51 protein-coding genes (1 of these 51 cut by a window edge) are annotated in these 57671 nt (G+C 75.0%); 20 read left to right on the top strand and 31 right to left on the bottom strand.

The window, feature by feature from the left end; genetic code table 11:
• The 3 genes in view from CKY47_RS21590 to CKY47_RS21580 are tightly spaced (each overlapping or abutting the next) and all read left to right on the top strand, a layout consistent with a single transcriptional unit that may run on beyond the window.
• Positions 1 to 7517, top strand: the end of a protein-coding gene (locus CKY47_RS21590) for a non-ribosomal peptide synthase/polyketide synthase (RefSeq protein ID WP_306747739.1). 11326 nt of this gene lie to the left of the window's left edge; only the last 7517 of its 18843 coding nucleotides appear in the window; the start codon falls outside the window, past its left edge; its stop codon occupies positions 7515 to 7517.
• The gene (locus tag CKY47_RS21585; RefSeq protein ID WP_306747738.1) at positions 7514 to 8737 is read left to right on the top strand and encodes an MFS transporter; all 1224 of its coding nucleotides are present in this window, start codon (positions 7514 to 7516) and stop codon (positions 8735 to 8737) included. Before CKY47_RS21590 ends, CKY47_RS21585 begins: the two co-directional genes overlap by 4 nt.
• Complete coding sequence (locus CKY47_RS21580) at positions 8734 to 8925, top strand: MbtH family protein (protein ID WP_306747737.1); 192 nt, start codon at positions 8734 to 8736, stop codon at positions 8923 to 8925. Before CKY47_RS21585 ends, CKY47_RS21580 begins: the two co-directional genes overlap by 4 nt.
• Before the next feature lie 36 nt (positions 8926 to 8961).
• Here the strand turns inward: CKY47_RS21580 and chrA are convergent, their stop codons facing one another.
• Together chrA and CKY47_RS21570 are read right to left on the bottom strand one after the other, a co-directional pair.
• On the bottom strand, positions 8962 to 10089 hold the full coding sequence (gene chrA, locus CKY47_RS21575) for a chromate efflux transporter (protein WP_306747736.1): 1128 nt from the start codon (positions 10087 to 10089) through the stop codon (positions 8962 to 8964).
• A gap of 31 nt (positions 10090 to 10120) precedes the next feature.
• Entirely contained in the window at positions 10121 to 10612 is a 492-nt protein-coding gene (locus CKY47_RS21570; RefSeq protein ID WP_306747735.1) for a metallophosphoesterase family protein, read from the bottom strand.
• A gap of 133 nt (positions 10613 to 10745) precedes the next feature.
• Between CKY47_RS21570 and CKY47_RS21565 the strand changes: the two genes are divergently transcribed.
• A complete protein-coding gene (locus CKY47_RS21565) occupies positions 10746 to 11924 on the top strand; it encodes a glycosyltransferase (protein ID WP_306747893.1) in 1179 nt (392 codons plus the stop codon).
• A 7-nt stretch (positions 11925 to 11931) separates the two neighbouring features.
• Here CKY47_RS21565 and CKY47_RS21560 read toward each other — a convergent pair whose 3' ends face one another.
• Positions 11932 to 12348: a DUF6292 family protein gene (locus CKY47_RS21560; RefSeq protein WP_306747734.1), complete on the bottom strand. Its 417-nt coding sequence runs from the start codon at positions 12346 to 12348 to the stop codon at positions 11932 to 11934.
• Between the two features lie 99 nt (positions 12349 to 12447).
• Here CKY47_RS21560 and CKY47_RS21555 point away from each other — a divergent pair, with 99 nt between their 5' ends.
• Both CKY47_RS21555 and CKY47_RS21550 read left to right on the top strand, forming a co-directional pair.
• Positions 12448 to 13104 (top strand): DUF1990 family protein, encoded by a 657-nt coding sequence (locus CKY47_RS21555; RefSeq protein WP_306747733.1) that lies wholly within the window; start codon positions 12448 to 12450, stop codon positions 13102 to 13104.
• A 34-nt stretch (positions 13105 to 13138) separates the two neighbouring features.
• Positions 13139 to 14188, top strand: coding sequence for an NAD-dependent epimerase/dehydratase family protein (locus CKY47_RS21550; protein WP_306747732.1), 1050 nt, complete (start codon positions 13139 to 13141; stop codon positions 14186 to 14188).
• Here the strand turns inward: CKY47_RS21550 and CKY47_RS21545 are convergent.
• The gene (locus tag CKY47_RS21545) at positions 14181 to 15344 is read right to left on the bottom strand and encodes an MFS transporter (RefSeq protein ID WP_306747731.1); all 1164 of its coding nucleotides are present in this window, start codon (positions 15342 to 15344) and stop codon (positions 14181 to 14183) included. The two genes, CKY47_RS21550 and CKY47_RS21545, sit on opposite strands and share 8 nt — an antisense overlap.
• Before the next feature lie 93 nt (positions 15345 to 15437).
• On the bottom strand, positions 15438 to 15947 hold the full coding sequence (locus CKY47_RS21540; RefSeq protein WP_306747730.1) for a MarR family winged helix-turn-helix transcriptional regulator: 510 nt from the start codon (positions 15945 to 15947) through the stop codon (positions 15438 to 15440).
• A 41-nt stretch (positions 15948 to 15988) separates the two neighbouring features.
• Between CKY47_RS21540 and CKY47_RS21535 the strand changes: the two genes are divergently transcribed.
• On the top strand, positions 15989 to 16993 hold the full coding sequence (locus tag CKY47_RS21535) for a DMT family transporter (RefSeq protein ID WP_306747729.1): 1005 nt from the start codon (positions 15989 to 15991) through the stop codon (positions 16991 to 16993).
• A gap of 180 nt (positions 16994 to 17173) precedes the next feature.
• Here the strand turns inward: CKY47_RS21535 and CKY47_RS21530 are convergent, their stop codons facing one another.
• Genes CKY47_RS21530 through CKY47_RS21520 form a run of 3 tightly spaced genes read right to left on the bottom strand, consistent with a single transcriptional unit; the run spans position 17174 to position 18554 of the window.
• On the bottom strand, positions 17174 to 17758 hold the full coding sequence (locus tag CKY47_RS21530) for an ArsR/SmtB family transcription factor (RefSeq protein ID WP_306747728.1): 585 nt from the start codon (positions 17756 to 17758) through the stop codon (positions 17174 to 17176).
• Positions 17759 to 17802: 44 nt separating this feature from the next.
• Positions 17803 to 18138 (bottom strand): winged helix-turn-helix domain-containing protein, encoded by a 336-nt coding sequence (locus tag CKY47_RS21525; protein WP_306747727.1) that lies wholly within the window; start codon positions 18136 to 18138, stop codon positions 17803 to 17805.
• A complete protein-coding gene (locus tag CKY47_RS21520; RefSeq protein ID WP_306747726.1) occupies positions 18135 to 18554 on the bottom strand; it encodes a hypothetical protein in 420 nt (139 codons plus the stop codon). Before CKY47_RS21520 ends, CKY47_RS21525 begins: the two co-directional genes overlap by 4 nt.
• Before the next feature lie 165 nt (positions 18555 to 18719).
• On the opposite strand from CKY47_RS21520, the gene CKY47_RS21515 reads away from it, so the two are divergent.
• Complete coding sequence (locus tag CKY47_RS21515; RefSeq protein ID WP_306747725.1) at positions 18720 to 20528, top strand: S9 family peptidase; 1809 nt, start codon at positions 18720 to 18722, stop codon at positions 20526 to 20528.
• Positions 20529 to 20543: 15 nt separating this feature from the next.
• On the opposite strand, the gene CKY47_RS21510 is transcribed toward CKY47_RS21515, so the two are convergent.
• Positions 20544 to 21539: a YdcF family protein gene (locus CKY47_RS21510; RefSeq protein WP_306747724.1), complete on the bottom strand. Its 996-nt coding sequence runs from the start codon at positions 21537 to 21539 to the stop codon at positions 20544 to 20546.
• A 264-nt stretch (positions 21540 to 21803) separates the two neighbouring features.
• Positions 21804 to 22562 carry a carbonic anhydrase family protein gene (locus CKY47_RS21505; protein WP_306747723.1) on the bottom strand — a complete coding sequence of 253 codons (759 nt, stop codon included), beginning with the start codon at positions 22560 to 22562 and terminating at the stop codon, positions 21804 to 21806.
• Between the two features lie 273 nt (positions 22563 to 22835).
• On the opposite strand from CKY47_RS21505, the gene CKY47_RS21500 reads away from it, so the two are divergent.
• Positions 22836 to 23234: an ATP-binding protein gene (locus CKY47_RS21500; RefSeq protein ID WP_306747722.1), complete on the top strand. Its 399-nt coding sequence runs from the start codon at positions 22836 to 22838 to the stop codon at positions 23232 to 23234.
• A 46-nt stretch (positions 23235 to 23280) separates the two neighbouring features.
• Here CKY47_RS21500 and CKY47_RS21495 read toward each other — a convergent pair whose 3' ends face one another.
• The 4 genes from CKY47_RS21495 to CKY47_RS21480 are packed head-to-tail and all read right to left on the bottom strand — an operon-like array spanning position 23281 to position 26285.
• The gene (locus tag CKY47_RS21495) at positions 23281 to 24333 is read right to left on the bottom strand and encodes an ABC transporter ATP-binding protein (RefSeq protein WP_306747721.1); all 1053 of its coding nucleotides are present in this window, start codon (positions 24331 to 24333) and stop codon (positions 23281 to 23283) included.
• Positions 24330 to 25130, bottom strand: coding sequence for a molybdate ABC transporter permease subunit (gene modB / locus CKY47_RS21490; protein ID WP_306747720.1), 801 nt, complete (start codon positions 25128 to 25130; stop codon positions 24330 to 24332). Before modB ends, CKY47_RS21495 begins: the two co-directional genes overlap by 4 nt.
• Positions 25127 to 25882, bottom strand: coding sequence for a molybdate ABC transporter substrate-binding protein (gene modA / locus CKY47_RS21485; RefSeq protein WP_306747719.1), 756 nt, complete (start codon positions 25880 to 25882; stop codon positions 25127 to 25129). Before modA ends, modB begins: the two co-directional genes overlap by 4 nt.
• Positions 25883 to 25886: 4 nt before the next feature.
• Positions 25887 to 26285: a TOBE domain-containing protein gene (locus CKY47_RS21480; protein ID WP_306747718.1), complete on the bottom strand. Its 399-nt coding sequence runs from the start codon at positions 26283 to 26285 to the stop codon at positions 25887 to 25889.
• An 88-nt stretch (positions 26286 to 26373) separates the two neighbouring features.
• On the opposite strand from CKY47_RS21480, the gene CKY47_RS21475 reads away from it, so the two are divergent.
• The 3 genes from CKY47_RS21475 (at position 26374) to CKY47_RS21465 (ending at position 28220) form a co-directional block, all read left to right on the top strand.
• Positions 26374 to 27285 (top strand): universal stress protein, encoded by a 912-nt coding sequence (locus CKY47_RS21475; RefSeq protein WP_306747717.1) that lies wholly within the window; start codon positions 26374 to 26376, stop codon positions 27283 to 27285.
• A gap of 3 nt (positions 27286 to 27288) precedes the next feature.
• Entirely contained in the window at positions 27289 to 27531 is a 243-nt protein-coding gene (locus CKY47_RS21470; protein WP_306747716.1) for a DUF6343 family protein, read from the top strand.
• A 77-nt stretch (positions 27532 to 27608) separates the two neighbouring features.
• Entirely contained in the window at positions 27609 to 28220 is a 612-nt protein-coding gene (locus tag CKY47_RS21465; RefSeq protein WP_306747715.1) for a histidine phosphatase family protein, read from the top strand.
• A gap of 3 nt (positions 28221 to 28223) precedes the next feature.
• On the opposite strand, the gene CKY47_RS21460 is transcribed toward CKY47_RS21465, so the two are convergent.
• Positions 28224 to 29243: a LacI family DNA-binding transcriptional regulator gene (locus tag CKY47_RS21460; protein WP_306747714.1), complete on the bottom strand. Its 1020-nt coding sequence runs from the start codon at positions 29241 to 29243 to the stop codon at positions 28224 to 28226.
• Positions 29244 to 29539: 296 nt separating this feature from the next.
• On the opposite strand from CKY47_RS21460, the gene CKY47_RS21455 reads away from it, so the two are divergent.
• The 5 genes from CKY47_RS21455 (at position 29540) to CKY47_RS21435 (ending at position 37093) form a co-directional block, all read left to right on the top strand.
• A complete protein-coding gene (locus CKY47_RS21455; protein WP_306747713.1) occupies positions 29540 to 30889 on the top strand; it encodes an ABC transporter substrate-binding protein in 1350 nt (449 codons plus the stop codon).
• Complete coding sequence (locus CKY47_RS21450) at positions 30886 to 31785, top strand: carbohydrate ABC transporter permease (protein ID WP_306747712.1); 900 nt, start codon at positions 30886 to 30888, stop codon at positions 31783 to 31785. The genes CKY47_RS21455 and CKY47_RS21450 overlap by 4 nt, the downstream gene beginning before the upstream one ends.
• Positions 31782 to 32624, top strand: coding sequence for a carbohydrate ABC transporter permease (locus CKY47_RS21445; RefSeq protein WP_306747711.1), 843 nt, complete (start codon positions 31782 to 31784; stop codon positions 32622 to 32624). Before CKY47_RS21450 ends, CKY47_RS21445 begins: the two co-directional genes overlap by 4 nt.
• A gap of 7 nt (positions 32625 to 32631) precedes the next feature.
• Positions 32632 to 34134, top strand: coding sequence for an arabinosylfuranosidase ArfA (gene arfA / locus CKY47_RS21440; protein ID WP_306747710.1), 1503 nt, complete (start codon positions 32632 to 32634; stop codon positions 34132 to 34134).
• A gap of 2539 nt (positions 34135 to 36673) precedes the next feature.
• On the top strand, positions 36674 to 37093 hold the full coding sequence (locus CKY47_RS21435; protein WP_371320720.1) for a protein-tyrosine phosphatase family protein: 420 nt from the start codon (positions 36674 to 36676) through the stop codon (positions 37091 to 37093).
• Here the strand turns inward: CKY47_RS21435 and CKY47_RS21430 are convergent.
• A complete protein-coding gene (locus CKY47_RS21430) occupies positions 37090 to 40254 on the bottom strand; it encodes an ATP-binding protein (protein ID WP_306747709.1) in 3165 nt (1054 codons plus the stop codon). The genes CKY47_RS21435 and CKY47_RS21430 overlap by 4 nt on opposite strands.
• Before the next feature lie 115 nt (positions 40255 to 40369).
• Between CKY47_RS21430 and CKY47_RS21425 the strand changes: the two genes are divergently transcribed.
• A complete protein-coding gene (locus tag CKY47_RS21425; protein ID WP_371320715.1) occupies positions 40370 to 41248 on the top strand; it encodes an alpha/beta fold hydrolase in 879 nt (292 codons plus the stop codon).
• Positions 41249 to 41302: 54 nt separating this feature from the next.
• Here CKY47_RS21425 and CKY47_RS21420 read toward each other — a convergent pair whose 3' ends face one another.
• From CKY47_RS21420 to CKY47_RS21370, 11 genes are all read right to left on the bottom strand, one after another.
• Positions 41303 to 42280: a glycine betaine ABC transporter substrate-binding protein gene (locus CKY47_RS21420; RefSeq protein WP_306747708.1), complete on the bottom strand. Its 978-nt coding sequence runs from the start codon at positions 42278 to 42280 to the stop codon at positions 41303 to 41305.
• Positions 42277 to 43032, bottom strand: a complete 756-nt coding sequence (locus CKY47_RS21415) for an ABC transporter permease (protein WP_306747707.1) — start codon at positions 43030 to 43032, stop codon at positions 42277 to 42279. The genes CKY47_RS21420 and CKY47_RS21415 overlap by 4 nt, the downstream gene beginning before the upstream one ends.
• Positions 43029 to 44168: an ABC transporter ATP-binding protein gene (locus CKY47_RS21410; protein ID WP_306747706.1), complete on the bottom strand. Its 1140-nt coding sequence runs from the start codon at positions 44166 to 44168 to the stop codon at positions 43029 to 43031. Before CKY47_RS21410 ends, CKY47_RS21415 begins: the two co-directional genes overlap by 4 nt.
• Positions 44158 to 44808: an ABC transporter permease gene (locus tag CKY47_RS21405; RefSeq protein ID WP_306747705.1), complete on the bottom strand. Its 651-nt coding sequence runs from the start codon at positions 44806 to 44808 to the stop codon at positions 44158 to 44160. The genes CKY47_RS21410 and CKY47_RS21405 overlap by 11 nt, the downstream gene beginning before the upstream one ends.
• Positions 44809 to 44984: 176 nt before the next feature.
• Positions 44985 to 45671: a response regulator gene (locus CKY47_RS21400; RefSeq protein WP_306747704.1), complete on the bottom strand. Its 687-nt coding sequence runs from the start codon at positions 45669 to 45671 to the stop codon at positions 44985 to 44987.
• Positions 45668 to 46876, bottom strand: coding sequence for a sensor histidine kinase (locus tag CKY47_RS21395; RefSeq protein ID WP_306747703.1), 1209 nt, complete (start codon positions 46874 to 46876; stop codon positions 45668 to 45670). The genes CKY47_RS21400 and CKY47_RS21395 overlap by 4 nt, the downstream gene beginning before the upstream one ends.
• A gap of 515 nt (positions 46877 to 47391) precedes the next feature.
• Positions 47392 to 47703, bottom strand: coding sequence for a hypothetical protein (locus CKY47_RS21390; RefSeq protein WP_306747702.1), 312 nt, complete (start codon positions 47701 to 47703; stop codon positions 47392 to 47394).
• A 98-nt stretch (positions 47704 to 47801) separates the two neighbouring features.
• The gene (locus tag CKY47_RS21385) at positions 47802 to 49676 is read right to left on the bottom strand and encodes an ABC transporter ATP-binding protein (protein ID WP_306747701.1); all 1875 of its coding nucleotides are present in this window, start codon (positions 49674 to 49676) and stop codon (positions 47802 to 47804) included.
• 468 nt (positions 49677 to 50144) lie between these two features.
• Complete coding sequence (locus tag CKY47_RS21380) at positions 50145 to 51161, bottom strand: helix-turn-helix transcriptional regulator (RefSeq protein WP_306747700.1); 1017 nt, start codon at positions 51159 to 51161, stop codon at positions 50145 to 50147.
• Between the two features lie 59 nt (positions 51162 to 51220).
• Entirely contained in the window at positions 51221 to 51904 is a 684-nt protein-coding gene (locus CKY47_RS21375; RefSeq protein WP_306747699.1) for a hypothetical protein, read from the bottom strand.
• A 485-nt stretch (positions 51905 to 52389) separates the two neighbouring features.
• The gene (locus CKY47_RS21370; protein ID WP_306747698.1) at positions 52390 to 53127 is read right to left on the bottom strand and encodes a GAF domain-containing protein; all 738 of its coding nucleotides are present in this window, start codon (positions 53125 to 53127) and stop codon (positions 52390 to 52392) included.
• 125 nt (positions 53128 to 53252) lie between these two features.
• Between CKY47_RS21370 and CKY47_RS21365 the strand changes: the two genes are divergently transcribed.
• Together CKY47_RS21365 and CKY47_RS21360 are read left to right on the top strand one after the other, a co-directional pair.
• On the top strand, positions 53253 to 53612 hold the full coding sequence (locus tag CKY47_RS21365; RefSeq protein ID WP_306747697.1) for a DUF2203 domain-containing protein: 360 nt from the start codon (positions 53253 to 53255) through the stop codon (positions 53610 to 53612).
• A gap of 150 nt (positions 53613 to 53762) precedes the next feature.
• Positions 53763 to 54725, top strand: coding sequence for a glutathione S-transferase family protein (locus tag CKY47_RS21360; RefSeq protein WP_306747890.1), 963 nt, complete (start codon positions 53763 to 53765; stop codon positions 54723 to 54725).
• 6 nt (positions 54726 to 54731) lie between these two features.
• On the opposite strand, the gene CKY47_RS21355 is transcribed toward CKY47_RS21360, so the two are convergent.
• Genes CKY47_RS21355 through CKY47_RS21340 form a run of 4 tightly spaced genes read right to left on the bottom strand, consistent with a single transcriptional unit; the run spans position 54732 to position 57557 of the window.
• Positions 54732 to 55700: a serine hydrolase domain-containing protein gene (locus CKY47_RS21355; RefSeq protein WP_306747696.1), complete on the bottom strand. Its 969-nt coding sequence runs from the start codon at positions 55698 to 55700 to the stop codon at positions 54732 to 54734.
• Positions 55697 to 56599 carry a DUF6895 family protein gene (locus CKY47_RS21350; protein WP_306747695.1) on the bottom strand — a complete coding sequence of 301 codons (903 nt, stop codon included), beginning with the start codon at positions 56597 to 56599 and terminating at the stop codon, positions 55697 to 55699. Before CKY47_RS21350 ends, CKY47_RS21355 begins: the two co-directional genes overlap by 4 nt.
• Complete coding sequence (locus CKY47_RS21345; protein ID WP_306747694.1) at positions 56596 to 57333, bottom strand: hypothetical protein; 738 nt, start codon at positions 57331 to 57333, stop codon at positions 56596 to 56598. Before CKY47_RS21345 ends, CKY47_RS21350 begins: the two co-directional genes overlap by 4 nt.
• 35 nt (positions 57334 to 57368) lie before the next feature.
• Positions 57369 to 57557, bottom strand: a complete 189-nt coding sequence (locus CKY47_RS21340) for a hypothetical protein (RefSeq protein ID WP_306747693.1) — start codon at positions 57555 to 57557, stop codon at positions 57369 to 57371.
• Between the last annotated feature and the right edge of the window lie 114 nt (positions 57558 to 57671).

Genomic DNA, 57671 nt, shown 5'->3' with positions numbered 1-57671 from the left:
AGGCCCTGCGGTACGACGACCGCGGTCTGACCGGCGCGCTCCCGCGCGTGTGCTTCAACTACCTGGGCCAGTGGGACGGCGAGATCGCCGACGCCGAGCACGGCCGGGAGTGGCCCGCCGACCTGGTCCGCTCCCACCTGCTCGACATCACCGCCGCGGTGTCGGCGGGCGAACTGGTGGTGGAGTGGGACTACTCCACCGAAGCGCACGACGAAGCCGGGGTGCGCGCCCTGGCCGACCGCATGCTCGACGCGCTGCGCGCCATCGCGGAGTTCTGCGCCCGACCGGGCGCGTGGGGCCGCACCCCGTCGGACTTCCCCCTGGCGCGGCTGACCCAGGACCAGGTCGACCGGATCGTCGACCAGGACGTGGAGGACGTCTACCCGCTCACCCCGCTCCAGGCCGGCATGCTCTTCCACGACCTCGTGGACGAGGGCACGGCGTACTTCAACCAGACGCGCGTGCGGCTGACCGGGGTGACCGACCCGCGCCGGCTGGGCGAGGCGTGGCAGCGGGTGGTGGACCGCACCCCCGTGCTGCGCTCCGGTGTCGTCTGGGAGGGCCTGGACGAGCCGGTGCAGGTCGTGCGGCGCGACGTGCGGGTGCCGATCGCCTACGCGGACGTGACGGACGAACTGGTCGCCGCCGATGCCGCGGCCGGTGTGGACCTGTCGGCGCCGACGTTGATGCGGCTGGTGATCGGGCGCGCGTCCGACACCGAGGTCGACCTGCTGTGGAGCTCGCACCACCTGATCCTGGACGGCTGGAGCACCCCGCAGGTGTTCGGCGACGTGCTGGCCGAGTACGCGGGCACCGAGCCCACCGCGCGCCGACCGTTCCGCGACTACCTGGCGTGGCTGGGCGAGCAGGACCAGACCACCGCCGAGGAGCACTGGCGGCGCGTGCTGGCGGGTGTCGAGGCGCGCACGCCGCTGCCGTTCGACCGCGCGCCCGAGGAGGCGCACCGCGCCGAGTCGTCCGCCCGGGTGGTGCTGGACCTGCCCTCGGACCGGCTCGACGCGGTGGCGCGCGGGCACGGCCTGACGGTCAACACGCTGGTGCAGGGCGCGTGGGCGTTGGCGCTGGCGCGCACCGCCGGGCAGCGGGACGTGGTGTTCGGCAGCACGGTGTCCGGCCGGCCGGCCGAGCTGCCCGGCGTCGAGTCGATCGTGGGCATGTTCATCAACACGGTGCCCACGCGCGTGGTGGTGGAGCCCGACGCGGTCGCGGTGGACTGGTTGCGCCGCCTCCAGGAGGAGCAGACCGAGTCCCGCCGGTTCGACTTCGTCTCGCTGGCGCAGGTGCAGCAGTGGGCGGGCACGCGGCTGTTCGACAGCCTGCTCGCGTTCGAGAACTACCCGGTGGACTCCGACGTGCCGGACGGCTCGCCCGGCGTGCACCCGGTCGAGGCGCTCGACACCACCACCTACCCGCTGACGGTGCGGGCGTACGCGGACGAGTCGCTGCACGTGGAGCTGACCTACGACCCGCGGCTGTTCGACGAGGGCACCATCACGTCCCTCGGCGATCGGTTGACCAGGGTGCTCGACGCGCTCGGGGCGGACCCCGGGCAGCGCGTGCGCGAACTGCCGTGGCTGTCGCAGGCCGAGGTGCGGCAGGTGCTGGTCGACTGGAACGGCACCGCGGTCAGCGAGCCGGGCACGACGATCCCCGGGCTGTTCGCCGCGCAGGCCGCCCGCACGCCCGACGGCGTGGCGGTGACCTGCGAAGGCGACGCCCTCACCTACCGCGAGCTGGACGAGCGGTCCAACCGCCTGGCGCACCACCTGGTCGCGGCGGGCGCGGGTCCGGAGACCCTGGTCGCGCTGCGCTTCACGCGGTCGACCGACCTGGTCGTGGCGGTGCTGGGCGTGCTCAAGTCGGGTGCGGCCTACCTGCCGATCGACGTGTCGTACCCGGAGGAGCGGATCGCGTACGTCCTGGGCGACGCCCGGCCGGTGCTCACCCTGGACGGGCTGCCGGACCTCGCCGGGCTGCCGGCGACCGCGCCGGAGGTGGGCCTGCGCCCCGACAACGCGGCGTACGTCATCTACACGTCCGGCTCGACCGGCCGACCCAAGGGCGTGCTGGTGCCGCACTCGAACGTGGTGCGGCTGTTCGAGCAGACCGCGCGGTGGTTCGACTTCGGCCCGGACGACGTGTGGACCCTGTTCCACAGCTTCGCGTTCGACTTCTCGGTGTGGGAGCTGTGGGGCCCGCTGCTGCACGGCGGCCGCCTGGTGGTCGTCCCGCACGAGGTCTCCCGCTCGCCGCGCGACCTCGCCCGGCTGGTCGTGGACGAGGGCGTGACGGTGCTCAACCAGACGCCGTCCGCGTTCTACGCGCTGCTCGCCGAGGCGCCCGAGCTGCCGCCGGTCCGGTACGTGGTCTTCGGCGGGGAGGAGCTGGACGTCCGCAAGGTCCGGGCGTGGCGGGGCCCCGGCCGATTGATCAACATGTACGGCATCACCGAGACCACCGTGCACGTGACGTGGACGGTGGCGGACGGGACCATCGGCGTCCCCATCCCCGACCTCCGGGTCTACGTCCTCGACGAGGACCTGCGGCCCACCGCGCCGGGTGTGGTCGGCGAGATGTACGTCGCGGGAGCGGGCCTGGCGCGGGGCTACCTGAACCGCCCGGGGCTCACCGCCGCCCGGTTCCCCGCGGACCCGTTCGGCGAGCCGGGCACGCGGATGTACCGCACGGGCGACCTGGCCCGCTGGGTCGACGGGAGGCTGGAGTACTTCGGCCGAGCCGACCAACAGGTCAAGATCCGCGGGTTCCGCGTCGAACTCGGCGAGATCGACGCCGTGCTGACCTCGCACCCCGCCGTGGCGCGGGTCGCGGTGGTCGTGCGGGAGGACCGGCTGGTCGCCTACTACGTGCCCGCCGAGGGCGCCGAGGTCGATGCCGCCGCCCTGCGGGGGCACGCGGCGCGGTCGCTTCCCGACTACATGGTGCCCGCCGCGTACGTGGCGCTGGAGGAGTTGCCGCTCAACGACAACGGCAAGCTGGACAGGGCCGCGCTGCCCGCGCCCGAGCGCGACGCCTCGGTGGCCGGCGGGTACGTCGCGCCGCGCACCGAGGCCGAGCGGCGGGTCGCGGACGTGTGGGCCGAGGTGCTGGGGCTCGACGCGGTGGGCGCGGAGGACAACTTCTTCGCCCTCGGCGGCGACTCCATCTCCAGCATCCGCGTGGTGTCGCGGCTGCGGTCGGCGTTCGACCTGTCACCGCGCGACCTGTTCGACCACCCGACGGTGGCCGCGCTCGCCGGCCGGCTGACCGCGCCGACCGGCACGGCCATCGGGCGGGCGGCGGGCGAGCCGCCGCTGTCCTTCGCGCAGCAGCGGCTGTGGTTCCTCGACCAGTTCGCGCCCGGCGGCACGGAGTACGCGACGCCGCTGGCGGTGCGGCTGCGGGGCGAGCTGGACGTGCCCAGGTTGGCGCGGGCGCTGACCGCGCTGGTCGAGCGGCACGAGGAGCTGCGCACGACGTTCCCGGCGGTGGACGGGTTGCCGGTGCGCGAGGTGCACCCGGCCGCGCCGGTCGAGCTGCCGGTGCTGGACGCGATGCCCGCGGTGGAGCCGTTCGACCTGGCGGCCGGACCGCTGTTCCGGCCGGTGGTGGTGCGGCACGCGCCGGACGACCACGTGCTGGCGCTGACGATGCACCACATCGTCACCGACGGCTGGTCGGCGGGCGTGATGGTGTCCGACCTGGCCGCGCTCTACGCCGGTGAGGACCTGCCGCCGCTGCCCATCCGGTACGCCGACTTCGCCGCCTGGCAGCGCGAGCAGCCGCTGGACGCGCAGCTCGACTTCTGGCGGGACGAGCTGGCCGGGTTGCCCGCGCTGGAGCTGCCCACCGACCGGCCCCGGCCGCCGGTGCAGACGACGGCCGGGGCCCGGCTGGAGTTCGCGGTGCCCGCCGACGTGGCCCGGCGGTTGCGCGAGGTCGGCCGGTCGGCCGACGGGACGCTGTTCACGGCGCTCGTCGCGGCCTGCCAGGTGCTGTTCCACCGGTGGTCCGGGCAGGACGACTTCGCGATCGGCACGGTGGCGTCCGGCCGGGAGCGGCCGGAGACGCAGGACCTGGTCGGGTTCTTCGTCAACACGCTGGCGCTGCGGGCGCGGATCGACCCGGCGGAGGGCTTCCGCGACCTGCTGGCCCGCACCCGGCGGACCGCGCTGGACGCGTTCGAGCACCAGGACGTGCCCTTCGAGCGGGTGGTCGACGCGGTGCAGCCGGACCGGGACACCAGCCGCACGCCGCTGTTCCAGGCCGTGGTGGCGCTGCAGAACGCGCCCCGGGCGCAGGGCTTCGCCGACCTGGTCGCCGAGGACGTCGGCCAGGAGGTGACCAGCACCGGGTTCGACGTGACGGTCGAGTTCAGCGAGCTGCCCGACGGCGGGTTGGACGGGTCGGTCGAGTACAACACCGACCTGTTCGACCGGAGCACGGCGACCCGCCTGGCAGAGCACCTGACCGTGCTGCTGGCCGGGATCGCCGAGGACGCGGACCGCCCCGTGTGGGCGCTGCCCGTGCTGCCCGACGCCGAGCGCGCGCTGCTCGACGCGTGGGGCGACGGCGGGCCCGCCGTCGCCGGGCCGGGGCTGGTGGAGCTGGTCGAGGCCCAGGTGGCGCGGACGCCGGACGCCCTGGCGCTGACCGGCGCGGCGGACGTGACGTTCGCCGAGCTGAACGCGCGGGCCAACCGGCTGGCGCACCACCTGATCGGCCTGGGCGCCGGTCCGGAGCAGGTCGTCGCGCTGCGGATGCCGCGCTCGGCGGACCTGCTGGTGGCCGAGCTGGCGGTCCTCAAGTCCGGCGCCGCGTTCCTGCCGGTCGACCCGGACTACCCGGCCGAGCGGATCGCGTTCATGCTCGACGACGCCCGCCCGCTGGTGGTGCTGGACGGCCCGGTCGACGTGACCGGACCGGACACGGACCCCGGTGTGGCGGTGCGGCCGGAGCACCCGGCGTACGTGATCTACACGTCCGGCTCGACCGGGCGGCCGAAGGGCGTCGTGGTGTCCCACGCGGGCCTGGCCACGTTCTCCGCGGCCGAGGTGGCGCACTTCGACGTGCGGCCGGGCGACCGGGTGCTGGAGTTCTCCTCCCCCAGCTTCGACGCGTCGGTGCTGGAGCTGTGCATGGCGTGGCCCGCGGGCGCGGCGATGGTCGTGCCGCCGCCCGGTCCGCTGCTGGGCGACCAGCTGGCGGAGGTGGTGGACGGGTTCGGCGTGACGCACGCGCTGATCCCGCCGGTCGCGCTGGCCACCGTGCCGGACGTGGAGCTGCCGACGTTCCGCACCGTGGTCGTGGGCGGCGACGCCAGCTCGGCCGAACTGGTGCGCCGCTGGGCGCCCGGCCGCCGGTTGATCAACGCCTACGGGCCGACCGAGTCCACCGTGGTCACCTCGTGGAGCGGGCCGCTGGAGCCCGGTGACGGCGCGCCGCCGATCGGGCGGCCGATCCCCGGCACGCGGGTGCGCGTCCTGGACGGCGCGTTGCAACCGGTGCCGGTCGGCGTGGCCGGCGAGCTGTACGTGTCCGGCGTCGGCCTGGCGCGCGGCTACCTGGACCGGCCGGGGCTGACCGCGCAGCGGTTCGTCGCCGACCCGTTCGGCGAGCCGGGGTCGCGCATGTACCGCACGGGCGACGTGGTGCGCTGGAACGCCGACGGCGAGCTGGAGTACCTGGGCCGCGCCGACGAGCAGGTCAAGATCCGCGGGTTCCGGGTGGAGCTGGGCGAGATCGGGACGGCCCTGCTGCGGCACCCCGACGTGCGCGAGGCGATCGTGGTGGCGCGGGCCGACGCGGGCGGGCACAAGCGGCTCGTGGCGTACGTCGTGGCCGAAGCCGGGGTCGACGCGGTCGGCGGGCTGCGGGAGTTCCTGGGCGAGTCGCTGCCCGACTACCTCGTGCCGTCGGCGTTCGTGCCGCTGGACGCGCTGCCGATGAGCGCGAACGGCAAGGTGGACCGGGCGAAGCTGCCCGAGCCGGACTTCGGGGCGGCCGTCGGCGTCGGGTACGTCGCGCCGACCGGTCCCGTCGAGGAGGCGCTGGCGCGGGTGTGGGCGGACGTGCTCAACGTGCCGAAGGTGGGCGTGGAGGACAACTTCTTCTCCCTGGGCGGCGACTCGATCCTGAGCATGCAGGTCGTGGCGCGGTCCCGGCAGGCCGGCTACCGGTTCGCCACCCGCGACCTGTTCGTGCACCAGACGGTGGCCTCGCTCGCGCCGCACGTGGAGGTGGAGGTCGCCTCCGACGCGGACCGCGCGCCGGTCGTCGGCGACGTGCCGCTGACGCCCATCCAGCACTGGTTCCTGCACTCGGGGCGGCGCAGTCCGCACCACTTCAACCAGTCGCACCTGGTGGAGCTGGACCCGGCGGTGGACGTGGAGGCGCTGCGCCGGGCGCTGCGGGCGCTCGTGGCGCACCACGACGCGCTGCGGCTGCGGTTCACCGCCGTGGACGGCGTGTGGCGGCAGCGCAACGAGGACCTGTCCGCGGTGACCGACGTGCTCACCGTCGTGGCGGGCGACGACCGGGCGGAGGAGGTCGCCGACGAGGTGCACGCCTCGTTCGACCTGGCGGCCGGTCCGCTGTTCCGGGCCGTGCTGTTCACCGGCGACCGGCCGCGGCTGCTGCTCGTCGCGCACCACCTGGTGGTGGACGGCGTGTCGTGGCGGGTGCTGGTGGACGACCTGGAGACCGCCTACTCGGGCGGCGACCTCGGCGCGAAGACCACGTCCTACCAGGAGTGGGCGCGGCGGCTGGAGGCCCACGTCCTCGGCGGCGGGCTGGACGGCGAGATCGAGCACTGGAGCACGCCGTTCCCGGCCTCTCCGCCGCCGGTGGGCGGCACCGACTCGATCGACGTGGAGCTGTCCGAGGAGGACACCGACGCCCTGCTGCGCGGCGCGCCGGTCGCCTACCGGACCCGGATCAACGACGTGCTGCTGGCGGCGCTGGCGCACGCGCTGGCCCGGTGGACGGGTTCGTCGCGGGTCGCGGTCGACCTGGAGGGCCACGGGCGCGAGGACGTGCTCGACGTGGACCTGTCGCGCACGGTCGGCTGGTTCACCACGATGTTCCCGGTGGCGCTGGACCTGCCGGACGGCAGCTGGCGCGACCGCGTGAAGGCGGTGCGGCGGCAGCTGCGGTCGGTGCCGGGCAACGGTCTGGGCTACGGCGCGCTGCGCCGGCACGGCCGGGTGCCGGACGCCGGACGGCCCGCGGTGTCGTTCAACTACCTCGGGCAGTTCGACGGCGGGTCGGACGACGCGAGCGGGCTGTACCGGTCGGTGCTGCCGTCCATCGGACAGGAGCACGACCCGGCGGACGTCGGCGAGCACCTGGTGGACGTGGTCGGCGAGGCCGGGCGCACGCTGGCCTTCACCTTCTACTACCACCCGGAGGTGCACCCGGCGGACGAGATCGGGGCGGTCCTGGCCGACTTCACCGAGGCGCTGCGGGCCATCGCGGCGGACTGCCGGGGTGCGCTGTGACGACGTCGTTGGCGCGGAACCGGAACTTCACCCTGCTGTGGGGCGGTCAGGCGCTGGCCGAGGTGGGGTTCAGCGCCTCGATGATCGCGTTCCCCCTGCTGGTGCTCGCGGTCACCGGGTCGCCCGCCATGTCCGGCCTGGTGCTGGCCGCGGACGCCGCCGCGCAGCTCGTCGCCGGGCTGCCGGCGGGCGCGCTGGCCGACCGGTGGGACCGGCGGAGGATCATGCTGTGCTGCGAGGCGGCACGGGTGTTGGCGCTCGGCGGGCTCGTGGCGAGCGTGTGGACGGGCACGGTCACGGTGGCGCACATGGTCACCGTGGCCGTGGTGCTCGGCGTGTGCCGGGCGCTGTTCGAGCCTGCCGAGGACGCCAGCCTGGCGCGGCTCGTGCCGGAGTCGCAGCTCGGGACGGCGGTGGCGCTCAACACCGCGCGCTCCTCACTCGGCCAGATGTCCGGCACCGCGCTGGGCGGCCTGCTGTTCGCGGTCACGCGGTGGCTGCCCTTCCTGGTGGACATGGTGACGCACGTGGTGGCGTTCGTGGCGCTGCTGTTCATGCGGGTGCCGCCGAGCGAGCGGGTCGTGGCGCGGCCGCACATGGTGCGGGAGATCGGCGAGGGGCTGAAGTGGGTGTGGTCGCGCGCCGAGATCCGGGTGACGGCGCTGTGCGCGGTGGTGCTGAACCTGTTCTTCACCGCGTTCTACCTGGTGGTGATCGTCCTGGTGCAGCGCGGCGGCGCGTCGTCGGCCGCGATCGGGGTGATGGCCGCGATGCTCGGCGTCGGGGGCGTGCTGGGCGCGCTGGCCGCGCCGTGGCTGCACCGGGCGCTCGGGCCGTTCCGGTCGATCGCCTCGGTGTTCTGGGTGCTGGCCCTGCTCACCCCGGTGGCCCTGCTGGTCGACTCGCCCTTCCTGCTGGGCGGCCTGTTCGCCCTGATGACGTTCCTGGCGCCCACCGCCAACACGACGATCGGCACGCACCAGCTGCTGCTCACCCCGGACGCGCTGCGCGGACGGCTGAGCGGCGTGATGGCGGTCGTCATCGGGTTGGCGGGGACGCTGGGGCCCCTGGTCGGCGGCCTGCTGACCGAAGTCCTGTCGGCGCGCACCGCGGTCGCGGTGTGCGCGGTGGGCATCCTGTTGATCACCGTGGTCGTCACGGTCAACCCGACCTTGCGCGGGTACGGAGCGGTTCCAGTCACGGAGGAGAAGGACGCATGAGGGACGACATCAGCTACCAGGTGCTCGTGAACGACGAGGGCCAGTACTCGCTGTGGCCCGCGCACCACGACGTGCCCGCCGGGTGGCGCTTCGAGGGCACCAAGGGCACCAAGGACGAGTGCTCGGCGCACGTGGACCGGGTGTGGACGGACATGCGCCCGGCCTCGCTGCGCGCGGCGATGGGCTGACCGGCCGCCGATCCGGTGGGGGTGTGCCGGTCGTCGTCAGAGGACGGCGACCAGCACGCCCACCGCGCCGGAGACCAGCAGGGCGCTCACCACGCCCCGCTTGAGGGCGAGCAGCCACAGCAGGGCCGCGCCCAGCACCGCGAACTGCCACGGCTGGTGCAGCGACCAGGCCAGCGGGACGGTCGACCCGCCGATCGCCCCGATCGCGGCGGCGCCGGCGCCGGTCAGGAACGCCTGCGCCCGCGCGTCGTCCCGCAGCCGCTCCAGCCTCGGCCCGACCGCGACGACCATCGCGAAGGACGGCGCGAACGCGACGAACGCGGCCAGCAGCCCGCCGCCGAGCCCGGCGGCGGCGTAGCCGACGACCGCGACGGTCTGCACGACCGGACCCGGTGTGATCTGGCCCAGCGCCACCGCGTTGAGGAACTGGGCGTCCGTCATCCACCCGTAGGTGTGCACGGCGTCCTGGCGCATCATCGGGATGATCACGAAGCCGCCGCCGTACGAGAGCGCGCCCACCTTCGCCGCCACCCAGGCGACCGCGCCGAACCCGCCGCCGACCGCGGGCAGCGCGAGCACGACGGGCCACGCCGTGCGCCGGTCCCCGTCCGACGTCCGGGCGCCGACCTCCACCGTCCCCGCCACCAGGAGCACCAGCACCAGCCACGGCCCGGTGACCGCCGCCGCCACCCCGCCGACCACCAGGTAGAGCGCCCAGCGCGACCGGGCAGCCCGCCCGTCCGCCGCCCGGCGCCAACTGCCCGGGACGAGTCCCCACGCCGCGTGCACCGCGACCGCGGGCACCGCCGCGCCCGCGCCGGCCGCGGCGCCGAGCACCCACGCCGGCGCGTCGTCGGCGAGGAACAGCGCGGCGAGCGCGAGGATCAGCACCAGGCCCGGCACGATGAAGCACACCCCGCCGAGCACCGCGCCGGCCACGCCGCGCAGCCGCCACGCGCACAGGATCGCGAGCTGCGTGGAGGCCGGTCCGGGCAGCAGGTTGGTCACCGCGACGCCGTCCTCGAACTCCCGCTCGGTGAGCCACCCCCGCCGGGTCACGCACAGGTCGCGCAGCAGCGCGACGTGCGCGGGCGGTCCGCCGAAGCCGACGCACCCGATGCGCCCCCACTCCCGGGCGATCGCGCCCAGGCCGACCCTCGTCACGTGCGTTCCCTCCCCGACCGGGCGTCCCTGTTCAGGTGACGTCGACGATGCGCGCGTCGAGGAGCACGCCGTCCGCGACGTCGAGCAACCCGATCGTGCCGTGCGGTTGGCGGCGGCGGTCCGTGGGGGAACCGGGGTTGAACACCCGCACGCCGTCGCCGGTGAGGTCCAGGGGGATGTGCGAGTGGCCGAAGACCACGAGGTCCGCGTCCGGGAACCGGCGGCGCATCCGCGCGGTGCGCCCGGTCGCCTGCCCGCTGTCGTGGACCATCGCCACCCGCAGCCCGGCCAGGTCGAGCTCGACGGTGTCCGGCGCGCCCCAGGCGGCCACGTCCGGGCCGTCGTTGTTGCCGCGCACGGCGGTGACCGGCGCGTACTGCGCCAGCTCGTCCAGCACCGGGGCCACGCAGACGTCGCCCGCGTGCAGGATCGCGTCCGCGTGGCGCAGGTGTTCCGCCACGGCGGGCGGGCAGGACTTCCAGCGCCTCGGCGCGTGGGTGTCCGACAGCACGACGACACGCATGGCCCAACCGTAACCCGTTCACCGCACCGGAATTTCACCCCGTCGTGCCCGCCGATTGCTTGTACGGTGCTGGACAGGGGTTGAGACCACAGCCGGCCTGACGCTCGTCGTCGTGCGGCTGGAGGCCGAGCTCGTGAAGATCGCCATGGTGTCGGCGCACGCCAACCCGCTGGCCGTGCTGGCGGACGCCGAAGCGGGTGGGCAGGACGTGCACGTGGCCGAGCTGGCCGGCGCGCTCGCGGCGCGCGGCGACGAGGTGGTGGTGCACACCCGGCGCGACTCGGCCCGGCAGCCGGAGGTGGTGCGCACCGAGCAGGGCTTCGTCGTGCACACCGTCGCGGCCGGGCCGCCGTCCACCACCCCGGAGGACGAGCTGCTGCCGCACCTGGAGGACTTCACCCGGGTGCTGCGCGGGTGGTGGCGGGCCGACCCGCCGGACGTGGTGCACTGCCACTCGTGGACGTCCGGCCTGGCCGGGGTGCTCGCGGCGCGCCGACTGGACGTGCCGGTCGTGCAGACCTTCTACGACCTGGGCGGGGTCGAGCGGCGCGGCGGGCCGACCACCGTGCCGTCCCAGCGGGTGTCGGCCGAACGGCTGATAGGCCGCGAGGCGGCGGGCGTGCTGGCGGCGTCCAGCGCCGAGGTGCTCGACCTGGTGCGCCTGGGCGTGGCCCGGTCCCGGATCACGGTGGTGCCGCCGGCCGTGGACGTGCGGCGGTTCACCCCGGACGGCCCGCGGCTGTCCCGGGGGTCCTCGCACCGGATCATCGCGCCCTCGACCGGCGCCGAGGAGCCGATCAGCGCCCTGCACTCGGTGTGGGACGCCGAACTGGTCGTCCTGGGCGGCAGCCCCGACGAGGTGCACCGGTTGCGCGAGCACGCCCGCGAGGTGGACGTGTCCGACCGCGTGCGGCTCGTCGGCCGGGTGTCGAGGGCCGCGCTGCCCGCGCTGCTGCGCTCCGCCGACCTGGCGCTGTGCACCGCGTGGGACGGCGCGACCCGCGCGCTGCCGCTGGAGGCGATGGCGTGCGGGCTGCCGGTGGTCGCCGTCTCCGTCGGCGGGCTGACGGACGTGGTCGTGGACGGCGTCACCGGGGTCCTCGTGCCGCCGCGCGACGCGGACGCCCTGGCCCGCACCCTGCGCCCGCTGCTGGCCGACGCGGCGCGCCGGGACGCCCACGGCACGGCGGGCACCGACCGGGCCGAGTCTCGCTACGACGTGCGCCGGATCGCCCGCGAGACGGTCCGCGCGTACTTCCGGGCGGCCGGGAGGTCGGACAGCGTGCTCGACACACCGGGCCAGGACGGGTAGGCCCCGTTCAGGCCGGGTAACCGCTCAGCCTGGTCAGCAGGTCGTCGTCCGCCCCCACCGTGCGCAGCCGGATCGGGCGCGGGTCGCCGGGGTGCTCGCCGCGCAGCACCGACGCCACGAACTCGCGCACGGCGGCCGGCCTCGGCAGCACTTCGCCGCCGATGTGGGCGAGCACGGCGAGGTCGTCGCCGGCCCGCGTCTCCACGGCGACCGCCCAGCCCCGCTCCTCGTCCCACACCAGCGCGATGTCGCGGCCGGGGAACGTCGGCGCGTGCCCCTCCACCGCGAGGTAGGCGCCCGCCGGCGGACCGGGTTCGACGTACGAGCACTCGCCCGTGACGCCCAGTTCGGCGGCCACGGCCCGCACGTACCGCTGGAGGCCGAGCACGGACGCGTCGTCGAAGTCGGACTCCTGTTCGCGCACGTCGCCCACCTCCTCGTCTCGCCGACTACCCGCGTTTCCCGACGCCAAACGCGGTTTCGGGGCAACTTCCCCGGCAACCCGCGAGGCGGAGGTGGCGCCGTGCCGGTGAGGTGGGCCGGGAAGTCGGACGTGGTGGCCGCGCTGCGGTCGTTGCGCGGGCGGGAGCTGAACTACGAGCCGGCCGAGGTGGGTCCGGACGGGTGGGTGTTCGACGTGCACCGGCGGGTGCTGGGGCACGAGGCGGCGGGGCCGCCGGAGGACGGCGGGCTGTGGTCGCGCGCCCGCGAGGTGGTCGAGGAGTACGGGTTCACGCCGCCGGAGGTGGTGCGCGGCCACTACGCGCGCGGTTCGGCGCTGCTCGGGCGCGACGTGCTGCTGGAGGCCCGCCTGCCGGGGCTGCGGTTCCTGATGGGCGTGCGGATCACGGCCGTGCGGGACGACGCGGACGACGCGCGGACGACGTGGGGCTGGAGCTACGAGACGCTGCGCGGGCACCTGGAACGCGGTCGCGTCGACTACGAGCTGGTCAAGCACCACGGGTCGGGCGAGGTGGAGTTCGTGGCGCGCGGCTACTCCCAGCTGCACCCGCGCGCGCCGTGGTGGATGCGGTTCGGCTGGCGGTGGGTCGGCCGGCGCACGCAGCTGCGGTTCTACCGGCGGGCCGGCGAGCAGCTGGTGCGGCACTCCGAGGTGGTGGAGGTGCCCTCCGGCGGTGGCCGCCGCCGGGGCGTGGTCGTCCTCGATCCGGTGAGTTGAGGGTGGACGCGTCCGGACGGGGTACTCCGCCGCCGTGAGGATCGTGATCACCGGAGCATCGGGCAACGTCGGGACGGGCGTGCTGCGCGCCCTGGCCGCCGAGGGCGGGCACGAGGTGGTGGGGCTGTGCCGGCGCCCACCGGACCCCGTGCCCCCGTACGACGGCGTCGTCTGGCACCGGTGCGACCTGGCCGACAGCCGGTCGCGGGCGGTGCTCGACGAGGTGCTGCCGGGCGCGGACGCGGTCGTGCACACGGTGTGGGCGTTCCAGCCGCTGCGCGACGCCGGGTTTCTGCACCGCACCAACTACGCGGGCACGCTGGGCGTGTTCGACGCGGCGCGGCGGGCGGGCGTGCCGCACGTGGTGCACACGTCGTCGATCGCCGTGTACGGCCCGGCGGGCGAGGAGCCGGTGGACGAGCGGTGGCCCGCGACCGGCGTGCCCGGTTCCGTGTACGGCCAGGGCAAGGCGGAGGTGGAGGCGGAGCTGCGCCGGTTCGCCGCCGAGAACCCGCAGATGGCGGTGGCGGTGCTGCGGCCGACGCTGGTGGCGCAGCGCGACGCGTCGGAGAGTTTCCGCGCGCTGTTCTTCGACCCGCTCGTGCCGCGGTGGCTGATCCGGCTGGTGGAGCGCGGCGCGCTGCCCGTGCTGCCGCTGCCGGCCGGCCTGCGGGTGCGGTTCGTGCACGCCGACGACGTGGGCGACGCGGTGGTGCGCGTGCTGCGGACGCGGGCGAGCGGCGCGTTCAACCTGGCCGCCGGGCCGACCGTCACCGCCGACGACCTCGCCGCCCTCGTCGGGGCGCGGGCGCTGCCCGTGCCGCCCTCGCTCGTCCGGGCGGCCGTGGGCGCGCTGTGGCGGCTGCGGCTGCTCCGCGCGTCGCCGGGCTGGTTCGACGTCGGCATGCGCTCCCCCGTCGTGGACAGCACGCGCGCACTCGACGAACTCGGCTGGGAACCCCGGGTCGGCGGCACCGACGCCGCCCGCGAGCAGCTGCGCGGGCTGGCTGACGGCGCGGAGGGCGGCAGCCCGGTCCTGCGCCGGGACCGGCTGCGCGGGATGGGCGGGCAGCGGCTCAGCTGAGCCGCAGCGCGACGACCACCGCCGCCGCCGTGAGCACGCCGAACGCCACCGCCGCGCCGGTGAACCCGGCGACGCCGAGCCCGACGCCGCCGGCCGCCGCGCCCGCGAACGTGCCGACGCTCATGGCCGCGCCGTGCACCCCGAGGGCCGCACCGCGCGACGTGCCCGCGCGGTCGACGAGCAGCGCGACGAGGCACGCGGCGGCGGTGGCGTGGCTCGCGCCGAGGACGGCGGTGAGCACGAGCGCGAGCACCCGGGCGGGGACGTGGAAGATCGCCACCACCGCCACCAGGGCGCACGCCAGGGCGGACAGCAGCACCGGCCGGGCCCGCACGCGGCCCGCGCCGACGTACCGGCCCGACAGCAGGTTGCCGAGGAAGAACGACGTGCCGCTGAGCGTCCACACCAGCGCGAACGGTCCCGGCGCCAGGTCGAACCGCTCGTCGTGGAACGCGGCCAGGTAGGACAGGTAGCCCATGAACGCGGCGGTGCGCAGCAGCGCGGCGGCGAGCAGCGGGCGCACGTGGGTCAGCGCCCGGAACGCGGCCAGGTAGCCCACCCGTTCGGGGGCAGGCGCCGGCGCGGCGGGCAGGCGGGCCAGGACGACGGCGAGCACGACGGCGACCACCGCGATGGCCACCAGGTCGCCGCGCCACCCCCACAGCAGGGCGGGCAGCGCCACGGCGGGCGCGGCGAGCATCGCGGTCAGCGACTGGGTGGCGGTGACCAGCGTCGCGGCCCGCCCGGCGGCCGGTCCGTCGAACCGGTCGGCCGCCGCCGCGCCGAGCGCGGGACCGAGCACCGCCATGGCCGCCCCGATCACCAGGCAGAACACCACCACGGCGGCGAACTCGGCGATCGCGCCGATCAGCGAGCCGACCGCGAGCAGCACGAGACCGCCCGCCGCCGCCCACAGCCGGGGCACCCGGTCGAGCAGCGGCGCCAGCGCGGCGCCCACCACCAGCGCGGCCAGTCCGCCGAGCCCGCGCAGCCCGCCGACCACCGCCACGCCGCCGCCGGTGGTCTCCGCGATGGGCACCAGGAACGTGCTGAACACGGTGAACGGCAGCAGCAGCACGGCCGACGCGACGAGCACGGGACCGAGGGCGCGCGCCATCCGCAGGTCGCCCGGGACCTCCGACCGGTCAACGCTCACGCCGTTCCTCCACCGGGGCGCGCGGCGGCTCGGGCGGACGAGCCTGGTCCACCCGATCATGGCGGATGCCCCGGTGGGTTCGGAAGCGGGGCGTCACCCGGGCCGCGGCGGCTCGACGCGGGCCAGCCACGCGGTCAGCAACTGCTCCAGCCGAGCGGCCTCGTCCGCGTCCAGCACGTCGAGCAGCCGGCGCTCGTTGGCCATGTGCTCGGTGAACGCCTGGTCGATCACGCGCCTGCCCGCCTCGGTCAGCGCGACCACGCGCCGCCGGCCGTCGTCCCGCGCCGGGCGGCGGGCCACCAGGCCGTCGCGCTCCAGGCGGTCGATGCGCTTGGTGATCGCGCCGGTGGTGACCATGGTGTGCTGCGCCAGTTCGCCCGGCGCCCGCTCGTAGGGCGCGCCCGCGCGGCGCAGCGCGGCGAGCACGTCGAACTCGCCCTCCCCCAGGCCGTGCCGCCGGTAGACGACGGTGAGCTGCTCGGTCAGCACGGCCGCCAGCCGGTGCAGCCGGCCGATGACGCCCTGCGGCGTGACGTCGAGGTCGGGTCGTTCGCGCGCCCACTCGGCCTGGATGCGGGCGACGCGGTCGAGGTGTCCGCTCATGGGTGGACATAATAGCTTCCCCGGAAGCTAAAGTCTCTTCCATGGAAGCTTTCAAGTGGGGCCTGGTCACCGCCGTCGCGCCGATCGCCTGGGGCTCGACCTACTACGTGACGCACCACTTCCTGCCCGCCGGGAACCCGCTGTGGGGTTCGGTCCTGCGCGCCCTGCCGGCGGGGCTGCTGCTGCTCCTGGTGCGCCGCCGACTGCCGCGCGGCCGGTGGTGGTGGCGGTCGCTCGTGCTGGGCACGCTGAACATGGGCGCGTTCTTCGCGCTGGTGTACCTGGCCGCGCAACTGCTGCCGACGAGCCTGGCGGCCACGATCATGGCCACGTCCCCGGCGGCCATGATCGCCCTGGCCTGGCCGCTGCTCGGCGAACGGCCCCGCGCCCGCGCGGTGCTGGGCGCGCTCGTCGGCATCGGCGGCGTCGTGCTCATGCTGTCCGCCGGGGTGGACCGGGTGGACCCGGTCGGCATCGCGGTGTCGGTCGCGGCGATGGCGATGTCCGCGTTCGGCCACGTGCTGACGAAGCGGTGGGGCGCGGGCGCGGACGTGCTGTCGGTGACCTCGTGGCAGCTCGTCGCGGGCGGTCTGGTGCTCGTCGTGCCCGCCGTCGTCGTGGAGGGCGCTCCCCCGCCGCTGTCCGCCGCCGCGCTGGCCGGGTTCGCGTTCGTGTCCGTGGTGGCGACGGCGGTGGCGTTCGCCGCCTGGTTCACCGGCCTGCGGCACCTGGAGGCGGGCGCGGTCGGCCTGATCGGGCTGCTCAACCCGGTGACCGGTGTGCTGCTCGGCCGCGTGGTCGCGGGCGAACCGCTCACCGCCCACCAGGGGCTGGGCCTCGGGCTCGTGCTGTCCGGCGTGGTGCTGGGGCAGGTCGCCCGGCGCGTCCGCCCGAGTGGGGCGGCCGATCCGGACGTGCCGCTCCCGTCGGAGGCGTCGGACGTGCGCGCGCGCGACGCGGCCGGCACCCGGTTCGCCGCGCCCGGTTCGGCGGCGGCGGGCGGGACCGTCGGATCGGGTGGTGGCGCTCCCCGCTCCACGGGGTGATCCAGCGGAGTCCGGTGAACCCCTCCGGGGTGGCCCGGGAGCCGAAGCGCCCCCAGCCGCCGGCGCCGAAGGGCATCTGCGGCTCGTCGTGGAGGATGACGCCGTCGACGTGGCAGGTGCCCGAGCGCGTCCGCCGCGCCCCTCGACGAAGCGCACCCCGGCGGGTTCCGGCGGGCGCGATCAGGAGGCCGCGCCGGGCTCCCGCCGGGTGACGAGCGACCACAGGTAGCCCAGGTCCTCGCCGTCCGGCTCGTCGCGCTCGACGAACTCGTCGAGCAGCGCCCGCACCCGCTCCACCAACTCCTCCCGGGACTCGGGCCCCAGCCTGAGCACGCCGCGCGCGATCTCGCGGTCGGCGTCCGGGCCGGCTTCCCGGACCTCGGCGCGGTGGGCGTCGAGGAGGGCCAGGTCGGCCTGGCCCGCCAAGCCGTCGCCGGGGTCGCCGATCAGGCCCAGGCGCCTCGTCCGGCCGGTCGAGCGGTAGGGGCGTTCCAGCGCGCCCCGCGTTCCGCTGCGCACCGGTTCGGCGACCAGGAACTCGGTGCGCACCAGCGCGCGGACGTGCCGCAGCATGGTCGCCGGTGCCACGCCCAGCCGTTGCGACAACTCCTTGTTGGTCAACGGCCGGTCCCAGCACAGCCGCAGGATGCGCCAGCGCAGCGGGTGCGCCAGGGCCTTCAACTCGGCGACCGTGGCGTCGCGCGGCGGGTGGTCGGGTGGGAGACGCCGCCCGCCCTGCGGGTCGCGGTCCGGCTCGGATGGCACGCACAGAGGCTAACCCCAAGGTCGTGCGGTCGAGGCGTCCACGCTCAGTCGGCGTCCTGGGCGGGCGTGGTGGTGTCGATCAGCGCTCGAAGCGTCCGCTGGTACCGCTCGAACGCGGCCCGCCCCTCGTCGGTGAGGGAGAGCCAGGTCCGCGGCCGCTTGCCCTCGTACCCCTTGACCACCTCGACGTAACCGGCCGTCTCCAGGGTGAGGACGTGCCGTGACAGCAACGAGTCGCTGACCTCGACCGTGTCGCGGAGCAACCCGAACGCGATCCGGTCGGCCGCGGCCAGTGCCGCCATGGCCGACAGGCGGACCGGCGCGTGGATGACCTCGTCGAGCCGGTGCCGGGGGTGGGCGCCCGTCCTCCTGGCGCTCACCGGCGGGCGACCCGCCACGCCAGGACGCCGAACGGCACCGCGGGCAGCACCCCGGCCGCCACCGACCACGGGGTGAAGCCCTCCGGGAGGACGAACCTGATGAGCAGCATCGTGGGCACCGCGAGCCCGACGCCGGCCCAGAGGGCCGCGTTCTCCAGCCTGGCGGCGGTCCGGTCGACCGCCCGCAGTCGCAGGCCGATCAGACCGGTGAGCACGACCACGACCAACGCCCCGGGCAGGACCAGGTCCGCGACGGCGTCCGGAGCGGCGGACAGCCCCGTGTAGAAGGCCGCGGTGGACACGGCCACGACCGCTGCGGCGGCCACGTACCACCAGCGCTCCCGGCGGACCCGACGGCCCGCGCGGTCGATCGTGGCGAGTGCTTCCCGTGGGTCCGGCTCGTGGAACGACGACATGTGTCCATGCTTGCACCTACTTGAACGGGACTCAAGTACTTTCCGTCCCGGCTCCCATCAGCGCGTCCCGCGAAATCCGGCCGATCTACCCCGCCTTGCCACACCCCGGAGCGGTTTGCTTGACTGCCACTGATTGCACAAAGTGAAATCACTGAGGGGGCCGCGATGGGCTGGACCGACTTCGAGTGGCTGGAGGGCGCGGACCCGAGCCCGGACGGCACGGCCGTCGTGTACGTGGGCGACGCGTCCGGCAGACCCCAGCCGTGGGTGCTGCCGCTGGACGGCGGGCCGGCTCGGCTCGTCGAGGTGCCCGGTTCGATCCGCCGGTGCCTGTGGCGGCCGGACGGCGCGCGGCTGCTGGTCGTCTCCGACCCCGACGGGGGCGAGGACCACCGACTGGCCGAGGTGGACCCGGTCACCGGCACCGTCGAGTGGCTGGCGGCCGAGGACGGCGTGCGGTGCGAGGTCGGTCCCCCGCACGGGCACACCGGCCGGCCCTACAGCGCGGACGGCGCGCTCCTGGCGTACGCGAGCAACGCCCGCGACCGCGAGGTGTTCGACGTGCGGGTGCGGGACCTGCGCACGGGTGACGACCGGATCGTGCTGGAGGGCGACGACCGGTACGTGCCGATGGGCTTCTCCCCCGACTCCGGGCTGCTGCTCGTGCTGCGGCTGCACCAGAACACCGAGCAGGACCTGTTCGTGTGCGACCTGGCCGCCGGCACGACCCGCCGGTTGACCCACGACGGCGTTCCGACGAAGAACCAGCCGGTCGCCTGGCTGCCCGACTCGTCCGGCTTCCACCTGTGCACCACGCGGGGCCGGGACTTCCTCGGGTTGGCCGTGCTGTCCCTGACCGGCGAGCTGACCTGGACCGCCACGCCGGAGTCCGATGTGGACGGCGCGGCGCTGTCCCCGGACGGCACCCGGCTGGCGTGGGGCGTGAACGAGGACGGGTACACGCGGCTGCGGTGGGCCGAGGTCGGCGGCGCGGCGCGGGACGTCGAGGGCTTGCCGACCGGGACCGCGGTGACGGAGTTCGGGCTCGGCGGGCAGGTCCTGCGGTTCACGCCGAGCGGTGAGCTGCTGGTCCAGCTCTCGCGGCCGGACGCGGCGACCGACCTGTTCCTGGTGGACCTGCCGGCCGGCCGGGCGCGCCGGCTCACCGACGCGGGCGCCGGGCTGCCCGGCGGGATGGTGGTGCCGGAGGTCGTGCGCGTGACGAGCGACGACGGCGAGAGCGTGCCGGTCCTGTTGTACCGGCCGCCGACGGCGGACGGCCCGGTGCCGCTGGTGGTGACCGTGCACGGCGGGCCGGAGTTCCAGGCGCGGCCGACGTTCGACCCGTGGGTGCAGGAACTGCTGGCGCGCGGCATCGCGGTGGCGGCGCCCAACATCCGCGGGTCCTCCGGGTACGGGATGCGCTACCAGCGGTTGATCTACCGCGACTGGGGCGGCGGCGACCTGGCGGACCTCGCGGCGGTCGTGCGGCACGTCCGCGGGCTCGACTGGGTGGACGGCGACCGGCTCGGCGTGCACGGCGCGTCGTACGGCGGGTTCGCCGTGTTCGCCTGCCTGGCGCTGCTGCCGGACCTGTGGCGGGCCGGGGTGAGCGAGTGCGGGTCGTCGGACCTGATCAGCGACATCCGGTCGTTCCCGCCGACGTGGCGCAAGCGGGCCGTCGAGTGGATCGGCGACCCCGACGACCCGGCCGACGCCGCCCGGCTCACCGCGCGCAGCCCGCTGGCGAACGCGGACCGGGTGACCGCCCCGGTGCTGATCATGCACGGCGAGAACGACACGCGGGTGAACCCCGAGGAGTCCGAGCGGATGTACCGGCGACTGCGCGAGCTGGGCAAGCCGGCGGAGCTGGTGCTGCACCCCGGTGTCGGGCACGAGGTCGACCGGGGCTCGTTCGCCACGACCGTGGACCTGATGGCGTCGTGGTTCGAGGAGCACCTCGCGCAGCGGTGAGCCGGGGGTGGGTCCTCAGAGAACCAGGAACAGGTGGAGGCCCACCAGCAGACCGCACGCCACGGTGTGCCCGACCTTGTTCTGCACCAGCAGCGCGGCGAACTCGCGCAGGAAGGCGCTCGGCAGGAAGTACGCGGCGGTGGGCGCGCCGAGGATCTGCATCCGCAACCTGAGCCGGCGGGCGGTGACGGCCGCGCGGAACACGTGGAAGTTGTTGGTGACACCCACCGCGCGCCCCTGCCAGCCGTGCTCGGCCAGCACCCGCGCGCTGTAGGCGAGGTTCTGCTCGGTGGTGGTGGAGCGGTCCTCCACCAGGACGCGGTCGTCGGGCACGCCGCGGCGCACCAGGTAGTCGCGCATCGCCGCCGCCTCGGACACGTCCTCGTCCGGACCCTGTCCGCCGGAGACGACCACGAGCGGCGGCCGGCCCGCCCCGACCCCGTGCTCGTACACCCGGATCGCGCGGTCGAGCCTGCTCGCCAGCAGCGGCGGCACCCGGTCGCCGTTCAGGCCCGCGCCGAGCACCACGACCGCGTCGAAGCCGGTGCGGCGGCCCAGGCTGCCGTAGACGATCGAGTACAGCAGGAGGCTCACGAACAGGAACGCCACGTAGGCCGCCACCACCAGCAGCGACCCGATGACCGCGTCCACCACCGGGCCGGTGCGCGCGGTGAGGAACCCGAACGCGGCCACCACGCCGAAGATCGCCAGCCCGGCCAGCAGCGACAGCAGGTTGGCCAGGCCGAACCCCTCGCGGCGCAGCACCAGCACGCCGTTGGCGATCAGCGCGACCGGCAGCACGAACCCCAGTCCCAGCAGCAGTGCCACGAACCCGTACCCGAGCGCGACCCCCGGCCACCCCTCGGTCTCGACGGCCCGGAACAGCAGCCACAGCAGCAGGAGCAGGAGCGTCACGCCGAGCCACACCGCGTTGCGGACCCGCCGCCGGTCGCGCACGACGCCGACGACGAAGAACAGGGCCGGCACGATCGCGGCGATCCCGAAGATCATGCGCGTCAATCTAGGCGGCGCACCCCCCGGTCGCCACAGCGCCTCCGCCTGCGACCACCCGCCTGCGACCACTGGGGTCGCCGAGTGTCGATGGCCCCGTTCCGGCTGCTCCCGCTGCTGCCCGGCGGAGCGCCGCGACCCGCCCGGTCTCCTGGACGCCAGGCCGTGCGGCTGCTCGCGCTGCTCCGCCTCCGCGCCACGGGATGACGCGACCGCGGCGACCGGCCGCCGCGTCGCCGTCGCGGTGCCCGTCCCGCCGTCCCGTCAGACGTGCGGGACGTCGGCCTGGACGGTCCGGCCGTTGAGCGGCTGGGGCGCGCGGGCGTCGCCGTCGTGGAACAGGTGCCGGAAGCGGGAGACGGTGGCCCGGGTGACCGTCTTCCCGTGCGTCAGGAACCACTGCACACCCTCGGTGAAGGGAGCGGTGGTCAGCGAGCCGGTGCAGCGGGCCGTGGCGCGGTTCGCCGGCAGCAGGGTCTCCAGGTCCACGTCGGCGACGTGCACCTCCTCGCCGCACTCGGGTGCGAGGCGTGCCGGCACCCGGTCCACCGTGGAGGGGGCGCCGACGCGCAGCGGAACGCCGACCACCACCAGCGGCCCGCCCGACGCGCTGCGGTGCACCAGGTGCACCTCCAGCGGGTCGACGTGCCCGGCGAACCGGTGCTCGGACGGCGTGTGGAAGTGGACGAGGTCGTAGCGGACCCCGGACAGCGTCACGTGCGCCGCGCCCGGCTCGACCTCCGCCTCCTCGGTCTCCTCGTGGTCGCGCGCGGCGCGGCCCCGGGCGGCGGCCTCGTCCTTGCGGACGTGGTGCAGGTCCAGGTCGGAGTGGCCGCAGCAGACCTCCAGGCCCGGCAGGTCCGGGGTGAACCGGACCGGGGTGCCGCCGGCGGTCAGGAGCGCGCCGAGGACGACGGGAACGGCGATGGCGACGATGCCTCTTCCGGCCGCGGTGGGTGCAGCCTTCGGGACGTGCGGCCCGGGCGGGGATCGACCACCCGGCGGGACCGCACGATCCTCCACCCGGGCCGCCGTGGAGCAGAAGATCGATGAAACGCCCAAAGGCCTGATGGGGACGAAGCGATCTGTGCTTCGTGTCACGGACTCGGCTCCGGACCGGGAGGTGCCGGGACCGGGCACCGCGGACGTCGGTCATCCGGTCACCGTCGAATTCCACCCGACGTGGCGTCCGGGCGCGAACCACATGGGTGATGTCGTTCACCCGGTCGCGGGTTTGGGACATCCGACCAGGGGATACCTGGGAGCAACACCTTGAATCGACGAGGTGTCGGAGGTGTGCGTGTGATGAAGATGGCGGGGCCGCTCGACCAAGGCCTCGACCTCGTGCTCGACGCTGTGCCGACCCAGCCCGAGGTGGACGTGTGGGTCCGCCAGGTGGCCGGTTGCGTGGGCATCCGCCCCGGCGACGACTTCGTGCGGATCGCCGCGGAACTGATCGACAACGCCCACCGCCACGCGGACGGCCCGTACCGGGTGCGGTTGTGGCGGGTGGACGACTGCGACGCGCTGCGCGTGCAGGTCGTCGACCGGAGCCCGAGCACCCTGCCCGTCCTGGGCAGACCCGACGTCCCGGCGCAGGGCAGCGGGCTGGTGATGGTGAACCGGCTGTCCTCGCACTGGGGCTTCGAGTGCGACCACGACGGCAAGACCGTGTGGGCCGAAGTCCGCTCCTGACCCTCCGGCTCCCGACCCTCCAACTCCTCTCCCTCCTGGGGAGCGGTCAGGCCGAGTAGGTGCGCGTCTCGGTGGCTTTCACCGCCGCCCACAGGTGGTCACCCGGGCGCAGGCGCAGTTCGGCGACCGTGGCCGTGGTGACGTCGGCCAGCACGGGCGGGGCGCCGTCCAGGCGGACCCGGGTGGTGTGGGCGTGCTGCTCCACGCCGGCCACGGTCACCGGCCAGGTGTTGCGTGGGCTGCCGGTGGGGCGCTCGGGGTGAAGGCTCACGGCCGTCGGCGCGAACGCGACCAGCACCGGCCCCGACGCGGGTTCCGCGGTGGTGAGGCGCCCACCGGCGGCCAGGTCGACCACCGCCGTGCCGTCCGCGGTGCCCCGGTAGAGGTTCAGGCCCACCAGGTCGGCCACGTACGGGGTGCGCGGGTGGCGTGCCACGTCGGTCGGCGTGCCCTCCTGCACGGCCCGCCCGCGTTCGAGGATCACCAGGCGGTCGGCCAGGACCATCGCGTCGAGCGGGTCGTGCGTGACGAGCACCGTGCCGCCGGGGAACCGGTCGAGGTGGCGGCCCAGTTCGGCGCGGACGTGCAGGCGCGTGGCGGCGTCCAGCGCGGCCAGCGGCTCGTCGAGCAGGAGCAGCCCGGGGTCGGTCGCCAGGGCGCGGGCCAGGGCGACGCGCTGCGCCTGGCCGCCGGACAGGGCGCGGGGTTTGGCGGCGGCGTGCTCGGCCAGGCCCACCCGGTCCAGCCACCCCAGCGCCGCGGCGCGGGCGTCGGCCTTGCGGGCGCCGCGGGCACGTGGGCCGAACGCGACGTTCTCCAGCGCCGACAGGTGCGCGAACAGCAGGTAGTCCTGGAACACCACGCCGATCGGCCGCCGCTCCGGCGGCACGAACACCCCCGGCGGCTCGTCCCACGACCGCCCGTCCAGGCGCAGGTGGCCACCGGTCAGCGGCAGCAGCCCGGCCAGGGCGCGCAGCGCGGTCGTCTTGCCCGCGCCGTTCGGGCCGAGCAGTGCCACCACCTCGCCGCGCCCGACGGTCAGCGGGAGGTCGATCTCGAACGTCCCGCGGGTGAGGCGGAGGTGGGCGTCCAGGGTCACGCGGCACCCCGCACCCAGCGGTCGCGCAGCCCGACGAGCACCGCGACCGAGACGAGCAGCAGCACGACGCTGAGCACGATCGCCGCGTCCGGGTCGGTCTCCAGCGCCAGGTACACGGCGAGCGGCATGGTCGTGGTCTCACCGGGGAAGTTGCCCGCGAACGTGATGGTCGCGCCGAACTCGCCGAGTGCCCGCGCCCAGCACAGCACCGTGCCCGCGACCAGGCCGGGCAGGATCGACGGCAGGGTGACCCGGCGGAACACCACCAGGCGCGACGCGCCGAGGGTCGCGGCGGCCTCCTCGTAGCGGGGGTCGGCGGCGCGCAGCGCGCCCTCCACCGAGATGACGAGGAACGGCATCGCGACGAACGCCTCCGCCACCACCACGCCGGCCGTGGTGAACGGCAGCGAGACGCCGAACCAGGCGTCGAGGTGCTCGCCGACCAGCCCGCGCCGCCCCAGCACGAACAGCAGCGCCACCCCGCCGACCACGGGCGGCAGGACGAGCGGCACCGTCACCAGCGCCCGCAGGAACCCCCGGCCGGGCAGGTCGGCGCGCGCCAGCACCCACGCCAGCGGCACGCCGAGCAGCAGGCACACGACCGTCGCCAGCGACGCGCACACCAGCGACAGCCTCAGCGCCTCGCCGACCTCCGGGCTCACCAGCCGCCGCGGCAGCTCGGCCCACGGCGTGCGGACGAGCAGCCCGACGAACGGGACCAGCAGGAACGCCAGGCCCAGCGCGGCGGGCAGCACGAGCACGACGGGCGGCCGCGCCCGTCCCCGCACCCGGCTCACGGCGCGAGGAACCCGGCGCCGGTGAGCGCGGCCCGGCCCGCGTCGGACAGCACGAAGTCGACGAACGCCCGCGCACCGGCCGCGTCGGGCGCGCCGGCCAGCGGTGCGATCGGGTAGTCGTTGACGGCCCGCCCGGCCTCGGGGAAGTCGATGCCCTCGACGGCGTCGCCCGCCGCCCGCACGTCGGTGAGGTAGACGAGGGCGGCGTCGACCTCGCCCAGCCGCACCTTGGTGAGCACGGCCTTCACGTCCTGCTCCAGCGTGTCCGGCCGGGGCGTCACGCCCGCCGCGTCGAACACCGCCTTCGCCGCCGCGCCGCACGGCACCTGCTCGGCGCACAGCGCGACGGTCGCGTCGGCGTCGGCGAAGTCTGCCAGCCCGGTGATCCCGGCCGGGTTGCCCCGGGGCACCGCGATCCGGAGCGCGTTGCGCGCGAACGTCACGGGCGTCGCGGTGACGTCGCCCGACGCCACCACCTGCCGCATGTTCGCCGGCGCGGCCGAGGCGAACACGTCGACCGGCGCGCCCTGCGCGATCTGCTGCGCCAGCGACGAGCTGCCGCCGAAGCTGAAGACGACCTCGACGCCGGGGTCGGCGGCCTCGAACTCCTCCCCCAGCTCCGTGAACACCCCGGTCAGCGACGCGGCGGCGAACACGGTGACCCGACCCTTCCCCCGGTCGGGAGGCTCGGCGTTCCCGCAGGACACCAGGACGGACGCGGCCACCAGGACGGACGCGGCGAGGAGTCGCACCGGGTCAGCCCTCCGGGATCTCGACGACGACGTGGGTGCTCTTGATCGAGGCGACCGCGACGGTGCCGATCTCCAGGCCCAGCTCGTCGGCCGACTCGCGGCTCATCAGCGACACCACCCGGAACGGTCCGGCCTGCATCTCGACCTGCGCCATCACGCCGTCCTTGACGACCCGGGTGACGATGCCGCGCATCCGGTTGCGGGCGGACGCGGCGACCGTGACGCCCGGCTCGGCGGCCTCGGCGACGCGTTGCGCGAGCGCAGCCAGCTCACGCCCGTCGACGCCCATCCGGCCGCTGTCGAGCTGCACGGCGCCCAACCGGCCCTGGTCGACCCACCGGCGCACCGTGTCGTCGCTGACGCCCAGCAGTGCGGCGGCCTCGCTGATCCGCAGATTCGGCACGTGGAGCACTGTAACTCCGCAGTTGCGGCGATGTCGAGGCACGGCCGGAGGTCGAGGCGGTTGCCGCTCCGCGCGCCGGGGTAGCCGGGTGGCGACTCCGGAGGAGGACGTGCGCATGGCGGTGGACGGTCGGCAGGCGGTCGTGGTCGGGGTGGACGGCTCCGAGCAGTCGCGAACAGCGGCGTTGTGGGCGGCGCAGGAGGCGACGGGCAGAGGGCTGCGGCTGGTCGTCGTGTCCGCGGTGCACGGGCCGTTCCCCGAACTGGTGTTCACCGCCGGGGCCGCGCCGCTGCCCGAGGTGGTCGACGAGGACTCGGTGCGCGCGTTCGCCGAGAGCCACCTGGAGGAGGTCGCCGACGAGTGCCGGGAGTTCGTGCCCGACGTCGAGGCGCACCTCCTGCCGGGACGCCCCGCCGAGGTGCTGCGGGAGGTCGGCGCGGACGCCGAGCTGGTCGTGGTCGGCTGGTCGGGGCGAACGGGCCTGGCCAAGGCGCTGCTCGGCTCGACGGCCGCCGACCTCGTGCACCAGGGCGACCGCCCGACGGTCGTGGTCCGGGACTCCGGCGCGCTCGGGCAGGCGGTCGTGGTCGGGGTGGACGGGTCGCCGTCGAGCGGACGGGCCGCGGACTTCGCGTTCGACTTCGCCGACCGCCACGGCCTCCGCGTCGTGGCGGTGCACGCGTGGGCGGACGCGGTGATGCCGGTGGCGGTGCCCGAACTGGGCTGGAACCACGACTGGGACGCGGTGCGGGTCGCGGCGGGCGAGGTCGTCGAGCGCGAACTGGCCGTGCGGCGGCAGCGGTACCCGCGGGTGGAGGCCGAACTGGCGGTGGCGTTCGACAGCCCCGCGCACGCCCTGCTGGAGCAGGCGCGCGGCGCGGCGCTGCTCGTCGTCGGCAGTCGCGGTCGCAGCGCGGTGCGGCGGGCCCTGCTGGGTTCGGTGAGCCACGCAGTCGTCTACCACGCGCCCTGCACGGTCGCCGTCGTGCACGGGGAGTGAGCCGTGACCGACGGGGAGGCCCACCGCATGGGCGAGGAACTGCCGCCGCCCGCGCCACCGCGCAGCGCGCTCACCCTGCGGTTGTGGGTGGCCGGGTTCGGCATCGTGTTCAACGGCGTGGCGGCCTGGTTGTGCTTCCGCGCGGACCTGGGCTGGTTGGGCTGGTTGCTCGCCGTGCTGGTCGTCGTGCTGGTGGTGGACTTCGCCTGGGTCGTGCACCGCAAGCGACGCGGCGACCCGGGCTAGCGCCGGGTCGGCGGCGACCCCGGCCGGCCGGGAACAGGACCGACCGGGAACAGGGGCCGGGGTTGACCTCTCCGGTCATGCGCCTGCTCCTCGTCCGCCACGGCGAGTCGCTGCACCGGGTCCGGGACATCGTCTCCGCCGAGCACGGGTGCCCCGGGCTCACCGACCTCGGCCGCCGCCAGGTCGCGGCGCTGCGGGACCGGTTCGCCGCCGAACGCCTGCGCGCCGACGTGCTGCTCACCAGCCCGGCCGCTCGTGCCCGGCAGACCGCCGAACTGCTGCGCCCCGCGCTCGGCGCGCCGCCGCTCGTCGAGGAGCGCGGCCTCACCGAACTCCGACTGGGCGAGGGCGAGGGGCTGACCGGCGGGGAGTTCCGCGCCCGTTACGAGCCGTTCGACCTGGTCGCCGAACCCGACCGGCCGATCTGCCCCGGTGGCGAGACCTGGCACGGCTTCGGCTCGCGCGTCCGCGACACCCTCGACGGCCTGGCCGCCGCGCACCGGGGTCGGACCGTCGTGGCCGCCACGCACGCCGGGTTCGCGGTGGTCGCGTTCCTGGTGCTGTTCGCCGTGCCCCGGCCCGGCACCGGAACGCGGGTCGACCCCGGCTTCGCCTCCGTCACCGAGTGGCGGCACGACGGCGGGACGTGGCGGCTGGTCCGCCTCGACGACACCACCCACCCGGGCTGAGGTTCAGCCCCGCCCCACCGTGCTGCGCCTGGGGACCAGCCGGTGGGCGGCGCGCACCTCCACCCCCGGCAGCGGCTCGGTGCTGCCGATGCGGTCCAGGACGCGGTCCACCGCGGTCGCGGCGATGGCCGCCTTGTCGGGCGAGATCGTGCTGATCGGCGGGTTGGAGTAGCGCCCCTCCTCGATGTCGTCGTACCCGATGAGCGCCAGGTCCTCGGGCACGCGCAGGCCGCGTTCCAGCGCCACGTGCAGGGCGCCGAGCGCCACCAGGTCGCTGTAGCAGAACACGGCGTCCGGCGGGTCGGGCCGGTCGAGCAGCCGCCGCATGGCGCCCGAACCGTCCGCGCGGTTGAACCTCGGGGTCGGGATGACCAGCGATTCGTCCACCGGCAGCCCGGCGTCGGTGTGCGCCTGCCGGTAGCCGCGGGTGCGCAGCTGCGCGGCCTCGCCCGTCGGGTACGGCTGGTCGCCGATGGCCGCGATGCGCCGCCTGCCCAGGCCGATCAGGTGGGCGGTCGCTTCTCGGGAGGCGGCCACGTCGTCGATGCCGACGTGGTCGAACACGCCGTTCGACACGCGTTCGCCGAGCACGACCAGCGGCAGCGACGGGTCCACCGCGGTCAGGTCGTCCTGGGACAGGCCGAGCGGGCTGAAGATCATCCCGTCGAACAGCAGGGCGCGCCCGGCGCGGCGCACCAGGTCCCGCTCGTGCTCCGGGTCGCCGTCGGTCTGGTCGATCAGCACGTTGTAGCCGCGGTCCCTGGCGCGCGGGATGATCGCCTGGAGCAGCTCGGCGAAGTACGGCGTGTCCAGGTAGGGCACGACGACCGCGAGCTGCCCGGACCGGCCGTAGACGAGGTTGCGGGCGAGCACGTTGGGCCGGTAGCCCAGTTCGGCGATGGCGCGCTCGACCTTGGCGCGGGTGTGGTCGGTGACGCGGGCATAGCCGTTGACCACGTTCGACACCGTCCGCGGGGACACCCCCGCGAGCAAGGCAACGTCACGCAGCGTGGCGTCGCGCATGGTCCTCCTCCGCCCGGCCCGGACGGGCCCCGGTCGTTGCCGGAAGTGTGCACGCCGGCCGACGCCCACGACAAGCAGGACGTGCGGTTGGTGCGAATGGCGTACGTATCAGGTCTTGCAGCGCGGCAAAACGGGGTGGATAGTGCTTTGCAGCGCAGCAAAATCCGGTGCCACGGCGGCATCCAGGGTCGGTGGACCACCGAGCCCGGCGGTCGTGGTGCAACACCCGACCGGTTCCGCCACCCTCGCGCGGGACCACCGCAGCACCTCCCCTCTTCCCGTCGCGGTCACGTGCCGTGACGAACAGCCGCGTGCCCGTTCGCGGCGGAAAGGCGCTGTCCATGCTCAAGCGGTTGGGAAGGCTCGTGCGCGTGCTCGCCGCGGGCGGTCTGCTCGCGGTCGCCGGCTGCGGGGGCGCGTCGAGCGACGACGGCCCGGTGCGCGTGTCCGTGTGGGCCTGGTACCCCGAGTTCAAGAGCGTGGTCGAGGCGTTCAACGCCTCCCACACCGACGTCCAGGTCGAGTGGACCAACGTCGGCACCGGACCCGACCAGTACGCCAAGCTGAAGACCGCGTTCACCGCGGGCAAGGGCGCGCCGGACGTGGCGATGGTGGAGTTCCAGCAGATCCCCACGTTCATCATCCTCGACGCCCTGGTCGACATGGGGCAGTACGGCGCGAACGACGACGAGCCCCTGTACGCCGAGTGGGCGTGGAGCCAGGCCACGGACGGGGACCGGGTGTACGCGATCCCGGTGGACGGCGGCCCGATGGCGCTGATGTACCGCAAGGACCTGTTCGACCGGCACGGCATCCCGGTGCCGACCACCTGGGACGAGTACCGCGTCGCCGCCGAGCGCATCAAGGCCGTCGACCCGGGCGCGTTCGTCGCGAGCTTCGGCAGCGACGGCGGCTGGATCAACGGCCTGATGTGGCAGGCCGGGTGCCGCCCCTACGGCTACTCGCAGGCCGAGGCGCGCGACCGGGTCCGGATCGCGCTGACCGCGCCGGAGTGCCGCAAGGTGTTCGACTTCTACGGCGACCTGGTCAGCCGGGGGCTCATGGCCACCGACCCGTTCTTCACCGCCGACGCCACCGCCGCGCTCGACTCCGGCAAGTACTGGACGTGGGCCGCGGCGGGCTGGACGCCCGGCTACGTCGCCGGGTCGCTGAAGAACACGGCGGGCAAGTGGGCGGTCGCACCGATGCCGCAGTGGACGGCGGGCGCGGACGAGCAGGGCGACTGGGGCGGCTCGACGTTCACCGTCACCAAGCAGGCGAAGAACCCGGAGGCGGCAACGAAGGTGGCGCGCGAGCTGTTCGGGAGGTCGAAGGAGGCGTGGGACGTCGGGTTGCACAAGGCGTTCCTCTACCCGCTGGTCAAGGAGGTCGCGGCCGACCCGGCGTTCACCGGCAAGTCCTACGAGTTCTTCGCGGGCCAGAAGGTGAACGAGATCTTCGTGCCGGTGTCGGAGAAGCTCGACGAGTTCCAGTACACGCCGTTCCAGGACTTCGTGTTCGGCGAGCTGAACGACCGGGCGGCCGAGGCGGTGGCGGGCAGCAGGCCGTGGGGCACGGTGCTGGAGGCGACGCAGGAGAACGTCGTCGCCTACGCCGAGCAGCAGGGCTTCAAGGTCGACCGGTGACGGGGGCGCGGGTGGGGGCCCGTCGGCGCGTCACCGCGCACCCCGTCGCCGGGGCGTTGTTCGTGCTGCCGTTCTTCCTCGTGGTCGTCGCGTTCCTGGTGGTGCCGCTGGGGTACGCGTTCTGGCTGAGCCTGTCCAGCCGCAGCCTCGCCCTGGGCACGCGGTTCACCGGCCTGGAGAACTACGCCCGCGCGTTCACCGACCCCGTGCTGCTCGACGGGCTGGTGCGGGTGGCCCTGTTCGGGGCGGTGCAGATCCCGGTCATGCTGGGCGTGGCGCTGGCCGGCGCGCTCGCGCTGGACGCCGTGAAGACCCGGTTCGCCGCGGTGTTCCGGCTGGTGGCGTTCATGCCGTACGCCGTGCCCGCCGTGATCGGCGCGCTCATGTGGGGCTTCCTCTACAGCCGCACGTTCGGGCCGTTCGCGGACGTGCCCACGTGGTTCGGCGGCGAGCCGGTCGACTTCTTCGGCACGTCGTGGCTGCTGCTGTCGCTGGGCAACATCGTCACCTGGGCCTGGACCGGCTACAACATGATCATCCTGTACTCGGCCCTCCAGGGCGTGCCGCGCGAGACGTACGAGGCGGCGGTCATCGACGGCGCGTCGCAGGTGCAGCTCGCGCTGCGGGTGAAGGTGCCGGCGATCCGGTCGGCGATCGGCCTGGCCTCGATCTTCGCCGTCATCGGCACCATGCAGTTCTTCACCGAGCCGCACGTGATGGCCCGGTTCGCGCCGCAGGTCTCCAGCGGCTACACGCCGAACCTCTACGCCTACAACCAGGCGTTCGCCTACTCCGACTTCCACTACTCGGCGGCCATCTCGTTCGCGCTCGGGTTCCTGGTGTTCGTGGTGGCCTACGCCGTGGTGTTCGTCCGACGCCGGGGAGTCCGACCGTGACCGCGCGCACGAGGCTGCCGCACCTGCTGATGTTCGCGGGGATCGTGTACTTCGTGGTCCCGCTGCTGTGGGTGGTGGTCGCGGCCACCAAGAGCCAGCCGGGGCTGCTGTCGAGCCCGGCGCTGTGGTTCGCCGACGAGTTCAGCCTGGTGGACAACGTGCGGCAGCTGTTCCGCGAGGACGACGGCGCGTACGGCCGCTGGATCGCCAACACCGCGCTGTACTCCGGGGTGAGCGCGCTGGGCGCGACGTCGCTCGCCGCGCTCGCCGGCTACGGCCTGGCCCGGTTCTCGTTCCCGGGCAAGCGCCTGTTCGAGACCGCGCTGCTGGGCATGATCATGGTGCCGGCGACGGCGCTCGTGCTGCCCACGTACCTGATCCTGTCCGAGCTGGAGGTCGTGGACACCGTGTGGGCGGTCATCCTGCCCTCGCTGCTGAGCCCGTTCGGCACCTACCTGATCAGGGTGTACGTCGCGGAGAGCGTGCCGGTGGAACTGCTCGAAGCGGCGCGCATCGACCGCGCGGGCGAGCTGCGGATCTTCTGGCGGATCGCGCTGCCGATGATGCGGCCCGCCCTCGTCACCGTCTTCCTGTTCACCCTGGTGGCGACGTGGAACAACTACTTCCTGCCGCTGGTCATGCTCAGCGACGCCGACCTGTACCCGCTCACCGTGGGGTTGACCACCTGGTTCAACACCGCGCAGCAGGAGGCCGGCACGCGCGTGCTGTTCAACCTGGTCGTCACCGGCTCGCTGCTGGCGATCGTCCCCCTCGTCGTCGCCTTCGTCCTGCTCCAGCGCTTCTGGCGCAGCGGCGCCGGCGCGGGAGCACTCAAGTAGGAGGACCATGCTCACCGCTTCCCTCGCCCTGAGCCCCGACCACGTGGTCGGGCCCGTGCGCCGCCGGCTGTTCGGGTCGTTCGTCGAGCACCTCGGCCGGTGCGTCCGCACGGGCATCCACGAACCCGGTCACCCGACCGCCGACGAGGACGGCTTCCGCGGTGACGTGCTGGAGCTGACCCGCGAACTGGGCGTGTCCGTGGTCCGCTACCCGGGCGGCAACTTCGTCTCCGGCTACCGCTGGGAGGACGGCGTCGGCCCGGTCGCCTCCCGACCGACGCGACGCGACCTGGCGTGGCGCTCCATCGAGGACAACGCGGTGGGCCTGGACGAGTTCGCGCGCTGGGCGCGCAAGGCCGACGTCGAGGTGATGTACGCGGTGAACCTCGGCACGCGCGGCGTGGCCGAGGCGCTCGACGTGCACGAGTACGCCAACCACGAGGGCGGCACGCACCTGTCGGAACTGCGGCGCGCCAACGGCTCGCCCGAGCCGCACGGGGTGCGGCTGTGGTGCCTGGGCAACGAGATGGACGGCCCGTGGCAGACCGGGCACAAGACCGCGCACGAGTACGGCCGCCTGGCCGCCGAGACGGCGCGGGCGCTGCGCCAGGCCGAACCCGACCTGGAGCTGGTGGCCTGCGGCAGCTCCAACTCGGCGATGCCGACGTTCGGCGCGTGGGAGGACACCGTCCTGGCGTTGACCTACGACCAGGTGGACCACATCTCCCTGCACGCCTACTACGAGCCGCTGGACGGCGACGTGGCGAGCTTCCTCGCGTCGGCCGTGGACATGGACTACTTCATCGAGCGGGTGGCGGCGACGGCGGACGCGGTGGGCGCGCGGCTCAAGAGCGACAAGCGGATCACCCTGTCGTTCGACGAGTGGAACGTCTGGTACCTGAGCCGGTTCCAGGCCGACCCGCCCACCGAGTGGCGGGTCGCGCCGCCGCTGCTGGAGGACGTCTACGACGTGACCGACGCGGTGGTCGTCGGCAGCCTGCTGATCTCGCTGCTGCGCCACAGCGACCGGGTGGCCGTGGCCTGCCAGGCGCAGCTGGTGAACGTGATCGCGCCGATCCGCGCCGAACCCGGCGGACCGGCGTGGCGGCAGACGACGTTCCACCCGTTCGCGCTGACCTCGCGCCTGGCGGCCGGCGACGTGCTGCGGGTGGCCGTGGACTCCCCCACCGTGCCCACCGCGCGCTACGGCGACGTGCCCGCGGTGGACGCGGTCGCCACGCACTCCGCCGACGGCGGCACGGTGCTGTTCGTCGTCAACCGGCACCTGTCCGAACCGGTCGAGCTGACCGTGCCGCTGGCCGCGCTGGGCGAGGTGGAGGTGGTCGAGGCGTGGGGCCTGCACGACGAGGACACGACCGCGACCAACAGCGCGGCGGAACCGGACCGCGTCACCCCGACCCCGTCGTCCACCGCCGTGGTGGACGGCGTCCTGCGCGCGACCCTGCCCCCGGTGTCGTGGCACGTCATCCGGCTGGCCCGGCGGGGCTGAGACCGCCGTCGTGCGTTGCGCCCCTCGTTACGGTGGCCGGGTGGACGGATGGCTGTAGGCCCTCCTCACCAGGTTCGGCCCGTTCCGGCGCGGCGTGGAGCAGGCAGTGTCCCTCGCCGTGGCCGAGAGGTCGCGCGCCGACCGGCAGATCGTGGAGGAGGTGCGGCAGCGGCTGCTCCGCGAGTGCGACGAGCGGCTCGACGGCCCGCGGCGGCGGGTCGGCGAGCTGGAGGCCGTCGTCGCCGGCCTGCGCGCCGACGACGCCGACGCCCACCGCCGGGCGGCCGGGTCGCAGGCGGCGCTCGCGGAGCTGGAGCGCCGTTCGGCGGAGCTGGCGGCGGCCGAGGCCGCGCAGGACGACGCGACGTCGTCGGACCTGTTCCGCTGCACGGCGTGCGGCTCGTCGTGGTTGCTGAGCACGCGCCCTGACCGGACCAGCCGGGCGCGCCACCTGTGCGGCCCGGACGGGTGCGCCTCGTGCGGCGAGGACACCCCGGCCCGCTTGTGGCACGCGAAGACGGCCCCGGTGGTCCCCGGCAACGAGCCGGCCCGTCCGTCCGCCCCGCCGCCGGAGGGGGACTCCAGCCGGTGGTCGCCGGGCAACGCCGTGGCGTTCGCGGCCCACCTGGCGGGGGCGGACGCGGTCGTCGTCCACGCGGTCGCGGACCGGACCACCGGCTCCGCCAGCGGCCGGTCGTGTCCCGCGTTCGCCGCGATGGCGAACGGACTCACCCCGGTGCGCGCCCCGGCCGCGGGTGGCATCACCTGGTGCGCCACCGACCTCGCCGGACCACCGGAGCCCCTGGCCCGCGCGGTCTCCGCGGTGGCGACGCCGGCCCTCCTGCCGCTCGCGCAGGCCCTGCGCGTGATCGGTGTCCTCGCCTGCGCCGGCGAAGAAGGGCTCCCGCCGTGCCGGTGCGCCCACGACCTGGTGGAGCCCGGCCTCTCCCACGAGGTCCCGGTCGAGCGGGTGCTCTCGATGGTCCTCCGGGAGGCACTGGCCGCCACCGAGCCGGGGCCCCACGTCGCCGCACGCCTCTCCGAGTCGGACGCGGCGGACGACGGAACCGGATCGGACCTGTTCTGCTGCGTGGACTGCGTGTCGCTGTGGCTGTTGAGCGGGCGCCCCGACGGGACGCTGGAGGTGCGCGGGATCGGTCCCGGCTGCGCGTCGTGCGGTGTTGTCACGGCGGACCGGCTGCGCGGGGTGAAGGGGACATCACCGTGCACCGGCGCTTCCGCCCCCTCGGTCCGCCACGTCCCACCAGCCGCGCTGGACCTCCCGGACGATCGGGAGAGGCGGCTGGAGATCGGCGTCAAGGCGGGTGGCGACATGGTCACCCTGGGAGTCGAGCAGGCTGTGCCCACGGCGATCGGCCGCGAGGTCGGGACGATCGTGAGTTCCTGCCTCGGCGACGCGCCCCGGTGCGGCACGCTGTGCGAGATCGCGAACGGGCTCGCCTTCGCGCCGGAATCGGTGCGGAAGGGCATCGCCTGGTGCACCACCGGCATCGTCGGGCTGCCGGAGGCCGTGGCCCACCCCATCGGCGAGGTGGCGGGCCGCCTGATGCTCGGCGCGGTGCCCCTGACCCTGCTCGCGCAAGGGGTGCGCGCCACCGGTGTCGTGTCCTGCGCGCTGGACGACCGTCTCGGGGAGTGCCGGGCCGCGCGCGAGATGCTCGGCAAGGACCTCGTGGGTCCCACGGTGACCTGGAAGCTGACCGAGGCCCTCGACGTGGCCACCGGTGTGCCCGAACCGGCTCGCGCGGGGTGGTTGGACTTCTTGCGGAACGCGCCGCTGCCGACCGACCTCTCCCCGCCGGCCGATCCCCCGCCCCGGAGATCGACGAGCCCGATCCCCCGGGGCGCTCCCCGTGGAACGGCCCGGGCGGTCTGTAGGTCAGAACCGCCAGTTCCCGGCCTCGTCGTCCCGGCCGTCGTCCACCAGGTGGGCCAAGGCGGCGCGGGCGGCGATGAGGGCGGCACGCGTGGCGTCCGGGTCGCCGCCGGCGGCGTGCGTGAAGGCGTTGCCCAGGTAGCCCTGGACCAGGGTGAGCGGGTCGGCCGGGGATCTGACGACCAGCCCGGCCTGCACCGGCGCCACCGCCTCGGCGAAGGCGGCCAGCATCGATTCGAGGACCGGCCCCGCTTCCGCGTCGCGCAGGACGCGCGGGGACAGGGCGGCGATGGCGGAGTCCACGGCGGACGCCAGCACCGCGGTCGGGTCCGGCGCAGGCCCCCGGCCGTGGGCGGTGGTCGACCCGGCACGCGTCTGCTGCGGCACCGCGACGGGCAGCGGCTCGCTGTTCACGTGACGAGGGTAAGGCCGGTACGGCGGACCGGTTGCCGTGCATCTGCACGTGCACCCGCACGGAGCAGCCGAAATATTCCATTCCAGGGCGTCTACCTGCGGCGACGCGCCGTCCGGGTGTCCTGTCACGACTTCGGGGTCCGCTCCGGTGCCGGGCGCGTCCCCGTGCCGGGGTGCCGGGCGCGGTGGTCCAGAATCGTGCTCCCGCACCAACGAATGGGGGATTCGATGTGGGATGCGACCGCACCGGGAGTGCTGCGCCTGCCGTCCGGGAAGCTCGTGCGCGGCCGCGGGCTGCGCCGACCGCTGCCGGACGGCCCGGAACCGCAGTTCGGCCTGTACCTGCTGGGGTCGGAGCCGCCGGAGACGACCTGGCGGCGCACGTGGGTGCGGTGGCCGGACTTCCGGCTGCCGTCCGACCCGGCCGCGCTCGCGACGGCGCTGCGTGACGTGCTGTCGAGGGCCGGGACCGAACGCGTCGAGGTCGCGTGCGGCGGGGGCATGGGCCGCACGGGCACCGCGCTGGCGTGCCTGGCGGTGCTCGACGGCGTGCCCGCGGCTGAGGCGGTCGCGTACGTGCGGACCCACTACGCGCGGCGAGCGGTGGAAACGCCCTGGCAGAAGCGGTTCGTCACGCGCTTCCGCTAGCGGTCCCGGACGGCGGTGGCCCAGTGCGGGGCACCCGCCTTGCGGGCCACCTCCTCGGCGCGGCGGTAGTGGGCGGCGGCCTGGTCGTGGTCGCCCAGCGCCCCGGCCAGGTCGCCGAGGTACCGGGCGACCGGTCCGAGGGTGAGCAGGCCACTGCCCGCGCCCGCCAGTTCGTCCCGCGCCGGGAGCAGGGCGGCGTGCAGGCGGGTCATGGCCGGGTGGTCGTCGGCGGCGACGGCGGCTCGGGCGTGGAGGCAGAGCCTGGCTTCCAGCAGCAGGTCGTGCGGCGGGTCGGGGATGTCGGCCGCCGGTCGGGTCCACGGTTCGTACGGGCCCCAGTCGGCGTCCGGCTGTCGGATGTCCAGGGTCAGCAGGGCCAGCGGGAGCAGTCCGGCGGACAGGCCGGGCATGCCGGTGGACGGCAGGCGCGCGGCGGCGGCCCGGTAGGCGGCCGCGGCCTCGTCGTGGTGACCGGTGATCGCCAGGCGCAGGGCGGCGTACCAGTCGGTGAAGACGGCGACCAGCGGGAGGTCGTGGCGGGCGGCCAGGGCGTCGGCCGCGGCGGCGTGGTGGTCGGCGGTGGGCAGGTCGGCCCGTGCGGCGTGGGCCTGGAGCAGCACCAGGTGGGCCAGGACCTCGTGGGTGACCAGGTGGTGGCGGACTGCCAGGGCTTCCAGTTCGGCGCCGATCCGGGCGCGTTCCGGCGCCAGGCCCGCGCGGTGGCACGTGTGGAGGAAGCGGCCGTTGAGGGCCGTGGCGAGGAGGAGCGGGTCGTCCAGGTCCCGGGCGATCCGCTCGGCTTCCCGGGCGGCGTCCGCCCCGCGGCGCGTGGTGTCGGCCCGGCTTTCCAGCGCGGTGGTGGCGAGCAGGCGGGCGCGGTCGCCGTCGTGCCCGGCGGGGAGGGCGGCGAGGGTGCGCCCGGCTGCCGTGACGAGGCGTGCCGACAGGGCCTCGTCGTCGTTGGTGGTCCAGATCGCGGGCACGTCGGACGTCCCGATCACGGCGGCCGTGCGCACCGGGTCGCCCAGCGCCTCGGCCGCGGTGACGGCTTCGGCGCGGTACCGGCGGGCGGCCGGCAGGTCACCGGCGACGGAAAGCGTCCGGACCAGGCCCACGAGGGCGTCGAGGCGGTCCCCGCCGCCGGTGTGGCCGCCGTCCGTGCGGTCGCCGTCCGCCAGGTCCAGGACCGCGCGCCACAGGCGGGCCGCCTCGTGCGGGGCGAAGCGGTGTTCGGCGCGTTCGGCGGCGGCGCGGGCGTGGCGGGCGGTGCGGTCCGGCGCGGCCCTGCCGCCCGCGCGCAGCAGGTGGTGGGCGATGGCCTCGACCTCGTCGGGCCGGGTCGCTTCGAGGACGTCGGCGACGGCGAGGTGCAGCCGGGCGCGGCGGGCGAGCGTGGTGTCCTCGTAGAGCGCTTCCCGCACCAGCGCGTGCGCGAACCGCACGTGGTCGGCGTCCCGCTCCACCAGGAAGCCCGCGGCCAGCGCGGTCTCCACCGAGGTCAGCACGCCCTCCTCGTCGCCCGCGAGTCGCACCAGGACGTCCAGGTCGACGTCCTGGCCGAGGACCGCGGCCTGCCGCAGGTGGGTGCGGGCCGTTTCGGCGAGTGCCGCCAGGCGGTGCCGGATCACGTCGCGGACGCCGGTCGGCACGGCGTGCAGCACGGCGTCGCCCCCGGTCCGCCACAGCCGGGTCAGCTCACGCACGAAGAACGGGTTGCCGCCGCTGCGCCGGTGGATCGCGCGGGCCTCGGCGGGCGTCGGCTCCCGGTCGGCGGTGGCGCGCACCAGTTCCCGCACCTGCGGTCCGGTCAGCCCGCCCAGGTAGACGCGGACGGGTTCGGCGCGGGCGAGCCGGCCCAGCGCCTCGGTCAGCGCCGGTGAGAGGTCGGTGGAGCGGTAGGTGCCGACGACCAGCGCCTGCCCGGCGGCCGGGTCGGTGACCAGGGTGGCCAGCAGGGCCAGCGTCTCCTCGTCGGCCCAGTGCAGGTCGTCGAGCACCAGCAGCGCCGGCCCGAGGCCGGCGACGGCCGCGGCGGCGGCGCGGTGGCGTTCGAACCGCGATCCGGCGGGCACGTCCTCCGACCCGAGCGCTTCGCGCACCTGCGTCCACGGCCAGGCGGCGGGCACGCCGGGCAGTTCGGGGCACGCGCCCCAGGCGACCCGCCGGCCGGAGGCCGCCTGGCGTTCCGCGAAGGCCCCGGCCAACGCGGTCTTGCCCGCGCCGGCCGCGCCGGAGAGCAGCACCAGCCGCCGCCCCTCCGCCGCCGCGCGCTCCAGTTCGGCCAGCTCCTCCGCCCGCCCCACGAACGGCTGCCCGGGACCGGGCCGGGTGCGGGAGCCGGCCGTCCGCGCACCACCGGTCGGCGATCCCGCCGGTGCGCGCCGGTCCGCGAGCGGCGGCACGAGGTGCGGGGCCTGGGCGAGCACGTCCGCCTCCAGCCGGCGCAACGCCGGTCCCGGGTCCACCCCCAGCTCGGCCCGCAGCACCTCGCGCGCCGACCGCAGCTCGGCCAGCGCCTCGCCCTGCCGGCCCGCCCGGTAGAGCGCCAGGGCCAGCAGCCCGCGCCCGTCCTCGCGCAGCGGGTTCGCCGCGACGTGCGCCCGCAGCTCCGGCACCGACTCGGCCGCCGCCCCCAGGGCCAGGGCTGCCGACGCCCTCAGCTCCACCCCCGACAACCGCAGTTCGGCCAGCCGCTCCGCCTCGCCGCGCGCCCACGCCCGGTCGGCGAACTCGGCGTACGCCGGTCCCCGCCACAGCGCGAGCGCCTCGTCCAGCAGCGCCCGGGCCTCCCCTGGCTCGTCCTCCACCAGCCGCGCCGCCGACGTGACCGCCGCCTCGAAGCGCCACGCGTCCACCGCCCGGGCCTCGGCCCGCAACGCGTAACCGGGTGCGGCGGTGACGAGCAGGCGCGCGGGCGTCCGGGGCGGTCGGTCCGGTTCCAGGGCTTTGCGCAGCGCGCCGACGAACGTCTGCACGGCGCCGACCGCACCGCCCGGCGCGTCGTCCTCCCACAGGTCGTCGACCAGCCGCGCGACCGGCACCACCCGTCCCCGCGCGACCAGCAGGCGCGCCAGCACGGCGCGGTGCCGCGGCCCCTTGAGGTCGACCGGCCCGCGCGCGTCCTCGGCCACCACCGGCCCCAACACCCGGAACTCCACCATCGCGGGGACCAACCTACGTGGCCGCCCACCAGGGCGCCGGGCCGTGCTGATCCGACGCTGACCGGGTGCTGACCGGCGGCCCGCAGGCTGGGTCCACGACCACGAAGGAGTCCCCATGCCCCCCATGACCACCGGGTTCACCGAGCAGCGCGTCACCGTCGCCGACGGCGTGTCGCTGCACGTCGCCGTCGGCGGCTCGGGCAGTCCCGTCGTGCTGCTGCACGGCTTCCCGCAGACCCACCTGATGTGGCGGCACGTCGCCGCCGACCTGGCCGCCGACCACACCGTGATCGTTCCCGACCTGCGCGGTTACGGGGCGAGCGACAAGCCCGCCGACCCGGACGGCCACGCGTACTCGAAGCGCACGATGGGCCGGGACGTGGTGGCGCTGGCCCGTGCGCTCGGCCACGAGCGGTTCGCGCTGGCCGGGCACGACCGGGGCGCGCTGGTCGCGATCCGGACCGGCCTCGACCACCCGGAGGCGGTCACCCACCTGGCGTCGCTGGACGTGCTGCCGACGCTGGACACGTGGGACGTGATGCGCGGCACGAGCGCGGCGGTCGGCTTCCACCTCTACCTGATGGCGCAGCCGCCCGGCCTGCCGGAGGCGATGATCGCCGGCGCGGCGGACGAGTTCTTCGGCCACTTCCTCGACATCTGGGCCACCGACCCGGACGCCATCCCGGCGGACGTGCGGGCCGAGTACCTGCGGGCCTCGCGCGAGGCGATCCCGTCGATCGTGGCGGACTACCGCGCGTCGGCGGGCGTCGACGTGGCGCACGACCGGGCGGACCTGGAGTCGGGCACGGTGCTGCGGATGCCGGTGACCGTGCTCCAGCAGGACTGGGGCGCGGCCCTCGGTTTCGACGCCGCCGCCCGGTGGCGGGCGTGGGCGCCGGACCTCGACCACCGGACCGTGACGTGCGGGCACTTCATGGCCGAGGAGGCCCCGGCGGACGTGGTGAAGGCGTTGCGGGACCTGCTGGCGAGGTAGCCCCGCGGCCCTGCGCCCGGGCGCCCGGGCGCAGGGCCCGCCTCCGGCCCCTCGTCACGACGTCGGCAGCGTCACGAACCCCTCGCGCACCAGCCAGTCGCGGGCGACGATCGCCGGGTCGCGGCCGTCGACGTCCACCTCGGCGTTGAGCGCGAGGACCGTCTCGTTGTCGAGCTTCCCGACGATCGGCGCCATCACCTCCGCGACCTGCGGGTGCGCCCGGTGGAACTCCTCGCGCAGCACGATCGCCGCGTTGTACTGGGGGAAGAACTTCTTGTCGTCCTCCAGGGCGACCAGGTTCAGCGCCAGGATGCGGCCGTCGGTGGTGAACACCTCGCCGAAGTTGCACAGGCCGGTCGACGTGGCGGAGTAGATCGTGCCGGTGCCGAACGTCTTGACCTCCACCGCTCCCGGGTCGAAGCCGTAGGCCGCCGCCACGCCCGGGAACCCGTCGTTGCGGCTGACGAACTCCGTCTCCAGGCAGAACACGCCCTTGTCGGGTTCACGGGCGATCAGCGCGGCCATGTCGGAGGTGGTGCGCAGCCCGTGGGTGCGGGCGAACTCCTCGGTGACGGCGAACGCGTACGTGTTGTTGACCTCGGAGTAGTCCAGCCAGCGCAGGCCGTTGCGCTCCAGGTCGGCGTCGCGCACCGCCTCGTACTGGCCCCGTTCGTCGGGGATCGGCTCGGTGTTGCCCAGGTAGCTGATCCACCCCGTCCCGGTGTAGTCCCACGACAGGTCGACGTCGCCGGTGATCAAGGCCTGGCGCGAGCTGTTGGAGCCCTGGATGTTGGTCATGTCCCGCACCTCGGCCCCGGCGGCGACCAGGGCCACCTCGGCGAGGTAGCCGAGGACCTGGTTCTCGGTGAAGTCCTTCGACCCCACCGCCACCTCCACCCCGGTCAGCTCCGGCACCGGCCGGATCGATCCGGGCGCCACCTCGAACGGCAGCGCGAACGACGACTCCAGGCCGCAGCCCGAGGCCAGCAGGGTCGTCGCGACGAGCGCGACCCCGGCGAACCGCGCCCTCATCGCAATCCCTTCGGTCCCAGGTAGGTCTCGGCGACCGCGCCGAGCCAGTCCACCAGCAGCGCGAGCCCCACGGCCAGCACCGCCCCGGTGACCAGCACGGTCACCCGCGAGAGCTTGTAACCGGTGTCGATCAGCAGGCCGAGGCCGCCGCCGTTGACGAACACCGCCAGCGTGGCGACGCCGACGGCGTGCACCAGCGCGGTGCGCAGGCCGGCCAGGATCAGCGGCACGGCGAGCGGCAGCTCGATCCGCCGCAGCACCGCGCCGGCGGACATGCCGATGCCGCGCCCCGCGTCCACCAGCGCCGGGTCCACGCCCTGGAGGCCGACCATCGTGTTCCGCAGCACGGGCAGCAGCGTGTAGAAGGCGATCGGCAGCACCGCCGCCCACACCCCCTCCAGGCCGGAGACCAGGAAGAACAGCACGAGGATGCCGATGGCGGGCGACGCCTGGCCGATCGTGGCGACGCCCAGGAACACCGGCGCGGCCCGCCGCGCCCACCGCCGGGTCAGCACGACGCCCAGCGGCACGGCCACCACCAGCACCAGCGCGGTCACCACGACGCTGATCACCAGGTGGTCCCAGGTCGCGGACGCCAGCGTCGGCACGTTGATGCTCGCCTGCTCGATCGAGTCGAGGTCTCGGGTGAACGCCCAGGTCAGCACACCGCCGACGAGTGCGACGACGGCCAGTGGCTGGATCAGCAGGCGGAGCCGCTCGGCCCGCTGCCGCGAGGCGACCGCGGTCGTCACGTCTCCACCCCCACGCGGTCGGCCGCCTCGTCGTCGACTGCGTGCTCGTCGCGCAGCTTCTGCACGGTGCCGATCACGGCGTCCATCTCCACCAGCCCGACGTATTCGCCGCGCGCGCCCGTGACGACCGCCGCGCCGCCCTCGGTCAGGATGGCCTCCAGCGCGTCCTGCAACGTCGACTGCAACGACACGGAGTCGCCCACCGGCTGCGGCTGCCCCGGGTTGCCCGCGTGCACCCAGCTCACCGGCCGGTTGCGGCCGTCCAGCAGCAGCGCGTACCGGTTCGGCGACCCGGCCAGCCTGCGGCCCACCTCGGCCGGCTCGTCGTGCACCGACGCCGTCACCGCCTGGCTCAGCTCCACCTCGCGGACCCGCCGCAGCCGCAGCTGCTTGAGCGACGCGCCCGAGCCGACGAACCCGGCGACCGTGTCGTCGGCCGGGTTCGCCAGGATCGCTTCCGGCGTGTCGTACTGGAGCACCGTCGAGCGCGGCCCGAGCACCGCGATCCGGTCGCCGAGCTTCACCGCCTCGTCGAAGTCGTGCGTGACGAAGACGATCGTCTTGCGCAGCTCGGCCTGGAGCCGCATCAGCTCGTCCTGGAGGTTGCCCCGGGTGATCGGGTCCACGGCGCCGAACGGCTCGTCCATCAGCAGCACGGGCGGGTCGGCGGCCAGCGCACGGGCCACCCCGACGCGCTGCTGCTGGCCGCCCGAGAGCTGACGCGGGTAGCGGTCGCGGTAGTCGACCGGGTCGAGCCCGACCAGGTCGAGCATCTCGTCCACCCGCTCCGACACCCTCGACCGGCTCCAGCCCAGCAGGCCCGGCACCGTGCCGACGTTCTGGCCGACGGTCAGGTGCGGGAACAGCCCGGCCTGCTGGATGGCGTACCCGATGCCGCGGCGCAGCTCGTCCGGGTCCAGCGACAGCGTGTCCCGACCGTCGATGGTGATCCGGCCGGACGTCGGCTCGATCAACCGGTTGATCATGCGCATGGTGGTGGTCTTGCCGCACCCGGACGGTCCGACGAACACCACGGTCTCGCCCGCCGGGACGGTCAGGCTGAACGACTCCACCGCGGGCGCCTTCACGCCGGGGTAGCGCTTCGTCACGTCGACGAGCTCGATCTCACTGGCCACGGATCCCCCTGGAGACGGTGTAACGGCCGATCAGCGCGAAGAGCCCGTCCAGGACCAGCGCCAGGACGACGATCCCGAGGGTTCCGGCGATCGCCTGGTTGGTCGCGTTCGCGCTGCCCGCCCTGGTCAGGCCGGCGAAGATCTCCACGCCCAGACCCGGCCCGCGGGCGTAGGCGGCGATGGCGGCGATGCCCATCAGCATCTGCGTGGCGACCCGCGTCCCGGTGAGGATCGCGGGCCACGCCAGCCGCAGTTCGACCCTGGTCAGCACGCCGAGCCGGCTCATCCCGATGCCCCGCGCCGCGTCGCGCACCGCGTGGTCCACGCCACCCAGGCCGACGATGGTGTTCCGCACCACGGGCAGCAGCCCGTACAGCACGAGCGCCACCACGGTCGGCTTCACGCCGAGGCCCAGCACCGGGATCAGCAGACCCAGCAGGGCGAACGACGGGATGGTGAGGATCGCGCTGGTCAACGCCGTCGCGGCGGCCGAGCCGAGCGGGCTGCGGTACACCGCCACCCCGATCGCCACGCCTATCACCGCGGCCAGCAGCGCGCACTGCACCACCGCGCTGACGTGCAGCAGCGCCTCGACCAGCAACCGGTTCCACCGGTCGACCAGGAACTCCCAGAAGTTCACGACTCCGCCCCCGGTCCACCCGGGACGGTCGTCGACGTGCGTGTCCGTGAAATCGGTTACCCCTTTGCTCGGCAATCCCCCGACTCCGAGAGCACGGTGTCCCAACAGGACACCCATCCTGCCGCACCGCGAGGTGACTCAACCTGACGATAGCCTGACGATCACCGGTGTGCCCGTCACCCGCCGGAGCCGGGTCTCCCGGGCCCTGGCACGATCAGGCCGGTCTCGTAGGCGACCACGACGGCCTGTGCGCGGCTGGACAGGGCCAGCTTGCCCATCATCCGCTTGACGTGCGTCTTCACCGTGGCCTCGCTGAGCACGAGGCGCTGCGCGATCTGGGCGTTGGTCAGGCCGTTGCCGACCAGGCGCAGCACCTCGGTCTCCCGCGCGGTGAGCCGGGCCAGCTGCGGCGCGCCGACGGACGTGGCCCGGTGGTGCTGGGCGTAGGTCTCGATGAGGCGGTGCGTGATGTGCGGCGCGATGAGGATGTCCCCCGCCGCGACGGTGCGGACCGCCGAGATGATCCGCTCGGGCGGGGTGTCCTTGACCAGGAAACCCGACGCGCCCTCGCCGAGCGCGGTGTAGACGTACTCCGGCAGGTCGAACGTGGTCAGCACCACCACGCGTGGCGGGTCCTCCCCCGCGTCGGCCAGGATCCGGCGGGTGGCGGCGATGCCGTCCAGCACCGGCATCCGGATGTCCATCAGCACCACGTCCGGGGAGGTGGCCGCGGTCAGCGCCACGGCCTGCGCGCCGTCGGCGGCCTCGCCCACGACCTCGAACCCGGGCGCGGCGGTGAACAGCGCGACCAGGCCGGCCCTGATCAGCGCCTGGTCGTCGGCGACGAGCACGCGGACGGTCACCGGTCACCTCCCGGGCGGGACCCCTCCGGCCGTGACCCCTCCGGCCGGACTTGCCCCGGCTGGGCTTCCTCCGGCCGCGAATCGTCCGGCCGGGCTTCCTCGAGCTGCGAATCCCCCAGGGGGAGTCGCAGCACGACGCCGAACCCGCCCCCGGCGCGCGGTCCGGCGGTGAGCACCCCACCGTACAGCTCGGCGCGCTCGCGCATGCCCCGGATGCCGTGCGAGGTCACCGGCACCCGGTGCGGCGCGGCGGTCGCGCCGTCGTCGGTCACCTTCAGCGTCAGGGTCTGCTCCCCGTGGTCCAGCTCGACCAGCGCGCGGGCCGCGGCGGCGTGCTTGAGCACGTTCGTCAGCGACTCCTGGGCCACCCGGTACGCGCACAGGTCGGGTCCCGGCGGCAGGGGGCGTGCGTCGCCCGTGACCCGCACCTCCACGGTCAGTCCGGCGGCGCGGGCCCGGTCGACCAGTTCGTCCAGGTTGGACAGACCAGGCTGGGGCCGGTAGTCCCCGTCGTGGTCGACCCGGAGCACGTCGAGCAGCCGGCGCATCTCGGTCAGCGCCTCGCGGCTCGTCCGACCGACCGTGTCGATGGCCTTGCGGGCGGTCGCCAGGTCGGTGTCCAGCACGTAGGAGGCGAGACCGGCCTGGAGCGAGATCACCGACATGTGGTGGGCGACCACGTCGTGCAGCTCGCGCGCGATGCGCACCCGTTCCTCGGCCACCGCCCGCGCCGCCGACTCGGCCGCCCGCTCGGCCCGCTCGGCCCACCGGCGGGTGCCCTCGCCCAGCACCCACACGCCGAGCACCACCATCACCGTCTGCGCCGCCTCCGACCAGGCGATGTCGTCGATCCCCAGCATCGCCGCCACGACGATGCACAGCGTCGCCGCGACCACCGCCGCCGTCACCACCCTGGACCGCAGCGTGGCCACCGTGAACACGCCCACCAGCAGTCCGATGCCCGAGTTGGGGATCAGGTCGCTGCCGAGCCGGTTGAAGGCGGCGAACGCGGCGAGCATCACCACCACCGTCGCCACGGGCGCGCGCTGGCGCAGCGCGATCGGCGCCGCGGTGAGGGCCGCCAGCACGTACTCCCAGAACTGCGCCTGCCCGTCCGCCCGGCTGAGCACCGTGTCGAGGGTGAGCCAGGTCAGCACCAGGGCCAGCAGGACGTCGAGCCGGATCGGGGTCAGCGAGAACCGCACGACCTCAACCTAGGCCGGCGCGGCGGCCGGCGTCGCCCGCCCGCGGGGGGACGTCGCGCTACCCCCGTGGGGGTAGCGCGTCCCCGCGTTCCTCCACTGCGGACGAACGGGGCAGGTCGAGCACGGTGCGCGCGGATCGGGCCGGCGTGCCGGCGGGTGCGTGTGGCGGTCGCGGGACGTGCTGGTCGGGCACGTCGACGGTGAGGTGCGGCGGGACGGGTTCGACGGCGCGTTCGCGGTGACCGGCGTGCTGGAGCCGGGGCACCCCGGCCACGGCGGTGGTGTTCGTGGTGTGGCTGTGACGGGTGGGGTCGAGCGGACCTCGTCGCACCCGGTGGGCACCGGTACCGGCGGCCGGCGGTGCTGTGGGGCCGGCTGCCGGTGGCGGACTTCCGGGTGGCGCGCCGGGCGGTGCTCGACGTGCGGGAGGCCGGCCGTGCGCCCGGGGCGGCGGCCCCGCCCGCGGTGGTCCCGCCGCGGGACGACCCGCGCCGGCTGAGCCCGGCCGCGGGGAGTCAGGCCCCGAGCCGGGCGAGGCCGGCCTCCCACCGCCGCCGCCGCTCCTCGTCGGTCTGCTCCCACCACGGCGTGCCCCGCTCGCCCAGCGCCACCTTGGCCTCCTGGACGCGGTCGCGGGCACGCCGTTCGGCGTCCGGGTCACCGGCGCGCAGGGCGCGGCCGACGTCGCGGCGGGCGGCCATCAGGGCGCCGCGCAGCCTGGTCGACACGTCCTCGGGCAGGTCCGGGTCGCTCGCCCGCCAGCGCCTGCCGTCGATGACGACGTACCGGCCGTCGGGCGTGCGGGGCGGGGGTTCGTCGCGCGGCACGCGGCCACCGTCGCACGGGGGCGGGCGGCGCGCGACCCGTCGCGGCGGCGTGGGCGCCACCCGCCCCCTCCACGCCGGCGACCGCGTGGTGCGGCGCCTCACGCCCGGGACGCCCTCGCGCCCTCGGGGGCGACCGCGTCACCGCCGGCCGGGCCGCCGGGCGCCACGTCGTCGAGGAAGCCCCCGGACTGGTGGCGCCACAGCCTCGCGTACGCCCCGTCGGCGTCGAGCAACTCGGCGTGCGTGCCCTGCTCGACGATGCGGCCCCGGTCGAGCACGACCAGCCGGTCCATCCGCACCACGGTGCTCAGCCGGTGCGCGACGACGAGCGCCGTCCGCCCCTCCATCAGCCGCCACAGCGCCTCCTGGACCAGCACCTCGCTCTCCGAGTCCAGCGCGCTCGTCGCCTCGTCGAGCAGCAGGATCGGCGCGTCGCGCAGGATCGCGCGGGCCAGCGCGACCCGTTGCCGCTGCCCGCCGGACAGCTTGACGCCGCGTTCGCCGACCATCGTGTCGAACCCGAGGGGCAGCGCGTCGGCGAACTCCGTCACGTGGGCGGCCTCTGCGGCGCGGCGGATCTCGGCCTCGGTGGCGCCCGGCCGGGCGAACGCGATGTTCTCGCGCAGCGTCCGGTGGAACATGGCGGGGTCCTGCGGCACGTACGCGATCAGGCTCCGCAGGTCGGCTTGGCGCAGCCGCGCGATGTCCTGACCGCCGACGAGGATGCGCCCGGAGTCGAGGTCCATCAGCCGCAGCAGCAACCGCCCCAACGTCGTCTTGCCGCCGCCGGAGCGCCCCACCAGCCCGATCCGCGTCCCCGCCGGGACGTCCAGGTCCAGCCCGGTGAACAGCGGTCGAGCCCCTTCGTGCGCGAACACCACGTGCTCGAACCGGACACCGGAGTCCTCGACGCGCAACGGTTCCGGGTGCTCCGGGTCCAGCACGGTGGGCGGGTCGAGCAGCAGTTCGGTGAACTGGGCGGCCTCGGTCAGGGCGCTCTCGAGGCGGCGGTAGATCTGGTTGAACTCGAACATGATCCGCGTGGCGTTGGTGTAGTAGGCGAACGTCACCACGATCGCCTCCACGCCGAGCCCGCCGCTGACGCCCACCGCGACGGCGAGCCCCAGCGCGTTGGTGAGCACGGACAGCGGCGCGACGACGGTGTCGATGCGCAGGTTGCCGTAATCCCACGACCGCAGCGCCAGCACCCGGTGCTCGGCGGCGCGGTCGCGGTGCTCGACGCCCTCGCGCCGCTCGGCGGCGAACGCCCGCACCGTCTCCATGTTCACGAGCGTGTCGGCGACGCGGCCGGACACCAGGGCGAACGACGCCTCGCGCTCCGCGACCAGCCGCTGCCGGCGGCGGATGAGCGGCGTGATCACGAACCCGGTGACGAGGATCAGGCCGAGCAGCACCACGACCAGCAGCGGGTCGTAGGACCACAGCACCACGCACGCGAAGGTCAGCGGCACCACGTTGGCGACGACCTTGAACGCCACCGTGTCCACGAATTCCTCGAAGCGGGACGCGAAGCCGAGCACCCTCTTGGTGAGCGACCCGGCGAAGTTGTCGTGGAAGAACGCCGCGTCCTTGGCGAGCAGGGCGTCCATCGCGTACACGGACAGGTTCTCGATGCCGCGGCCGTCCGTGCGGTTGAGGCAGTGGACGCCGACGCGCCACAGCAGTTCGGCGAACAGCATGAGGCCGGCGAACGCGAACACGTACGGCAGCACGGTGGCGAGGCCGCTGTCGCCCTCCCCCGCGAGGTGGCCCGCGAGGGCGCCGACCGTGAGCGGTGCGAGGTAGAGCAGGCAGGTGTTGCCCAGCGCGGGCAGCACGAGTGCGAGCACGCCGGTGAGGCGGTGCCTGCGCAGTTCCCGGCTGTAGAGGCGCAGGACGAGCAGGACCGCCTTCCTGCGGTTGCCGTCGACGGGTTTTCCGGTGAGCTTCTCTCCAGAGCCCGGTAAGACCATCCGACTCCTTCCGGGGTCACCTCGGCCTCCCATGCTGCCGCAGTCGGCCGGGGCTCGGCGATCGAATATCGCCCGCTCGACGGTCCCGCCGTGGTGGTCCTCCGACGTGCTCCGAACTTCGCGGCCGGTCACGGCGCCGGCCGTCGCGGTCGCCTGCGTCGCCGCGCACCTGCCGACCACCGCGGGCCTCGACCAGCGGGACCGGGAGCGCTCCCCCGACGCGCCGGCCCGTGCCGCCGTGTTCGCCGACGCGGTGCGCGGTTGCGTCGCGGGCGTGCCCGGGTCGTGCGACGCGGTCCGGGCGGGCGACGCGTGGTTCTCGGGGTGCGCCGGCCCGGCCCGGTCGCCCGCGTCGACACCGGGGTGCTCGTGGCGTTCGGCGAGGTCCTGCTGCTCCTCCCGGCGGCCGTGCTGGTGCTGCGCCCGATCCGGCCGGCCGATCCGCGGTGCCCCTCGGGGGTGCGCGGGTCACCCCGGGGCGTCGTCGGGCGGCGCCACCCGCACCCAGCCGCTCTGCGCGGCGCGTACCCCCGCCTGGAGGCGGGTCCGCGCGCCCAGCGCGCGCATCAGGTCGTGCAGGCGGCGCTGGAACGTGCGGTAGCTCAGTCCGAGTTGCTTGGCGATGCCGCGGTCCGGCATGCCGGTGGCGAGCAGCGCGAGCAGGCGGACGTCCTGCGCGGACAGCGGCTCGTGGTCGTGCACGGCGAGCGGCAGCGCCTGCGACCACAGGCCCTCGAACAGCGCGCCCAGCGCGTCGAGCAGCGCGCAGGGGCGCACGACGAGCGCGGTGACCGGCTCGGACGCCGCCGAATCCAGCGGGACGAGGCCGAGGTGGCGGTCGACCAGGATCATCTTCAGCGGCGCGTCGGGCACGACCCGCGCCTCCTCGCCCGGCGGCAGGCCGGCTCCCGGCCCGCGGTCCGGCGCGTACCGCTCCAGGCACGCGCGGTCGTAGACGCCGCGAAAGCCCACGCCGCGCTCCAGCAGCTCCCGTTGCGCGGTCCGCGGCACGCCGGGCGGCCGGTCGTGGGGCGGCTTGTCGACGAACCGCACCTCGTGGCGCGCCGAGCGCACCAACCGGCTCGCGCGACGGGCGATCGCGTCCGTGCCGCGCACCACCTCCAACAACCGCTCCGGGTCCGCGTCGCCCACCGCGCGCCGGTGGCGCTCCCGCAACTCGGCGCGCAGCAGGCGCACCTCCTCCAGCTCGCGCTGCTTGCGCACGAGCAGGCCGCCGAACGCGACCTCGGGCGCGACCGCGGCGAACCGCACCGGCCTGCCCTCGACGCGGGTGGCCAGCTCCAGGTCGACGAGCCTGCGCAGCACCGGGCCGAGCCGCCGCGCGCCGACGCCGAGCCGGTGGCCGAGTTCGGCCGCCGTGCCGGAGCCGTCCAGCAGGGCCCGGTAGACGTCGAGGTCGACGGGGCTGAGGTCGGTGTGCGCCGGGCGCGTGCGCCCGGCCGGTCCGGTGTCGTGCGGAACCACGCTCGTCCCCTGTCCTGTGAGTGGTCTGTCGTCCGGCGCGGGCGCCGACGGCCCGCGCCTCACGCCCTGAGCACGGCCCAGATCAGCGTGCCGTCGGTCCACGTCGTGGACCAGCCGCAGCGCTCCGTCCGGTCCGGCGCGGCGGCGACGGCGCGGCGCAGGTCCCACGAGTCGCACCGCACCGGCACGTCGTCCCCCACCGCGATCACGAAGAGGTCCCGCCACCACTCGAACGCGATGGTGGGCCGTCGGGGCAGGCCGCGGGCCACCAGGCCGACCAGCCCGGCCGCGACCCCGGTCACGGGTTCGCCGATCCGCTCCAGGCTCCACACCCGACACGCCTCCTCGGCGGCGAGCCGGGCGAACACCGGGGCACCCACGCGGGGCAGCGGCATCCGCACCACCCAGCGCCGCGGCGGCGGCCCGACGGACGCCACCGCCTCCTCCACCGTGTCGAAGCACGGCAGGTCCCACACCGCGCCCCGCTCCGCGCCGGTCAGCAGGATCGGCACCCCCGGCCACGACGCGACCTGGTCGCGCACCACCCGGAACACGCTGGACGCGAGCGGCGGCGTGACGCGCAGTCCGGTCAGGTCCGCCACGATCGCCGCGGGCTGGGCGAGCGCGGTCATCAGCAGCACGTCGCGCAGCGACGCGTAGTTCCCCGGCACCAGCAGGCCCGACAGGTGCAGGATCGACACGCCGTCCTGCCCGGACACCCGCACGTGCAGCAGGTCGTCCACGTCGAACCCTCCAACCGGTCGACCTCGCCCCCGGCGGTCGGCCCCCTCGGTGGCGGGGGCCGGGAACCCGACCGGGTGGGGAGGTGCAGACCACCCGCTCGGCGGGCGGCCGTTCGAGCGGCACCGGCGGTCGGTGCCCCGCCCGGCGGCGGGGGCGGGGCACCCGCCGGGGGGTCGGGGTTCCCGGCGGGAGTCCCGCCGCCGCGCACGGCCGACGCGGCGGGACCGTTGCGGCACAGCGGGTTCCGGACGCCGCGTGGTGGTCGGAGCGGGACTTCCGCAGCAGTCGCGACCGCACCGTCCCCCTCCAGCCGCACGCCGGCGCACGGCGCATTGTGCGCACCGGGGCGCGGAGGTCGGCAAGGGGCCGCTTTCCACCGTCACACCGCCGCGGTGAACGTGCCGATCCGGTCCGCCGGCTCCCGCGCCGGGGTGTCCCCCGGTCGGCGGGCCGGCCGGTGGTGGGGTGGCGCGTGGGAACCGGGTCAGCCCTGGCCGCGCTCGGACTGGGCGTCCGCTTCCGGGGCGAACAGCAGCCGCCAGGCGGCGACGTCCTCCGCGACGTCCCCGAGCCAGCGGTCGGTGCTGTAGGCGTGGGCCCGCAGGCGCAGCAGCGCGGTGGCCGGGTCGCAGCCCAACTGCACGGCCACCGCGTCGGCCGCCTGGCGGACCGTCACCCACCGGGCCAGCACCGGGTCCGCGCCGGGCGCGCGGGGAGCGCCGTGCAGCATCAGCGCCAGGGCGGCGTCGGCCAGCAGCAGCCCGTCCACGATCCGGTCGGCGCCCAGGTCGACCGGGGCGCGGTGGTGCACCTCCAGGCAGCCGACCACGACCGCGCCCATCACCACCGGGAACGCGGCGACCGCGCGCACACCGCCGACGAGCGCCTGCGGCGCGAACGCCGGCCAGCGCACGAAGCGGTCCACCGCGTCGACGTCGTGGACGAGCACCGGGTACTCCCCGGCGATCGCGTCGAGCGCGGGTCCCTCGCCGACCGTGATCTCGGCCTCGGCGAGCCGCGCCGCGCCGTCGCCCGCCGTCGCGACCGGCTCGGCCGTCACCGGGTCGACCGCCTCGTACAGCACGACGCCGTCGGCGGCCAGCACGTCGCGCGCCACCTCGCAGGCGTGCCGCACGCCTGCGTCCGCCCCCTCCACCTCCGCCCGGCGGAGGATCTCGTCCCACAGCAGCAACCGTCTCGCGTCATCCGACCGGCTTCCCATGCCCCCACGATGGTGCCCGGCCACGACGTCCGCTCGACGAGCGGCGATGTTTCCCCGCGGCCCGGTATAGCCGGGTCGCGGTACCGGTACCGCGGCCCCCGAGGGCGGACCCGTAGGGTGGCGGGGTGGGACTGTTCAGCGTGCCCGGGGCACGGGAGGAACTGGCCCGGCTGCGGCCGGTGCTCGACGAGATCGTCGCCGTCCGGGCGGACGCCGCGGAACTGGCCGCCGCGGTGCACTCGGGCGACCGCACCGCGCTCGGCGGGCTGCCGGAGCTGAAGGCAGCCCAGGCGCGGCTCGACGAGCTGATGACGGCGGTGCAGCGGACCGGCGCCGAGCTGAAGGGCTTCGCGCCGCTGCTGGTCGACTTCCCCGCCGACCTCGACGGCGTGCCGGTGCTGCTGTGCTGGCTGGAGGGCGATGAGGGCGTGGACTGGTACCACCGGGCCGACCTCGGTTTCGCCGGGCGGCGACGCCTGCCGTGACGCCGCGTCCCGCGCGCCCGGTCGTGCTGCGGGGCGGCCGGAACCACACGTAGGCTCGCAGCCGTGAGCGAGCAGAACGAACACCCCGAGCACAGCCAGGGCGGGACGTACTCGGTCAAGGGCAAGGAGTTCACCCGCGACACCCGGTACATCACGACCCGGATCACCGCGGACGGGCGCGACGGGTTCGCCGTCGAACCGGGCCGCTACCGGTTGGTCGCCGCGCGGGCCTGCCCGTGGGCGAACCGGGCGATCATCGTGCGCAGGCTGCTCGGTCTGGAGGACGCGCTCTCGCTCGGCCTGCCCGGCCCCACCCACGACGCCCGCTCGTGGACGTTCGACCTCGACCCCGGCGGCCGGGACCCGGTGCTCGGCATCGAACGCCTCCAGGAGGCGTACTTCGCGCGCGACCCCGAGTACCCGCGCGGCATCACCGTGCCCGCCCTCGTGGACACCACGACCGGCGCGGTGGTCACCAACGACTTCGCGCAGATCACCCTGGACCTGTCCACCGAGTGGCGCGAGCACCACCGGGAGGGCGCGCCCGACCTGCTGCCCGCCGAGCACCGCGAGGAGTTGGACGCGGTGGTGCGGCGGGTGTTCACCGAGGTGAACAACGGCGTCTACCGGTGCGGTTTCGCGGGCGGCCAGGAGGCCTACGACGACGCGTACGGCCGGTTGTGGACGGCGCTGGACTGGCTGGAGGAGCGGCTGGCCGACCGGCGCTACCTGGTCGGCGACACCATCACCGAGGCCGACGTGCGGCTGTTCACCACGCTCGTCCGCTTCGACCCGGTCTACCACGGGCACTTCAAGTGCAACCGGAACAAGCTCGCCGAGATGCCCAACCTGTGGGGCTACGCGCGGGACCTGTTCCAGACGCCGGGCTTCGGCGACACGGTCGACTTCGACCAGATCAAGAAGCACTACTACGTGGTGCACCAGGACATCAACCCCTCGGGGATCGTGCCGAGGGGGCCGGAGCTGTCGGGCTGGGTCACGCCGCACGGCCGCGAGGCGCTGGGCGGCAGGCCGTTCGGCGACGGCACCCCGCCGGGCCCGGTGCGCGAGGGTGAGCGCGTCGACCCCGACCACACGCCGCTGCGCGCCTGAGAGCGGTCACCCGGCGGTGGCGGCGAGGGTGCGCAGGGCCTCGTAGGAGTGCTGTACGAACGTGCCGCGCACGGTCGCGCCCGCGTTGGTCAGGGTGGCCAGCGCGGTGCGCCGCTGCGGGCTGAACCCGGCGAACGCGGTGAACCCGCGCGTGGCCCCCGAGTGGAACACCAGGTCGTGGCCCGGTCGGCGGCGCAGGTTCCACACGAGGCACAGGTGGTCGGTCCCGGACAGGGCGACGCGGGGCGTGGCGACGTCGACCGCCGCGGCGGTGCGTCGGTCGAGCAGCGCGGTCAGGTAGGCGAGCAGGTCCCGCGCCGACGAGCGCAGCGCACCCGCGGCGGCCATGCCGGGCATCTCCCACGGCGGGCGCGGGCGGCCCCGCAGGTGGCCCGTCGCCTGCGGGGTGGTGGCGAAGCCGGTGTCGCGCAGGCCGAGCGGGCGGCACACGCGCTCGGCGAGCAGGTCCTCGTACGGGCGGCCCGCGGCGGCGGCCAGGGCCAGGCCCAGCACGGCGCCCCCGAAGTTGGAGTAGCGCACGCGGTGGTCGCGCCGGACGCGGGTGCGCCGCAGCGCCGCCGCCATCTCCTCCGGGCCGAAGTCGCGGTACGGGTTGGTGCGCCACGCGGGCACGGCGGCGCGCAACAGCCCCGGGGGGAGCCTGGGCAGGCCCGAGGTGTGCGTGGCCAGCCCTTCCAGGGTCACCCCCTCCCCCAGTGCCGTCGCCAGGTGCCGGTCCACGGGGTCGTCGTGCCGCACCTCCCCGCGGGCCACCGCGTCGGCCAGCAGCAGCGCGGTGAACGTCTTGGTGAGCGACCCGACCTCGAAGCGGGTGCCCGCCGTGGCCGGTTCGCCCGGCGCCGCGTCGCCCGCGACCAGCAGCACCTCGTGGTCGCCCTGCCGGGCGGCGACGGCCACCGCCGAGGTCGCCGGGTCGAGCAGCGGGGTCAGCACGTCGACCCCGACCGCCGTCACGGGGCCCCGCCGAGCAGGCGCGACAGGGCGACGGTGCCGGCCACGACGGCGACGACGGCGGTGTGCTGGTGGTTGAGGAAGCGCAGGCGCGCGTCCCCGACCACCGGTTCGCCGTCACGGGGCATCAGGCCGTCCTCGTGCTGCGCGGCGGCGAACGGCTCCCACTCGGCGGCCACCACGCGCGGCTCGGGCAGGGACGCGCTCACGATGAGCAGTTCGCCGACCAGGTCCCACTGCCGGGCCTCGGTCCACACGTCGATCCACACCGGCAGCCACTCGGCGAGGTAGCGGGCCACGTCGGGCGGCAGGCCGTCCGGGCGGGCGCCCCAGTCCGTGACGTGGAAGGCGGTGTGGGTGGCCTGGTAGGCGGTGTACCAGTCGATGGCCCACGGAGGGGGCGTGCGGCCGAGCCAGGTGGCGCGGGTGAGGGCGGCCCAGTCGTCGTCCCGGGGGATGCCGACGACGCGGTGGGCGTTGGCCACGGCGAGCCGCCGGTTGGGCAGGACCTCGGTCATCGAGTCGGCCGCCGAGGTGTGCGCGAGCACCGCGTCCAGCCCGGCGTGCCGGTGGCCGGCGCGGGCGAACGGCGCGTAGATCTCCAGCGGGTCGGTGAGCAGCGCGTGCCGGAGCTGGCGCTCGTAGAGCAGGTCCCCGTGGCGCATCTGCCCCCAGGCGAAGTCGAGCACCTCCCGGGCGTGCCGCAGCTGCGTGCTGCCGGCGACGCCCTCGCGCAGCACGAGCGAGGTCGCCAGGGCCACCTCGCACAGGGGTTTGTAGACGCCGTCGGGGTCGTTGAGGTCGGCGGTGGCGCTGTCGGTGAAGGCGCCGAACCCGCGGTTCTCGTGCAGCCAGGCCAGCGCCCGGGCCGCGACGTCGTGGACCAGCGCGGTCGTCGTCAACGGCCCACCGCCCCGAGGACGCGGCCGGCGACGGTCAGGTCGAGCAGCAGCCGCGCGTCGGCGCCCGCGTGCAGCCCGAGGTGCTCCAGCAGCAGCGGGGCGTCGAGCGGGACCCGGTCCGCGAGCAGCGCCACCCAGCGGGCCAGTCTGGCCGCGGTGGTGTGGTCCCGGCGCAGGAGGGCGCGGGTGGCGCCCCTGGCCAGGGCGAGCGGCTCGGCGGCCACCGCGTCGTGCACCGGGCCGCCCAGACCCGGCAGGGCCAGTGACGACAGCTGGGCGACGGCCACCGACCAGCGCGACCAGTCCCCGGGGTCGCCGAGCACGGCGGCGGCGTCGCCGGGCGGCCTGCCCAGGCGCGTCGCGGCCAGCCGGGTGGTCGCCCAGTCGCGCCACGCCTCGGGGGTGCCGGGCGGCGCGGACCGGGCGGAGGTGAGCCGGGCCAGCAGCTCGACCGTGCCCCAGTCCCGCCACGCCAGCACGCGCTGCTGGTGCGTCACCGGTTGGAGGACGGCGGGGAACGCCTCGAAGGCGTCGGCGACGGCGCCGGCGTCGCGCACGTCCAAGGGGCGATCGGACAGCAGGTTCGGGGCGAAGACGTCGGCTCCCACGAGGCGCACGGCCCCCAGGCCGGCCACGACGTCGGAGCACGTGTCGAGGAAGTCGGCGACACCTGTCGGACCGACTTCCCCGAACGCGCCGATGACGTGGCCGGCCAGCGCGGCGGCCGTGTCCACGCAGGACGCACGGCCTACCCGACCTTCAGCGGTCACTACTTCCCCGGTTCCTTCGGCACGCTGGGGGAGGCGACCAGCAGCAGCCCGAGCAGCAGGGCTCCCGCCGCCGACGGCACGGGCAGCGGCGGATCGGTCACCGCGGTCTCCGGCTCGGCCACCGCCGACATCAACTCGGCCACGTCCTCCGGTGTCGCGACCGGACGGACCAACGATCGAACAGCCATCGCGTACCTCCTCGTTCAGCGTCGTTCCGGTTGGATTCCCTGCCCTTCGAGTGCAGCACGCGGAGGTTCACCCCATCGGTTGGAGCTGTCCATCGGCGACGAATACACCCGTCC

Origin of the sequence: Saccharothrix longispora (assembly GCF_030852425.1) — a bacterium.
Taxonomy (GTDB): Bacteria; Actinomycetota; Actinomycetes; order Mycobacteriales; family Pseudonocardiaceae; genus Actinosynnema; species Actinosynnema longispora.
Note: the sequence above shows the minus strand (reverse complement) of the source record. Positions and strands in the feature narration are given on the sequence as shown.

Bases quoted from the DNA above. Each gene is read 5' to 3' on its own strand.
- CKY47_RS21580 (WP_306747737.1), top strand. From the start codon at position 8,734: ATGAGGGACGACATCAGCTACCAGGTGCTCGTGAACGACGAGGGCCAG.
- CKY47_RS21570 (WP_306747735.1), bottom strand. From the start codon at position 10,612: ATGCGTGTCGTCGTGCTGTCGGACACCCACGCGCCGAGGCGCTGGAAG.
- CKY47_RS21540 (WP_306747730.1), bottom strand. From the start codon at position 15,947: ATGAGCGGACACCTCGACCGCGTCGCCCGCATCCAGGCCGAGTGGGCG.
- CKY47_RS21535 (WP_306747729.1), top strand. From the start codon at position 15,989: ATGGAAGCTTTCAAGTGGGGCCTGGTCACCGCCGTCGCGCCGATCGCC.
- CKY47_RS21520 (WP_306747726.1), bottom strand. From the start codon at position 18,554: ATGTCGTCGTTCCACGAGCCGGACCCACGGGAAGCACTCGCCACGATC.
- CKY47_RS21515 (WP_306747725.1), top strand. From the start codon at position 18,720: ATGGGCTGGACCGACTTCGAGTGGCTGGAGGGCGCGGACCCGAGCCCG.
- CKY47_RS21510 (WP_306747724.1), bottom strand. From the start codon at position 21,539: ATGATCTTCGGGATCGCCGCGATCGTGCCGGCCCTGTTCTTCGTCGTC.
- CKY47_RS21465 (WP_306747715.1), top strand. From the start codon at position 27,609: ATGCGCCTGCTCCTCGTCCGCCACGGCGAGTCGCTGCACCGGGTCCGG.
- CKY47_RS21460 (WP_306747714.1), bottom strand. From the start codon at position 29,243: ATGCGCGACGCCACGCTGCGTGACGTTGCCTTGCTCGCGGGGGTGTCC.
- arfA (WP_306747710.1), top strand. From the start codon at position 32,632: ATGCTCACCGCTTCCCTCGCCCTGAGCCCCGACCACGTGGTCGGGCCC.
- CKY47_RS21435 (WP_371320720.1), top strand. From the start codon at position 36,674: ATGTGGGATGCGACCGCACCGGGAGTGCTGCGCCTGCCGTCCGGGAAG.
- CKY47_RS21430 (WP_306747709.1), bottom strand. From the start codon at position 40,254: ATGGTGGAGTTCCGGGTGTTGGGGCCGGTGGTGGCCGAGGACGCGCGC.
- CKY47_RS21425 (WP_371320715.1), top strand. From the start codon at position 40,370: ATGCCCCCCATGACCACCGGGTTCACCGAGCAGCGCGTCACCGTCGCC.
- CKY47_RS21420 (WP_306747708.1), bottom strand. From the start codon at position 42,280: ATGAGGGCGCGGTTCGCCGGGGTCGCGCTCGTCGCGACGACCCTGCTG.
- CKY47_RS21385 (WP_306747701.1), bottom strand. From the start codon at position 49,676: ATGGTCTTACCGGGCTCTGGAGAGAAGCTCACCGGAAAACCCGTCGAC.
- CKY47_RS21370 (WP_306747698.1), bottom strand. From the start codon at position 53,127: ATGGGAAGCCGGTCGGATGACGCGAGACGGTTGCTGCTGTGGGACGAG.
- CKY47_RS21340 (WP_306747693.1), bottom strand. From the start codon at position 57,557: ATGGCTGTTCGATCGTTGGTCCGTCCGGTCGCGACACCGGAGGACGTG.